This window comes from Ruegeria sp. CDSB117, assembly GCF_059611005.1.
Genome location: NZ_JBXWOS010000006.1, coordinates 1 through 55545, shown reverse-complemented (window position 1 = coordinate 55545; position 55545 = coordinate 1). Strand labels below are relative to the sequence as shown.

Annotated in this window: 56 protein-coding genes, 2 tRNA genes and 1 riboswitch (1 of these 59 only partly in view); of the genes, 24 read left to right on the top strand and 34 right to left on the bottom strand. The window is 54.8% G+C overall.

Going from position 1 to position 55545, the window contains the following annotated elements:
* Both AC2FJC_RS08755 and AC2FJC_RS08750 read right to left on the bottom strand, forming a co-directional pair.
* Positions 1 to 946, bottom strand: the 5' portion of a protein-coding gene (locus AC2FJC_RS08755) for an ArsJ-associated glyceraldehyde-3-phosphate dehydrogenase (protein WP_496739197.1). Its footprint begins 53 nt before the window's first position; the window shows 946 of its 999 coding nt (coding positions 1-946); the start codon lies at positions 944 to 946; its stop codon lies beyond the left edge, outside the window.
* Entirely contained in the window at positions 943 to 1776 is an 834-nt protein-coding gene (locus tag AC2FJC_RS08750; RefSeq protein ID WP_496739196.1) for an arsenate reductase/protein-tyrosine-phosphatase family protein, read from the bottom strand. Before AC2FJC_RS08750 ends, AC2FJC_RS08755 begins: the two co-directional genes overlap by 4 nt.
* A gap of 349 nt (positions 1777 to 2125) precedes the next feature.
* Between AC2FJC_RS08750 and AC2FJC_RS08745 the strand changes: the two genes are divergently transcribed.
* Positions 2126 to 2201: transfer RNA gene (locus AC2FJC_RS08745), tRNA-Thr, on the top strand.
* Between the two features lie 455 nt (positions 2202 to 2656).
* Here the strand turns inward: AC2FJC_RS08745 and AC2FJC_RS08740 are convergent.
* The 4 genes from AC2FJC_RS08740 to AC2FJC_RS08725 form a co-directional block, all read right to left on the bottom strand.
* Entirely contained in the window at positions 2657 to 5914 is a 3258-nt protein-coding gene (locus tag AC2FJC_RS08740; protein WP_496739195.1) for a type I restriction endonuclease subunit R, read from the bottom strand.
* On the bottom strand, positions 5911 to 6411 hold the full coding sequence (locus AC2FJC_RS08735) for a restriction endonuclease subunit S (protein WP_496739194.1): 501 nt from the start codon (positions 6409 to 6411) through the stop codon (positions 5911 to 5913). The genes AC2FJC_RS08740 and AC2FJC_RS08735 overlap by 4 nt, the downstream gene beginning before the upstream one ends.
* Positions 6395 to 7972, bottom strand: a complete 1578-nt coding sequence (locus AC2FJC_RS08730) for a type I restriction-modification system subunit M (protein ID WP_496739193.1) — start codon at positions 7970 to 7972, stop codon at positions 6395 to 6397. The genes AC2FJC_RS08735 and AC2FJC_RS08730 overlap by 17 nt, the downstream gene beginning before the upstream one ends.
* Before the next feature lie 128 nt (positions 7973 to 8100).
* Positions 8101 to 8280, bottom strand: coding sequence for a hypothetical protein (locus AC2FJC_RS08725; RefSeq protein ID WP_496739192.1), 180 nt, complete (start codon positions 8278 to 8280; stop codon positions 8101 to 8103).
* Between the two features lie 395 nt (positions 8281 to 8675).
* Here AC2FJC_RS08725 and AC2FJC_RS08720 point away from each other — a divergent pair, with 395 nt between their 5' ends.
* Positions 8676 to 10043, top strand: coding sequence for an exonuclease domain-containing protein (locus tag AC2FJC_RS08720; RefSeq protein ID WP_496739191.1), 1368 nt, complete (start codon positions 8676 to 8678; stop codon positions 10041 to 10043).
* Between the two features lie 105 nt (positions 10044 to 10148).
* Here the strand turns inward: AC2FJC_RS08720 and AC2FJC_RS08715 are convergent, their stop codons facing one another.
* A complete protein-coding gene (locus AC2FJC_RS08715) occupies positions 10149 to 11024 on the bottom strand; it encodes a hypothetical protein (RefSeq protein ID WP_496739190.1) in 876 nt (291 codons plus the stop codon).
* Here AC2FJC_RS08715 and AC2FJC_RS08710 point away from each other — a divergent pair.
* A complete protein-coding gene (locus AC2FJC_RS08710) occupies positions 11002 to 11367 on the top strand; it encodes an alpha/beta family hydrolase (protein ID WP_496739189.1) in 366 nt (121 codons plus the stop codon). The genes AC2FJC_RS08715 and AC2FJC_RS08710 overlap by 23 nt on opposite strands.
* A 4-nt stretch (positions 11368 to 11371) precedes the next feature.
* Here AC2FJC_RS08710 and AC2FJC_RS08705 read toward each other — a convergent pair whose 3' ends face one another.
* Positions 11372 to 12457 carry a HigA family addiction module antitoxin gene (locus AC2FJC_RS08705; protein ID WP_496739188.1) on the bottom strand — a complete coding sequence of 362 codons (1086 nt, stop codon included), beginning with the start codon at positions 12455 to 12457 and terminating at the stop codon, positions 11372 to 11374.
* 30 nt (positions 12458 to 12487) lie between these two features.
* The gene (locus tag AC2FJC_RS08700; protein ID WP_496739187.1) at positions 12488 to 12820 is read right to left on the bottom strand and encodes a type II toxin-antitoxin system RelE/ParE family toxin; all 333 of its coding nucleotides are present in this window, start codon (positions 12818 to 12820) and stop codon (positions 12488 to 12490) included.
* Positions 12821 to 13264: 444 nt separating this feature from the next.
* On the opposite strand from AC2FJC_RS08700, the gene AC2FJC_RS08695 reads away from it, so the two are divergent.
* The 3 genes from AC2FJC_RS08695 (at position 13265) to bfr (ending at position 18083) form a co-directional block, all read left to right on the top strand.
* Positions 13265 to 13975: a hypothetical protein gene (locus AC2FJC_RS08695; protein ID WP_496739186.1), complete on the top strand. Its 711-nt coding sequence runs from the start codon at positions 13265 to 13267 to the stop codon at positions 13973 to 13975.
* A 194-nt stretch (positions 13976 to 14169) separates the two neighbouring features.
* A complete protein-coding gene (locus tag AC2FJC_RS08690) occupies positions 14170 to 17016 on the top strand; it encodes an SEC-C metal-binding domain-containing protein (protein WP_496739185.1) in 2847 nt (948 codons plus the stop codon).
* A gap of 581 nt (positions 17017 to 17597) precedes the next feature.
* Complete coding sequence (bfr, locus tag AC2FJC_RS08685) at positions 17598 to 18083, top strand: bacterioferritin (protein ID WP_496739184.1); 486 nt, start codon at positions 17598 to 17600, stop codon at positions 18081 to 18083.
* Positions 18084 to 18161: 78 nt separating this feature from the next.
* Here the strand turns inward: bfr and AC2FJC_RS08680 are convergent, their stop codons facing one another.
* The 7 genes from AC2FJC_RS08680 to AC2FJC_RS08650 all read right to left on the bottom strand — a co-directional run bounded on the left by AC2FJC_RS08680 (position 18162) and on the right by AC2FJC_RS08650 (position 24065).
* The gene (locus tag AC2FJC_RS08680) at positions 18162 to 18584 is read right to left on the bottom strand and encodes a hypothetical protein (RefSeq protein WP_496739183.1); all 423 of its coding nucleotides are present in this window, start codon (positions 18582 to 18584) and stop codon (positions 18162 to 18164) included.
* A gap of 225 nt (positions 18585 to 18809) precedes the next feature.
* Positions 18810 to 20738 carry a 1-deoxy-D-xylulose-5-phosphate synthase gene (gene dxs / locus AC2FJC_RS08675; protein ID WP_496739182.1) on the bottom strand — a complete coding sequence of 643 codons (1929 nt, stop codon included), beginning with the start codon at positions 20736 to 20738 and terminating at the stop codon, positions 18810 to 18812.
* Positions 20739 to 20752: 14 nt separating this feature from the next.
* Positions 20753 to 21619: a polyprenyl synthetase family protein gene (locus AC2FJC_RS08670; protein WP_496739181.1), complete on the bottom strand. Its 867-nt coding sequence runs from the start codon at positions 21617 to 21619 to the stop codon at positions 20753 to 20755.
* The gene (locus tag AC2FJC_RS08665) at positions 21620 to 21862 is read right to left on the bottom strand and encodes an exodeoxyribonuclease VII small subunit (RefSeq protein ID WP_058272726.1); all 243 of its coding nucleotides are present in this window, start codon (positions 21860 to 21862) and stop codon (positions 21620 to 21622) included.
* Complete coding sequence (locus AC2FJC_RS08660) at positions 21859 to 22785, bottom strand: histone deacetylase family protein (RefSeq protein ID WP_496735159.1); 927 nt, start codon at positions 22783 to 22785, stop codon at positions 21859 to 21861. The genes AC2FJC_RS08665 and AC2FJC_RS08660 overlap by 4 nt, the downstream gene beginning before the upstream one ends.
* Before the next feature lie 69 nt (positions 22786 to 22854).
* On the bottom strand, positions 22855 to 23556 hold the full coding sequence (locus tag AC2FJC_RS08655) for a response regulator (protein WP_058272724.1): 702 nt from the start codon (positions 23554 to 23556) through the stop codon (positions 22855 to 22857).
* Positions 23553 to 24065, bottom strand: coding sequence for a MarR family winged helix-turn-helix transcriptional regulator (locus AC2FJC_RS08650; RefSeq protein WP_170411194.1), 513 nt, complete (start codon positions 24063 to 24065; stop codon positions 23553 to 23555). The genes AC2FJC_RS08655 and AC2FJC_RS08650 overlap by 4 nt, the downstream gene beginning before the upstream one ends.
* Before the next feature lie 158 nt (positions 24066 to 24223).
* Here AC2FJC_RS08650 and AC2FJC_RS08645 point away from each other — a divergent pair, with 158 nt between their 5' ends.
* The 4 genes from AC2FJC_RS08645 (at position 24224) to AC2FJC_RS08630 (ending at position 27214) form a co-directional block, all read left to right on the top strand.
* The gene (locus AC2FJC_RS08645; protein ID WP_170561661.1) at positions 24224 to 25090 is read left to right on the top strand and encodes a branched-chain amino acid aminotransferase; all 867 of its coding nucleotides are present in this window, start codon (positions 24224 to 24226) and stop codon (positions 25088 to 25090) included.
* A 128-nt stretch (positions 25091 to 25218) separates the two neighbouring features.
* Positions 25219 to 26169, top strand: a complete 951-nt coding sequence (locus AC2FJC_RS08640; protein ID WP_496739309.1) for an AraC family transcriptional regulator — start codon at positions 25219 to 25221, stop codon at positions 26167 to 26169.
* Between the two features lie 109 nt (positions 26170 to 26278).
* Positions 26279 to 26644 carry an SPW repeat domain-containing protein gene (locus tag AC2FJC_RS08635; RefSeq protein WP_496739180.1) on the top strand — a complete coding sequence of 122 codons (366 nt, stop codon included), beginning with the start codon at positions 26279 to 26281 and terminating at the stop codon, positions 26642 to 26644.
* Between the two features lie 372 nt (positions 26645 to 27016).
* Positions 27017 to 27214 carry a hypothetical protein gene (locus AC2FJC_RS08630; protein ID WP_496739179.1) on the top strand — a complete coding sequence of 66 codons (198 nt, stop codon included), beginning with the start codon at positions 27017 to 27019 and terminating at the stop codon, positions 27212 to 27214.
* Between the two features lie 33 nt (positions 27215 to 27247).
* On the opposite strand, the gene cobO is transcribed toward AC2FJC_RS08630, so the two are convergent.
* From cobO to AC2FJC_RS08605, 5 genes are all read right to left on the bottom strand, one after another.
* Positions 27248 to 27847: a cob(I)yrinic acid a,c-diamide adenosyltransferase gene (cobO, locus tag AC2FJC_RS08625; protein ID WP_496739178.1), complete on the bottom strand. Its 600-nt coding sequence runs from the start codon at positions 27845 to 27847 to the stop codon at positions 27248 to 27250.
* Positions 27848 to 27904: 57 nt separating this feature from the next.
* Positions 27905 to 28840 (bottom strand): DMT family transporter, encoded by a 936-nt coding sequence (locus tag AC2FJC_RS08620; protein WP_496735150.1) that lies wholly within the window; start codon positions 28838 to 28840, stop codon positions 27905 to 27907.
* Between the two features lie 44 nt (positions 28841 to 28884).
* Complete coding sequence (locus tag AC2FJC_RS08615; protein WP_496739177.1) at positions 28885 to 29547, bottom strand: HD domain-containing protein; 663 nt, start codon at positions 29545 to 29547, stop codon at positions 28885 to 28887.
* Positions 29531 to 30631 carry a chorismate synthase gene (aroC, locus tag AC2FJC_RS08610; RefSeq protein ID WP_496739176.1) on the bottom strand — a complete coding sequence of 367 codons (1101 nt, stop codon included), beginning with the start codon at positions 30629 to 30631 and terminating at the stop codon, positions 29531 to 29533. The genes AC2FJC_RS08615 and aroC overlap by 17 nt, the downstream gene beginning before the upstream one ends.
* Positions 30632 to 30725: 94 nt before the next feature.
* Positions 30726 to 31166 (bottom strand): 6,7-dimethyl-8-ribityllumazine synthase, encoded by a 441-nt coding sequence (locus AC2FJC_RS08605; protein WP_496726171.1) that lies wholly within the window; start codon positions 31164 to 31166, stop codon positions 30726 to 30728.
* Positions 31167 to 31238: 72 nt separating this feature from the next.
* Positions 31239 to 31386: riboswitch (FMN riboswitch) on the bottom strand.
* Positions 31387 to 31439: 53 nt separating this feature from the next.
* Between AC2FJC_RS08605 and AC2FJC_RS08600 the strand changes: the two genes are divergently transcribed.
* Together AC2FJC_RS08600 and AC2FJC_RS08595 are read left to right on the top strand one after the other, a co-directional pair.
* Positions 31440 to 32051, top strand: coding sequence for an FMN-binding negative transcriptional regulator (locus tag AC2FJC_RS08600; RefSeq protein ID WP_496739175.1), 612 nt, complete (start codon positions 31440 to 31442; stop codon positions 32049 to 32051).
* A gap of 74 nt (positions 32052 to 32125) precedes the next feature.
* Positions 32126 to 32734: a glutathione S-transferase gene (locus tag AC2FJC_RS08595; RefSeq protein WP_496739174.1), complete on the top strand. Its 609-nt coding sequence runs from the start codon at positions 32126 to 32128 to the stop codon at positions 32732 to 32734.
* Between the two features lie 52 nt (positions 32735 to 32786).
* Here AC2FJC_RS08595 and AC2FJC_RS08590 read toward each other — a convergent pair whose 3' ends face one another.
* From AC2FJC_RS08590 to AC2FJC_RS08580, 3 genes are all read right to left on the bottom strand, one after another.
* Positions 32787 to 33230, bottom strand: coding sequence for a c-type cytochrome (locus tag AC2FJC_RS08590; RefSeq protein WP_496739173.1), 444 nt, complete (start codon positions 33228 to 33230; stop codon positions 32787 to 32789).
* Positions 33231 to 33416: 186 nt separating this feature from the next.
* Positions 33417 to 33950: a GNAT family N-acetyltransferase gene (locus AC2FJC_RS08585; protein WP_496739172.1), complete on the bottom strand. Its 534-nt coding sequence runs from the start codon at positions 33948 to 33950 to the stop codon at positions 33417 to 33419.
* Positions 33947 to 34495: a helix-turn-helix domain-containing protein gene (locus tag AC2FJC_RS08580; protein ID WP_496739171.1), complete on the bottom strand. Its 549-nt coding sequence runs from the start codon at positions 34493 to 34495 to the stop codon at positions 33947 to 33949. The genes AC2FJC_RS08585 and AC2FJC_RS08580 overlap by 4 nt, the downstream gene beginning before the upstream one ends.
* On the opposite strand from AC2FJC_RS08580, the gene AC2FJC_RS08575 reads away from it, so the two are divergent.
* From AC2FJC_RS08575 to AC2FJC_RS08560, 4 genes are all read left to right on the top strand, one after another.
* Positions 34494 to 34742 (top strand): hypothetical protein, encoded by a 249-nt coding sequence (locus tag AC2FJC_RS08575; RefSeq protein ID WP_496739170.1) that lies wholly within the window; start codon positions 34494 to 34496, stop codon positions 34740 to 34742. The two genes, AC2FJC_RS08580 and AC2FJC_RS08575, sit on opposite strands and share 2 nt — an antisense overlap.
* 116 nt (positions 34743 to 34858) lie before the next feature.
* Entirely contained in the window at positions 34859 to 35443 is a 585-nt protein-coding gene (petA, locus tag AC2FJC_RS08570; RefSeq protein ID WP_496726165.1) for a ubiquinol-cytochrome c reductase iron-sulfur subunit, read from the top strand.
* Positions 35444 to 35458: 15 nt separating this feature from the next.
* Positions 35459 to 36790 (top strand): cytochrome b, encoded by a 1332-nt coding sequence (gene petB / locus AC2FJC_RS08565; RefSeq protein WP_108860628.1) that lies wholly within the window; start codon positions 35459 to 35461, stop codon positions 36788 to 36790.
* Positions 36791 to 36807: 17 nt separating this feature from the next.
* Positions 36808 to 37593, top strand: coding sequence for a cytochrome c1 (locus tag AC2FJC_RS08560; protein WP_108860629.1), 786 nt, complete (start codon positions 36808 to 36810; stop codon positions 37591 to 37593).
* A 90-nt stretch (positions 37594 to 37683) separates the two neighbouring features.
* On the opposite strand, the gene mtaB is transcribed toward AC2FJC_RS08560, so the two are convergent.
* A complete protein-coding gene (gene mtaB / locus AC2FJC_RS08555) occupies positions 37684 to 38940 on the bottom strand; it encodes a tRNA (N(6)-L-threonylcarbamoyladenosine(37)-C(2))-methylthiotransferase MtaB (RefSeq protein WP_496739169.1) in 1257 nt (418 codons plus the stop codon).
* Complete coding sequence (gene dapF, locus AC2FJC_RS08550; protein ID WP_496739168.1) at positions 38937 to 39779, bottom strand: diaminopimelate epimerase; 843 nt, start codon at positions 39777 to 39779, stop codon at positions 38937 to 38939. Before dapF ends, mtaB begins: the two co-directional genes overlap by 4 nt.
* A gap of 212 nt (positions 39780 to 39991) precedes the next feature.
* Between dapF and AC2FJC_RS08545 the strand changes: the two genes are divergently transcribed.
* Both AC2FJC_RS08545 and AC2FJC_RS08540 read left to right on the top strand, forming a co-directional pair.
* A tRNA-Lys gene (locus AC2FJC_RS08545) sits at positions 39992 to 40067 on the top strand.
* Between the two features lie 342 nt (positions 40068 to 40409).
* Positions 40410 to 40778: a DUF3768 domain-containing protein gene (locus AC2FJC_RS08540; RefSeq protein ID WP_496739167.1), complete on the top strand. Its 369-nt coding sequence runs from the start codon at positions 40410 to 40412 to the stop codon at positions 40776 to 40778.
* A gap of 45 nt (positions 40779 to 40823) precedes the next feature.
* Here the strand turns inward: AC2FJC_RS08540 and AC2FJC_RS08535 are convergent, their stop codons facing one another.
* A complete protein-coding gene (locus AC2FJC_RS08535) occupies positions 40824 to 41444 on the bottom strand; it encodes a hypothetical protein (RefSeq protein WP_496739166.1) in 621 nt (206 codons plus the stop codon).
* A 261-nt stretch (positions 41445 to 41705) separates the two neighbouring features.
* Between AC2FJC_RS08535 and AC2FJC_RS08530 the strand changes: the two genes are divergently transcribed.
* On the top strand, positions 41706 to 42044 hold the full coding sequence (locus AC2FJC_RS08530; RefSeq protein WP_475211997.1) for a helix-turn-helix domain-containing protein: 339 nt from the start codon (positions 41706 to 41708) through the stop codon (positions 42042 to 42044).
* Between the two features lie 181 nt (positions 42045 to 42225).
* The gene (locus AC2FJC_RS08525; protein ID WP_496739165.1) at positions 42226 to 43179 is read left to right on the top strand and encodes a hypothetical protein; all 954 of its coding nucleotides are present in this window, start codon (positions 42226 to 42228) and stop codon (positions 43177 to 43179) included.
* Positions 43180 to 43883: 704 nt separating this feature from the next.
* Here AC2FJC_RS08525 and AC2FJC_RS08520 read toward each other — a convergent pair.
* From AC2FJC_RS08520 to AC2FJC_RS08495, 6 genes are all read right to left on the bottom strand, one after another.
* Positions 43884 to 44537, bottom strand: a complete 654-nt coding sequence (locus tag AC2FJC_RS08520) for a DUF3299 domain-containing protein (protein WP_496739164.1) — start codon at positions 44535 to 44537, stop codon at positions 43884 to 43886.
* An 18-nt stretch (positions 44538 to 44555) separates the two neighbouring features.
* Positions 44556 to 45959, bottom strand: coding sequence for an ABC transporter permease (locus AC2FJC_RS08515; protein WP_496739163.1), 1404 nt, complete (start codon positions 45957 to 45959; stop codon positions 44556 to 44558).
* The gene (locus AC2FJC_RS08510) at positions 45959 to 46645 is read right to left on the bottom strand and encodes an ABC transporter ATP-binding protein (protein ID WP_496739162.1); all 687 of its coding nucleotides are present in this window, start codon (positions 46643 to 46645) and stop codon (positions 45959 to 45961) included. The genes AC2FJC_RS08515 and AC2FJC_RS08510 overlap by 1 nt, the downstream gene beginning before the upstream one ends.
* 29 nt (positions 46646 to 46674) lie before the next feature.
* Positions 46675 to 47784 (bottom strand): HlyD family secretion protein, encoded by a 1110-nt coding sequence (locus AC2FJC_RS08505; RefSeq protein ID WP_496739161.1) that lies wholly within the window; start codon positions 47782 to 47784, stop codon positions 46675 to 46677.
* Positions 47785 to 47867: 83 nt separating this feature from the next.
* Complete coding sequence (gntH, locus tag AC2FJC_RS08500; protein ID WP_481669243.1) at positions 47868 to 49322, bottom strand: guanitoxin biosynthesis MBL fold metallo-hydrolase GntH; 1455 nt, start codon at positions 49320 to 49322, stop codon at positions 47868 to 47870.
* 4 nt (positions 49323 to 49326) lie between these two features.
* Positions 49327 to 49635, bottom strand: a complete 309-nt coding sequence (locus AC2FJC_RS08495) for a hypothetical protein (protein ID WP_496739160.1) — start codon at positions 49633 to 49635, stop codon at positions 49327 to 49329.
* Between the two features lie 144 nt (positions 49636 to 49779).
* Here AC2FJC_RS08495 and AC2FJC_RS08490 point away from each other — a divergent pair, with 144 nt between their 5' ends.
* The gene (locus AC2FJC_RS08490; RefSeq protein WP_496739159.1) at positions 49780 to 51105 is read left to right on the top strand and encodes a tetratricopeptide repeat protein; all 1326 of its coding nucleotides are present in this window, start codon (positions 49780 to 49782) and stop codon (positions 51103 to 51105) included.
* A gap of 289 nt (positions 51106 to 51394) precedes the next feature.
* On the opposite strand, the gene AC2FJC_RS08485 is transcribed toward AC2FJC_RS08490, so the two are convergent.
* Entirely contained in the window at positions 51395 to 51601 is a 207-nt protein-coding gene (locus AC2FJC_RS08485) for a helix-turn-helix domain-containing protein (protein ID WP_496739308.1), read from the bottom strand.
* A 116-nt stretch (positions 51602 to 51717) separates the two neighbouring features.
* Between AC2FJC_RS08485 and AC2FJC_RS08480 the strand changes: the two genes are divergently transcribed.
* From AC2FJC_RS08480 to AC2FJC_RS08470, 3 genes are all read left to right on the top strand, one after another.
* Entirely contained in the window at positions 51718 to 52368 is a 651-nt protein-coding gene (locus AC2FJC_RS08480; protein WP_496739158.1) for a hypothetical protein, read from the top strand.
* Between the two features lie 430 nt (positions 52369 to 52798).
* Positions 52799 to 53302: a hypothetical protein gene (locus AC2FJC_RS08475; protein ID WP_496739157.1), complete on the top strand. Its 504-nt coding sequence runs from the start codon at positions 52799 to 52801 to the stop codon at positions 53300 to 53302.
* A 481-nt stretch (positions 53303 to 53783) separates the two neighbouring features.
* Positions 53784 to 54968, top strand: a complete 1185-nt coding sequence (locus tag AC2FJC_RS08470; RefSeq protein ID WP_496739156.1) for an alpha/beta hydrolase — start codon at positions 53784 to 53786, stop codon at positions 54966 to 54968.
* The last annotated feature ends 577 nt before the right edge of the window (positions 54969 to 55545 follow it).

Sequence of the window (55545 nt, the reverse complement as noted above, 5' to 3'; positions counted from 1 at the left end):
CCATTTCATTGTCGTACCACGCATAGATCTTCACCTGCGTGCCGTTCACCACCATGGTCGAAGGCGCATCCACAATCGAGGACCGTTCGTCGTTGGTGTAGTCGGTGGAAACTAGCGGTCGCGTCTCATAGCCGAGAATGCCTTTCAACTCACCTTCGGCAGCGGCCTTGAAGAGCGCGTTGACTTCTTCGACGGTGGTTTCACGCTCAACCTCGAATACGCAATCCGTCAGCGAGGCATTCAGCAAGGGAACTCGCACGGCGTGACCGTTCAGCCGCCCCTTGAGTTCCGGGTAGATCAGCGTGATTGCCGTGGCCGACCCGGTGGTGGTCGGGATTAGAGAGTTCAAAGCAGACCGCGCCCGGCGCAGATCTTTGGCGGGGCGGTCCACGATGGTTTGCGTATTGGTCACGTCGTGAATTGTGGTCATTGACCCGTGGCGAATACCAAGATTTTCGTGGATGACCTTGACCACTGGGGCCAGACAATTCGTGGTACACGAGGCCGCCGTCACGATGCTGTGGACATCCGGATCATAAGTGTCCCCATTCACGCCCATAACGACGTTGGTGGTCGGGCCATCCTTGACGGGGGCCGAGACAACAACCTTCTTCACGCCTGCCTCAAAATAGGGGGCCAGCTTGGCCTGGGTCTTGAAGACACCGGTGCAGTCGATCACCACATCGACACCGCCCAGCGGCAGGTCAGCCAAATTCCTGGTGCCGATAAAGGGCAGACGAATACCGTTGATCGTGACGCTATTGGCATCATGCGCGAACGTGGCATCCCAGCGCCCATGAACCGTGTCAAACTCCAGCAGGTGCGCGTGCATTTCGGGGTCACCGACTGAATCATTAATCCAGGCGATCTTTGCACCTTTGTCCAGCAGCGGTTTCAAGGCCAGCTTTCCCATCCGGCCCAATCCGTTCACAGCATAAGTCGTCATTTCATGTCCTCAGTGGGCGTCCTGCCGATGTCATCAACAGCAGTTTGCAGTGCGATCCGGTCGAGGCTTTCGACCGGCAAAGACGTAAAGGCCTCAATCCGGCGCTTGAGCGCGCCATATGCATGTTGAAATGCAAGGCTTCTTTCGGCATCCGTGCCCTCGGCCCTGACCGGGTCCGGCATGCCCCAATGGCCACTGATTGGCTGGCCTTCCCAAGCGGGGCATTCCTCATTCGCGGCCTGATTGCAGACCGTGAAGACGAAGTCCATCTCGGGCGCGCCGGGGGTTGCAAACTCGGACATGTTCTTGGACCGCAGGATGGATGTGTCATGTCCTTTGTCGTCCAGAACTTGCACGGCCATCGGGTTGAGCTCGGATGTGGGTTGCGTGCCGGCCGAGAAAACGTTGAACCGGTCACCCCCCAGCGTGCGCAGCAGGGATTCCGCAAAAATCGACCGGGCAGAATTGCCCACACACAAAAACAAGACGTTGAATTTCCGATCCGTCGCCGCCTTATTTCCCTGTGCAAATGGCATGCAGATATCGGGGCGACCGCGACAGCAATCGACAATCAGATAATCGAGCATCTGCTGCACGTTTTTCATTTCAATCGAATAGAGCAGAGATGTCCCGGAACGTTCCTGCTTGACCAGCCCCGAACGCTGAAGCGCGTTCAGATAGTTCGACAAGGTGCTGGCCTTCACGTCGAGCTCCGCCGCCAGCTCGCCCGCCGGAACACTGTCAGGAAAACGTCGCATGAGCATGCGAAACACAAGGATACGCTGCGGATGACCCAGGATGGCCAATTGGTCTGTTATCTGTTCTACCATATTTCATGAAATATTAAAATAAGACAACCCAGTCAACCGAAAATACATGGCCATCGAAGGTGAGCGTAAGCGTTGGAACAGGCGTGATATTCTTGCTGGAGCGTGGTGATGGAATGGGCTTCAAGCGATCTGAGCTGCGGGAATCACCATCACACACCGGTAGGCGTCCGAGGATATCGAGACTTGCACGCATCTGCCCGAGCGTTTAAAGGAACCGTCGCTTGCCTCAATAGCTCAGCTGGTAGAGCAGGTCCTTCGTAATTAGCGGGTCCCCGCGAGAATGCCTTGCAAAACCAACGAGTTCGCGGCAAAGGAGTAGAACTAGTAGGGCCATAGTAGGGTCCGGAAAGCCGCTGTAGCTCAGCTGGTAGAGCACGTCATTCGTAATGATGGGGTCGGGGGTTCGAGTCCCTTCAGCGGCACCAGTTCTTCAACAAAATCAGGTTTTTAGGCAGAACACACTCGCTTGGCTGATGTCGCGTTTCCGCTTTGATCCCCAATTCAGACATGCTTGCGCGGCTGCAGCGTTAGCGCGAAAGCTGCCGTTCGCTCGATTGTACGCCAATGTCTCAGTCGCGGAACAAAGCCGCCTTTGAGAGCCGAGTCAGCATCCCGATTGCGACACCTCTTCATTACGATTGGGCTGACAGGCAGCGTACTCGGGGCCAATCAGTTTCACGAATAATCGCACAGGTCGTTCGGCTAATTATTGCCTTAACACCACATACTACCCTGGGGACAATGCCCATCCCGAGCAGCCTAATCTTGGTCGACCATGGCGAGCTGCCCTGCGCCTGCGGGGTCGAGGAAGACTGCGGGAAAGGAGGTTGGCGGTCAGACAGTGACAGCACTTCACTGATATCGCCTGAGCTGGGCCTTGTCAGCCCTTTGTTTCGTTTCGGTATTTTTTAAAATTCTGCGCTTGCTCGAAAATATCGTTATACACGTCGTCATGCGTAATCGGCGGATACCCGTTCTCCGCCAGTAACATGATCAAATCCACTTTCAGCTCTGCCTTGATGTCCTCGCGGTTGTCCCAGTCCGTGTACTTCGTCTTGTCGTCCACAACGCCCTTCACCGCTTTCGAAAGAGGGATCAGCTTCTCGTCGGGATACTCGAACTCGTACTTCTTGGCGATTGCCCTTAGGATGTCGTAGAAGGCTTTCTCCTCGAAGTCGATGCCCAGGTCGGCAAACGACGCCTTCTCCTTCTTAAGTGCCTCGTACAGATCGATAATCTCGTCGGTGAACTCCTCTAGGACATTGCTTACCAGTACGTCCTGCTCCTTGCGATCGTTGTACTTATCCACGATGGCCTTGAGCATTTTCGCGAAGTCTGCCCCCTTGGTTTTGTTCGTCTTCTTGAAGTCATCGATCGCCTTCTTCAGCAGTTTCTGAAGGAGTTTCAGTTTCGTGTTGGGCAGCTTGATCTTCTTGATCTTCTCCAAAAACTCGTTATCGAACAGGTCGATCTCCGTCTCGCCGCTGTCGCCCAGCTTGAACACTTCTTCCACACCGTCCGCCTTGATGGCTTCCTCGATCATCTCCCGTACCCGCGCGTTCATCTGAGCCAGGTCCGGGGCATCTCCCTTTGTGAGCTTGAACACGATAGACCGCACAGCGATATAGAAGTGGATCTCATCCCGCTCCAACTGCGCGAAAGCGTCGCTGTTGCAGCAGATGTCGTAGGCCGCCTTCATCCGCTTCACCAGGTACATAAACTGCTTTTCCTGCCTCTGGGTCGCCTGGGCGAACTCCGCCGCCATATTCAGGCAGTGAAGTTGTTTCAGGGCGTTCCCGGTGAAGTACGGACTGGAATCGAATTTATGGAACATCTTGCCCAGCAGGTCGAGGTGATCCTTTACCACAACCACCGCCTGCTGAATTTCCTCGATCGTCATGCCGTTGCCCAGGTTGCCGAACTGGGCCAGCGCGAGGTTCATCTGTTTCTTGATGCCGATGTAGTCGACGACCAGACCTTTGTCTTTACCCGCGTAACGTCGGTTCACCCGTGAAATCGTCTGGATCAGGCTGTGCCGCTGAATCGGCTTGTCTATGTAGATGGTGTCGAGGAAAGGCACATCGAACCCCGTCAGCCACATATCCACCACAATGGCGATTTTGAAATTCGACTTGGCGTTCTTGAACTGCCGGTCCAGCTCCTTCCGGTCATCCTTGGTTCCCAGCATCTTGTAGAGGGCTTCCTCATCGTCCTTGCCGCGCGTCATGACCATCTTGATCCGTTCCATCGGCTTTATTTCTCGCTTCTCCTTCTTCGTCAGCGTCGCGCCGTCCTCGCAAACTTTGACCTCGGCCCACTCTGGCCGCATGGCGATGATCTCCTTGTACAGCATGTAGGCAATCGGGCGGTTACTGCACACGAACATCGCCTTGCCCTTGACCGTCGCGCCTTCGCTGATCCGCGTTTCGTAGTGTTTCACGAAGTCCTCGGCCACCGCCTTGATTCGGTCGGGGTCCCCGAGGATCGAGTTCATCTGCGCATTGGCCCGCTTGCTCTCCTCGATGGCGTAGTCACTCGCGCCTTCATCGGCGCATCGTGCATAGTAGTCCTCGATCTCCTGGAGCTTGGCATTATCCAGTAACACCTTAGCCGCCCGGCCCTCGTAGACGATGCGCACGGTGATTTCGTCCTTCACCGACTCTTCCATCGTGTAGGCATCGACCACCTTGCCGAACACGTCCAGCGTCGCATCGATGGGTGTGCCCGTGAACCCGACATAGGTCGCATTGGGCAGGGAATCATGCAGGTACTTCGCAAAGCCATAGGTCCGCTTCACGCCCTCTTCCGTGATCCTGATTTTCTGGTCCAGGTTCACCTGGCTGCGGTGCGCCTCGTCCGATATGCAGATCACATTGTCGCGCCGCGTCAGCAGCCGGGTGTCCTCGGTAAACTTGTGAATCGTCGTCAGGAATACACCACCGCTCACGCGGCCATGCGGCATCGCCACGTCCATCGGCTCGCCGTCAATTGTCTCGGCCTCATCCGCCAGCAGCCGCACGTCGTTCGGCACCTCGTCCGGCCCGCGTAGCTTGGACCGCAGCTCCTCCCTGCTTTCCACGCTGATGATCTCTTCGTCCCCGATGTATCCCTTCGCGCCCGTGAACTGCCGCGATAGCTGGTCGTCCAGGTCGGTGCGGTCAGTGATCAGCACCAGCGTCGGGCTTGCGAACGCCTCGCTCTTCATCAGCAGGCGCGAGAGGAACAGCATGGTGAAGCTCTTGCCGCAGCCGGTCGCGCCGAAGTAGGTGCCGCCCTTACCGTCGCCATCCGGCCGTCGGTGCTGCTGGATATTAGCGAAGAGTTTGCGCGCCGCGTAGTACTGCGGGTAGCGGCAAACGATCTTCTCTTCCTTCCTGGAGCTGTCGGGGAAGAAGATGAAATTGTGGATCACGTCGCGCAGCCGGGCCTTGTCGAACAGCCCGTTGATCATCGTAATCAGGGAGTCGATACCGTCCTTCTCGATCTTCTCGTCGCCCGTGATCTTACGCCAGGCGTAGAAGAACTCATAGGCCGCGAATAGGGAGCCCATCTTGTTGTTCACCCCGTCGCTGATCACACACAGCGCGTTGTACTTCAGCAGCTCCGGGATGTCGCGCCGGTAGCGCGTGGTCAACTGAACATAGGCGTCATGGATGGTCGCCTCTTCGCGGATCGCGCTCTTGAACTCGAACACCACCAGTGGCAGGCCGTTGATGTAGAGGATCCCGTCCGGTATCCGCTTCCCGAAACCCTGAATCTCCAACTGGTTCACGATCTTGTAGACGTTCCGATCGGCGGGGGAGTAGTCAACCAGATGGATGAACAGGTCTTTCTGGCTGCGATCCTCCCGCTTCAGCAGAAAGCCGTCCGAAACCAGCTTCATGAATGTCTTATTGCTGCCGTACAGGTCCGATGCTGGCAGCCGTTCGATCTTATGGACGATGAACTCGATCTCGCCATCCGTGATACCGTCACCGACATAGCGCGCTTGCAGGTACTCCCGTAGGTCGTCCTTTACCAGGACTTCCTCCGGGCCGCGCGCGATGTCCTCCCCCGAGACGTGGGGGTAGCCCTGTTCGCCCAGCAGCTCAATGATCGCTTCTTCCAGTTGTGCTTCGGTGAATTTCATACGCGTCATTCGCCAATCTGTTGGGCGTGCTTTTTGATGAATGACTCGCCAAAGGCAATTGCGCGTTGCACATCCAATGAGGGCAATGGCAACTCGACATCACACATTTCCTCCCAGCCAAATATTTCCCTCACGCTTCCGTGGGACATGAAACGAGCGTAGCGATCGAACTCTATCCTTGCGAACCACAACATTAGGAATGGTGGAAAGATTTTAGATTCGTCTATTACTTCAAAGACAGTATAAGAAGTCGAAACTATGCACTCATCACAATCTAGCAGGGCTATCGATATCTTATCCCCATTGCGAGATGTAACAGGCCCGTAGGCAAATTGTCCCTTACGAACAACCTTGTAATTAGATAAGTCGGTGCCAATAATATTAGCGCGTGAAGGAATGAACTCTTTTTGAATGCTCACGCCTAACAAGCGCGTAACTTCCAAATCTCTATTTTTTACAGCTACTTCTCGAATGTAAGGCCCCAGTCGCTCAATCGAATATTTCATAACCAACCCCCTTAAAGGCGGAAAGCATCTCTTTTTTCGCCTGTCGTTCTTCTTCGAGAATCCCGATTACTCGACTTCGAATATTCTTTATTCTTCTCTCAAAATCAGTATCTTCTTCACTATGGTTAAAATGAATGTACTTGCTTGGCACTAAGCTAAAATTCTTTTTCGCTATCTCGTGAGTAGTGGCGCTGTAGCAGTATTCTGGTATGTCTCGGTACTTTTTCGAAAATTCTACCTCCTGCCAATTGTGGAACATTTCCACAGCTTTCATTGAAGCCTCTTCGGTCAATTGGAGATACTTTTTTTCAAATGGAATTCCTTCTTGGCGCAAATCCATAAAAAGAACTTCTCCATGCCGATCTCTCAGTTTCCTTTCAAATCCTCCATTCTCCAGATTTCTCGCAAACTTGTTCTTATTTATCACCCACAACGTTACGCTTAGATCAGTTGTGTAGAAGAGCTTTCTCGGAAGAAGTATCAGAGCCTCAACCAGGTCATTCTCAATTAGCTTCTTTCTGATTGCATGTTCCACCCCCCCATCTGAGAGAGCGCCATTTGCAAGAATAAAGCCTGCGACACCGTTTTGTGAAAGTTTGGAAACCATGTGCAGTATCCAACCATAGTTTCCATTACTGGAAGGTGGAACCTCGTAGCCTGCCCACCGCGGGTCGTCCGTCAATTCGTCAGCGGCGCGCCATGCGTTTAGGTTAAAAGGCGGATTCGCCATAATGAAATCCGCCTTCAGGTTCGGATGCTGGTCACTTGCGAAGGTGTCATCCGCCTTTACGCCCAGGTTGGCCGAGATGCCGCGAATGGCGAGGTTCATCTTCGCCAGCTTCATGGTCGTGGTGGTGCCTTCCTGCCCGTAGATGGAGACGTTCTTGGTGTTGCCCCGATGGCTCTCGACGAATTTCACGGACTGCACGAACATGCCGCCGGAACCGCAGCAGGGGTCATAAATCTTGCCCTTGTAGGGTTCAATCAGCTCCGCGATCAGATTGACGATGCTCTTGGGCGTGTAGAACTCGCCCTTACCCTTACCCTCGGCCAGGGCGAACTTGCTCAGGAAATATTCATAGACCCTGCCCACAACATCCTGTGACTTATCGACCAGGGTGTTGATGTTGCTGATGGTGTCGATCAGCGCTGCCAGCTTGCTGCGATCTAAGTCCAATCGTGAAAAGTAGTTGTCCGGCAACGCGCCAGCCAGTGACTTGTTGTTCTTCTCGATCGTGTGCAGGGCCGTGTCGATCTTCAGCGCCAGATCGTCTTGTTTGGCGTTCGCCTGGATATACGACCAGCGCGATTCCTCGGGCAGATAGAAGACGTTCTTCATGGTGAAGAACTCCACAATGTCCACGAATTGCTCCTTGCCCTCGTCGATGATCTCCTGTCGCCGCTCCTCGAACTTGTCCGACGAAAACTTCAGGAAGATCAGGCTCAGCGCCACATGCTTATATTCCGCAGGCTCCACCGAGCCGCGCAGCTTATTAGCGGAATCCCAGAGTGTCTCCTCGAAGCTCTTGCTGTTCTTCTTAGCATTCATTTTCTTTGCCATAAATTGTCTTTGTAGTCTTTTAGCGGTTCCAGTCGTCACAGTCTGTGCATTTCAGGGGATAACTCCCAAGACAGCGGCGCAGCCTTACCGCTTTTCGTTCTTCGTTGTTTGGTTCATTTAGCCGACCCCTAGCGTCCAGCAGCCGAGTCCAGTGCGAGAGGAATATCGTGGCGCTCGCAATAATCTATGATGAACACCGCCACCATGCTAGTGATGGAACGTTGCCCCCGCTCGGCCGCCGCGCGCAGCGTTTCCTTCAACTCCAGTTCAATGCGAAAGGCCAGCGTGGTAGTTCCATCGGTAGACATTGTCTACCCTTGGTTGCGACACGCTACTGTGAATGTTCGGTAAACGTACAACAACATCCCCCGCAATCAAATAAGAGAAAGAGATATACGAACTGGGAGTATCCGAAGATCGCATGGGGTAAATAAGATGAGTGCGGTACTTCGAGGATCACTCCAATTGCGACATGGTTGCCATGTTTCAAATGGGCTCGTTGCGATCTTTTACTGCGTTTTGCACGAATGACGGCTATGAGCATCGGGAGTTTGATTGGCGGGAGCGCCCCTGGTGTCTGATTTTACGGCTTAATCAGACATTCAGCGTCTGGTTTCCACGATGCCAGAGTGCAGGCATCTAGATTTCCGGCCTGTCGCGCAAGCAGTCTGGTAGGTCGGGGCTTTTCGGATACTTTGGGTAAATGTCCTGCGTCTTCTACGACACCGAAACCACCGGCACTGACACCACGTTCGACCAGATCCTGCAGTTCGCAGCAATCCGGGCGGATGAAGACCTGAACGAGCTTGACCGCTTCGAAATCCGCTGCCGACTTCTGCCCCATGTTGTCCCCGCACCAGGCGCCCTGCTGGCCACAAGGGTAACGCCAGCGATGCTGACGGATGCCAGCCTACCGACCCACTACGAGGCCATGCAGACTATCGCCCGGAAGCTGCGTGAGTGGTCGCCGGCGATCTTCACCGGATACAACACACTCTCCTTCGACGAGCCTCTGATGCGGCAGGCGTTCTATCAGACCCTGCAGCCGATCTACCTGACCAACACAAACGGTAATCAGCGGGCGGATGTGCTGCGCCTGGCGCAGGCAACGGCAGCCTTGGCACCCAACGCCATCACGGTGCCTATCAACCACAATGAGCGCCCAACTTTGCGACTGGACATGCTGGCCCCGGCGAATGGCTTCGCCCACGAGAACGCCCATGATGCGCTGGCCGACGTCGAGGCAACCATCTACATGGCCCGCCTGATCCGCGACCGTGCACCGGCTGTATGGGATTCTCTGATGCCCTTGATTGACAAATCAGAGGTTCAAGCGCGGGTACTTTCGGGACAACCACTTTGCCTTGTCGAATATCATATGGGGCGCTCGGCCATCCGGCCGGTCGTGGGCTGCGGCCACAACCCGGACAATCCAACGATGCTGGGGGTATTCGACCTGACCAAGGACCCTGGACCAGTTCTACAAATGGGTGTCGACGACTTAGTGAAAGCGATGAAGGGACCCGACAGGGCTATTCGGATCATCACTTCGAACAAGATGCCAGCGGTCGTGGATATGTCGCTCGGGCCTGACTTTGGCATAGCAGCAATGGATATCGCCCGCAGAGCATCTCAGATCGTCCAGGATGCCGCTTTTGCCACAAGGGTAGGCCAAGCACTGACACAGCGTTATCCGCCCTGGCCGGCCGAAGAGGTGGTCGAAGAGCGAATGTATGAGGGGTTTCCAAGCCGGGCCGACGAGGGGCGCATGCGGGCCTTCCATGCCGCGTCATGGCCAGAGCGCGCGGAGATAGTTGAGACACTTGAAGACGGCCGCCTGCGCGAACTCGGGCGGCGCATTGTTTTTCTCGGACAGCCAGGGGTGCTGCGGCCCGAACTTCGCCAGGGGCTTGAGAGCTGGCTGCACAATCGGCTGTACGGCCGCGAGGGCGTGGAAGCAGGCCGCACTCTCGACGATGCACTGTCTGAGTTAGGCGACCTTGCAGTTGACGAAGTCAACGCTGCATCAATCGGAAAAATCAAAGCGTGGTTAGAAAATCGAAGGCCTTAGCTTGCATATGTGCTTTGACCAGTTTGTGGGGTTTGCTAGCGTCTGCACGCAGGGTGGGCAGGGCCAATACAAACCCTGCACACCCCACAAAGCACGTCACCAGTACTAAAACGGCACGTCTTCGTTCGGCGATGAGCCTAGTTTCTCGACCATGTATCGTTTTGCCTTTGAAGGGTCATCGATTGCGCGCAAAACAAGGCCACCGGCGACTGTGTCTTTGTGGCGCATAAGCACACGGCCGATGCTCTTGGCGTTGAAAGTACGATTGTATGTCATCTCAGCTAGCATGTCGTGAAGCAAGGCGACCGGGTTTCCTGAAGCATTACCAGCACGCTTGCCAATCTCGGCAATTGTAACGGCTTCGTCGCCAAGTGCCTCACGCCATAACTGAAGAAGTTCGACAAGCTCGTTTTTTCGCGGGTCGTCTGCAGTGATCCGGTGTTGGGTTAGCCAAGGGTCACTTTCTCCCAGCCAAACGATAGCTTCTCGTATGAAGTCCCAGCGTTCGAACGAACCCATTGGAGGCACATCCACTTTTCTGCCGGACTTCACATAGGCGATGAGAATGGTTAGTGCCGCAGCAACAAGTTTTGGCCGGTCTCGCAGAACCTCTTCTTGTGCATTGAATGTATGCCGAATTTGATCGGGACGCTCTTCTCCTGTGTCGATCCGGCAGATAAGCGTACGTCTTCCCAGGTCGCCTGCGATGGTCAGGTTGTTGCCCGTTGCCATAACCAAGACATTGGTCAGAAGCTGCGGGGTTTCCGACTTACCTAATACGCGGGCACGAAAGACCTCCTGAGTCAGAATTGTGCATAGGGTGTCTCCACCTAATGCGCGGTCACAGTTGTCGATCACGATAATGGCGTCTCCGGCCATCAGTACGCTTGACAAGCGCTTTTCGTCCTCTTCGGGGCTTTTGCCTTGAGACATCATCGCTGGTTTGTGGCCGGTGGCGATGATCCCAACCAATTCTACCATCAACGACTTTCCCGATCCTGCGGTGGGCGCATCGATGGCGAATAGCGGAGCCGATGGCAAAATCCGCCTCACTACAGAAGTCAGTATTGCTGCTAGCAGAACCGATTGGTCTTCTCGCCCTGCGAATGCAAACTCACGAAAGGGATGCAGAACACGCGACCAGTTTGGCTCTAAGGATGAAGTTAGCGGGTATGAGATTGCCTCGGCGATCCAGATAAGTTGGTTTGAGGACGGCGATCACGATCTGAAGCCACGCAAGCGCGTCTCTGGCTTCACACATGCCGATCACATCGCGTCCCTGGGCGCAGCGGTTTCAAAATGGGTCCGGCGCCTGGTTTGCTAGACGGCTAAGCCCACTCGAAACGAACCTTCAGTCCATTCAAGTTTCTATAGGGCAGAATACCGCGATGTTGGAGCATACCGACGACGATGCCCGGGTGGATACCAACTTCGCGTGCGAATGTTCGTACGGATGCTTCTGAACGTGGGGTCGTCAGACAAAATTGATCAAAGCGGTCTCGCCCAACCAACTGTTCTTCTGCCCACGCGTCGGCCTCTTCTTCTGCACCGTCACCGACCCCACCTTGATCGTCTGCAAAGGTGCGCCCACGATGAAGCATGATGTGCCCAGCTTCGTGAAAGAACGTCCACCAAAAGTGATCATTTGCCTTCATGCGGAGCGACATCTGTATGATAGCGCGGTTGCCATCGATCCAGCGGGCAGAACCGAACAGGCGCGTCTTGGGCAAAGGTGGTTCGAAAACCACTGCAACCCCGGAAGCTGCGCATATTTCGATCATGCGAGGACCGAATACCTCAGGCGACTCACAGGTTAGCCCGCGCACCTCGGCTACCGCCTGGCTGAACCTCTGTTCATCAAACGTCGGTAGTTTCATTGCTCGTGCGTGGTGTTCGCCAAGCATGAGCCATGCAGCAATATGGTTCTGGTCGGACTCGAACTTCCTCGAGTGGCGGTGTTGAACCGCCAAGTTGCGTAGCTTCGCGTCGAAGGCGCTCGGAGTGCCGATACCAAGGAACGTGAGCAAGCGATCGCACATCACTTCAACGCTTTCTCCCTTCGGCAGCACATTTCGAGAGACAAGGTCCTTGATAGGAAACCTACCTAGAAACGCCTTACACTCTTCTGCATTCTGCTGGCGAACCTTGCGGGCCTCATGAAGGTCCCAGTCGGACTGCAGCCCGGTCCAAATGTCGGCTTTCATTCCAAGTACGTGTTCGAGTCTAAGGGCCGTTTCAGCGCTTACCGGATTCGTCCCATTAATAATCGTGCTCACTAACTTAGGGGTTAGATCTGCAAGCCGCGCAAACTCAGCCTGAGACCAGCCTCGGCTTTCAAGATACTCCGCAAGATGCTCCCCAGGGTGCACTGCCCAGTCAGGGGACCAGGTATCAGTCCTTTCCACTGCGCTCATAGTCTACGTTCCTCTCCCCTCGGCGCCTCGCTAATGATAATCGATAACGTCGAGAATTCGTATTGCCGTCACCTCCGACGGATTGAGTTCAGTGCTTTCCGCCTCGCTGTTCGGGGCAACAATCGGTTCAAAGATCAAGCGCCAGTTTCCTGAGACATCGACTGCGTAGCAGCCCTGGAAATCACCCTTTAGAGGGTGACACCTAGGGGGCGGGTCAGTCGGTACGTCCGCCAGGCACGCGGCGTTCTTGAGAACGCCAAGGCGCATCATAAGGCGTTTCGCCCGGTCTCCGTACGCCTTCTGCATTGCCGCCGCAGATCCCATCTGGCGCTTGAGTTTGTTGCTCGCGAATTCGATGTGCATCGAAGCACCTGTGTTACCCCATAGGTAATGCCTGTTGATTCGTTACGCAATAGGTAACATGTAGCGCACCTCGTAGGAACCCTGGGCTACATTTAGAGCAATGCCTGGCCAACGGATCAATTCAGTTCGTTTTTTTTGAATGTGGTGAAACGCCGTGCTTGCAACCGTGACGCTGAGGTCAGCACGTAAGACGGTCCAGGCTGTGACGGCGCCAACGCCCCGAAGAGTTGTAGCACATGCGGGGATGGGGTGGCCGGGTTTACCATATTTGCAGGGTTTGGTTAGGCTACCTAACGCGCGCTGCCAACATGTAACATAAGGGCGCTTACCAGACCTGGCCGCACAAAGGTCATTGCCTATTCCAGTAAGGGTTGTTCATGTTTTCGACACTATACTGGGTGATATGTTGCCGAAACAAAATTTTAAGGAGCGACTGGAACCAAAATGGATATTAACCAAACCATCGAGGGTGCAGACGAAGCAGTTCTGCGAGAGGCACTGAAGCAATTTTTGTCTGAATTCACGCGCCCTGCGTTTGGTTCCCTGCCCAAACGAGAAATCGAACTAATCGTGTTTAGGATGCTTCGAGAAATTGGAGCGGTACCGCATGGCGCTTCTCTCTATGATTTAATGACAGACCTTAGGATCACCCGGGCAAAAGCCTCGAGTCTTCTTTTTGATATCGAAGTTCGAAAGTTCGGAGATGAAACTGGCCTCCTAGATGACCAAATCAAAGATGCATTGATCAACACAAGGTTTGCTAAGGACGGCGATTATTTCGTTCTCGAAATCCAAAACCCTTTATTGAATGCCCACCTAAAAGACAGGTTACAACGCCTAAATCATGTGAGTGACACATCCTTCAATTCCGCGATTGTGCGGATGCCCTTAAGCGCTGCCACAGACCTCATTGAGTATCTTGTAGACGAGGATCGACTAAAGCAGATTCGACAATCTCTGATAGCTGCGGGTGCCCCTGACACTTCCTTAAAGGGAGTGCTTTTGGCTTCAACTAAAAAGCTTGGTTCAAAGGTTCTTGGAAATGCGGCCGATGGTTTGGTAGACGACGCTTCCGCATATATTGCGCCAATTTTTAGAGGCGCGATTGACGGTTTAAGTGAGCAATGGCGAATTATTTTTTCCGAAGATGAATAGCTCCCAGAGATTAAGACCGGCTTCGCTGGTGCGGCACAATGCTGGCGGCAAGCATAATGGATATTACGTGCCTGCCTCGCTGGGTGTCATTGCCCAATTTGTATCTTATCTAAGAGGCAACAATCTGTTCGATCTCGAGGTTCGCTATGGCTAAGGGTACAGGGGCCGCGAACTCGAGAGGCGAGAAAGGTCCCGTGGAGACAGTAACGGTCCTCGACGAGCGTCAGCTCATTCGCATCGAAGCGGTTCATCGCGGCTTTCTATATCAGCATATCTATGGAGCAATCTGCCTTCTTCTTGCCGCACCGAACGGTGTAGAGCGCATCCTTGTTGAGCGGGACGAGGATCTTGAGATCATTCTTTCAGGGCGACGGTTCTATGTTCAAGTCAAGACTCGCATCGGCAGTCTAAGCTTCCGCGATATCGAGAGCGCCCTTCAACGCTTCGAGGAGATCAGAAGCGAGCACGACAAGGGCGTGCGGCGGGGAAATGCTAACTTCGTGATCGCATCCAACGCGCCTCTTTCTACTACGCTGCTCGAGAAGATCGCAGCCACCGACTGGCCGAAGGATGTCCAGATCCACTGGCCTGATGGGCCGGCGCCGGTAGATTCGTTTCTTCCCTCGCCTCCACCAAGTGTCAGCGAAGCGATCAGCACCTGCTCCGCGCTCGCTGAGGACTTGCCGTTCGGCCTGTTGAATCCGAATACACTCGCGTGGAAGTTAGCAAGTATCGTGATGTTCGCGTCAGCAGGAACTCCGCCGAGGGAGGATCATAGTTTCTTAAGGGAGGAATTACCGGCGCTCTTCGAGCAAATGCTCATCCAAATGCAGGAGCTACCAGCCCCTCCACCGATATACAGATCGCAGATCGACGAACCGCCGCTTCTCGGTACTCAACGAGTTCGCATCGTCTCTGGTCTGTCGGGCGCAGGCAAGACGGCTTGGATAGCAGAGGCGGCCATGCATGAGCCCCTGCCAGTGACTTACATAGATGTCGTCGATACTCCTGGACCTGCACTGGCATCCGCGGTCACTCGCGAGGTAGCCGGTCGAATGTACGGGCGCTCGAGTGGTAAGCTTGGTGAGATCCTGCTACCCGGTGCGAGTGGCCTCGAGATGCTGGGCGCGCTGAGCGTCAAGCTCGGAGAAGAAGGAATGCACGCTCAAGTCGTGATCGACAACGCCCACAGGGTTCCGGCGTCGGAAATCGAAGTTGTCGTCGCAAGAGCGCCGAATCTGCGGTTCCTTCTACTTACTCAGCCAGGTCCGGAGATTGCCGCTCTGGAAGCACGGCTTTCCGTCCAGGCCGATGTTCTTCACGGTTGGGACGAGGATACCATCGCGGCAGCCGTTCAAGATGCTGGCTGCCAGGCTGACTTCGACGACTGTGCGCGCCTTTCTCGCCTGACCGGTGGGTTGCCGTTCCACGTTCTTAACGCGACCACAGTTGCCGCACGCGAGTATGGCGGATCGATCCGCGCTTTCTGCAAAGACGTTGAGGCGCAGACCCACATCGTCGAGACCGCCCAGGAGATCATCCTGAAACGCGCATTCGAGGGGTTGCCGCCCAATACTCGAGAGACAATAGCCATCTTAAGCTTGGCCGACGTCGCGCTTTCGCGGTACGAGGCCATCAAGCTTCTTGAGGGCGCCTGCGACCTTGATGAAAAGGGGAGTGTCACACGCTTGAGAGCGCTCCCATCGACTGGTGCTCTCGAAGTGTTTGGAAACTCCGGGTTAAAAATACACGATGCTGTGCGCATATTTGGCCTCGCAGAGCTGGTCGAGCGGGGCGCTGAGTTCGAGAGGAAGGCTAAGGCGGCCCTTCTCGAAGTGATCATCGTATCCATCCGTGAGAACTGGAGTATCGCTAAGCTGGGGCTTCTAATTCGCCTCTTTGGGCAGCTGGGTAATGCGAAGGCTCTTGTAGAGTTCGCAACTGACGAGCTGTTCCACGAAATGGGCGTTTGGCCAGAGATCGAGCCACACTTGGTTGACATTGCTGCGGACGCGGACGGTGATTCCGACACCCGTCTCTGGGCATTGGATGGGCTTGTGTTCAACGATCTTCGGGAAGGTACTTTCGAATCCGCCCGCAGTCGTATCGATATCATGCATTCACTAATTGAGACGGCCGAACTTGGCGACGATGAGTGGCTGGCCTGGGGCATGAAACGCATGCTCCTTATGTCGATGCTCGGAGACGCTGAAGGCGTAGATGACATGCTCATGATGGTCGAACAGCGCATCCCCGCAAAATCCGGGCATATGCGTGTGTTCCGATACAACCGGGCGCTCGCCCACTTTAAACTAGGTCAAGCAACCAGCGCAGTCGCCGCGGCATCTGAACTGATGGAAGATTACTACGCAGAGCTCGGCATCACACCCGGCGATGTAATTGGACGCAATGCTCCACAATTAAAGTCGCTGCTGCCCGCAGGTCTTGATCTCACCGATACGCTGAAACATCTGGCCGACACACTCGACCTTTTCGCACAGGCTACCGGAGGCAAGGGTCCGCGTAACGCGATGGTCCGCATCCAAGCGATGAAGTTCTATCAACTCGCCAACGCATTCGACTCGATGGTGCGGGTCGGGCTCGATCTGGTTGATGACTTTGTGTGGGTTAATGACTTTATCGGGGCCAAGCAGATTCTTGAAGAACACATCTTCCCTACCCTGCAAAGCGTTGGATTGGTTTCACGTGTTCTGGAGACGCGAGCCCTCTACGCGGTCGTGCTCGCCTATTGCGGCGACCATCAGGCTGCAGCAGACGAGGTTGCAAGGCTCCGACCGTACGAGGAGGCGATGGTGCCGGGACATCGCGAAGCCTTTCAGGAGCAGAAGCGCATAATTGAGAGGGCCCGCCTTGGTGGAGGTCCGTTGCAGCGTGAATTCCACATCCCAAAACACCTGCAAGCGCTGATAGATGAGCGCCGTGGCACACCAATGGCCGGCGAGCCGCGTAAGAGAATTGGGCGCAACGAGCGCTGTCCTTGTGGTTCTGGTAAGAAGTATAAGCATTGCCACGGGCGGTGACCGACATCTCGACAAGTTGGGACGTTAGTAGGGGATTAGTAGGGGATGAACGTCAAACGTTCGCTAGCGCGGCCCAGCACCGTCCAAGTGCACCGCTCGAAATAGTGATTTAATCATAATACGTTATGCGACTTTAGACGGCACCGACCGGTCAAGTCTAACTCATGGACGGCAAAATTCGTAAGGACAAGGTCGGGGGTTCGAGTCCCTCTTGAGGCACCACGTTCCCCTATAAAGTTATGCTAAACTAGCGGCCTACCTCGTATCTCACTTTTGGTTCGATCCTGCGGGCTATCATCGGGTGCTAGCGCAGCTCAATCTCCGGAGCTGTTTGCCCGCATGATTTTGATCCGCAAGGGCCATGCCTCCGATCGGTAAGCAGGTATCAGGGAATGGTATGTGTGGTGGAAAAACGCTTTCAAGTGACGGGTTTTGATTCAAACGAGAATCGTCAGGAAACTTGCAAATACCTGTTTCAAAACAGATATTTGAAGGTTTTGGGTTAAGCCGCTCTGGTGGTAGCATTCAGCTTAAAAAGTTGTTTCCACGCCAGTTCTTAGACACAGCCAAGGAGTTTCATCATGACAGGTGACAAAAAGGTAATTGAATACCTGAACAAAGCTCTGCGCCACGAACTAACGGCCGTCAGCCAATACTGGTTGCATTATCGCCTGCAAGACGATTGGGGTCTTGGCAGCATGGCCAAGAAAAGCCGTGAAGAATCCATTGAAGAGATGGAACACGCCGACAAACTGATTGAACGTATCATCTTTCTGGAAGGGCATCCCAACCTGCAGAAACTTGATCCCCTGCGGATCGGTGAAAACCCGCGTGAAACGCTGGAATGCGATCTTGCAGCAGAGCAAAGCGCGCGGGCGCTTTACAAGGAAGCGCGGGATGTCTGCAAAGAGGCCGGAGACTATGTCTCAATGGGATTGTTCGAAAGCCTGATGTCGGATGAAGAAGGTCATATCGACTTTCTGGAGACTCAGATCGAACTGTATGATCGCGTCGGGCCCGAGCTTTTCGCGCAACTCAATGCAACAAAAATGGAAGACGCCGAATAGCCGGTCGTGTTGGCGACAATGGTGGCGGGCGTTGGGATTCCCAACAGCAGGCGGTTGCAGGATTAGGGCAACGTCGCCCTAAATGCATTCCCGCACGCCGAGACCTATCAGGTATTCACCGGTCACGTACAAAAGCTCATTTGGTCCGGCGAACCGCGCTTTGGACATGAACCAGTTTCTGACCGGATTTGGGTAGTAGCTGGACAGTGACGCGCTTTTCCTGTCGAATTCATCTGCCGTCATTTTCGTTCGGTTTGGGTGATGGGGGCCGTGAAAACCAAAGATCGTCTCGGGCGAAACGCAAACATCGTCCGCACCCAGCAGCATGGTGCAACTAGAGTGGCAATAGTCCCCGTTGATCTGGAATTGCGCGTTGGTCCGGTTGGCGATTTCGATCTGGACCATGCGATCCACAATCCGCCCGCCCGGATCATTGCCAACCTGAATCTCTTTTGAACTTGCCGCCACGCTCATCAAAAAAAGCGCGACCAAAACTGCCATGATGTTTCTCATCCGCCCGCCTGCTCAAGGGTGGAGTTTTTGTTTTTCTTACTACTATCAGAAATGCGGGGAAGCGGGAACGCTGCGCCGGGACTCAAGCGGTTCCTGTGTTCTCAAGGACTCACCCAAAAGCGGCTGAATTCGGCGGCTGCCCGAAACTTCCGTCAAAAGCGGTGCTTGCAGATTTTCAAACAACGGTGAAATTCAGTTGCCTAGCTTCATGCTTCAGGCACGTTTTTCACCGATGGTCGCAACACCCAGTACGGACAGCACTTTGGCCTCGATTTGCTCGGCATTCAGACCCGCGACCGCGTACATATCCGCAGGGTTGGCCTGATCTATGAAGGTGTCGGGCAAAACCATCGAGCGATACCTGAGACCCTGGTCAAAGACGCCTTCATCGGCCAAAAGTTGGGCAACATGGCTGCCAAAGCCGCCGATGGCACCTTCTTCAATGGTGATCAACGCCTCGTGGTTGGCGGCCAGATCCAAAATCAGGTCGCGGTCCAAGGGCTTGGCAAATCGAGCATCAGCGATAGTGGGGGCGATCCCACGTGCAGCCAAAGCTTCGGCCGCTTTCTGCACTTCGGCCAGCCGTGTCCCGAAGGACAATAGTGCGACCCGCGCGCCTTCTTGGATGATCCGGCCTTTGCCGATTTCCAGAACTTCACCACGTTCGGGTAAGTCGACGCCGACACCTTCGCCGCGAGGATAGCGGAACGCAATCGGGCCATCATTATGCGCGACGGCGGTGGCCACCATATGCACCAACTCGGCCTCATCCGCCGCGGCCATGACCACGATGCCGGGCAGGTTGGACAAATAGGCGATATCGAACGACCCCGCATGGGTCGCGCCATCCGCGCCCACCAAACCCGCACGGTCGATCGCAAAACGAACCGGCAGGCGCTGAATGGCTACGTCATGCACGACTTGATCGTACCCACGCTGCAAAAACGTGGAATAAATTGCACAGAAGGGCTTCATCCCGCCGGCGGCGAGAGCGGCGGCGAAGGTCACGCCGTGCTGTTCGGCAATCGCCACATCGAAACAGCGCGACGGATAGCGTTCCGCAAACAGGTTCAGCCCGGTTCCGTCGGGCATCGCGGCCGTGACAGCAACGATCTTGTCATCGCGTGCGGCCTCTTCCACCAGGGTTTTGCCAAAGACCGACGTGTAAGATGGTGCGTTTGAGGGCGCTTTCTTCTGCTCCCCCGTTACTACGTCGAACTTTGCTGTCGCGTGACCTTTGTCCCTGGCTTGCTCGGCGGGGGCGTACCCCTTGCCCTTCTTTGTCAGCACGTGGATCAGGATCGGGCCAGTGGCGCGGGCCTTGACCGTGCGCAGGACAGGCAACAGCTGATCCATATCGTGCCCGTCGATCGGACCGAGATAGGAAAAGCCCAGCTCCTCAAACAATGTGCCGCCCACGGCCATGCCCTTGAGCATCTCCTTGGCGCGTTTTGCCCCTTCGCGGAAAGGTTCCGGCAACAAAGACACCGCACCTTTGGCGGCGGCTTTCAGGTCGTGAAACGGTTCTTCGGCATAAATGCGTGACAGGTAATTGGACAGCGCGCCAACTGGCGGGGCTATGCTCATTTCATTGTCATTGAGAATGACGATCAGGCGTTTCTTCAGGTGGCCGGCGTTGTTCATCGCCTCAAAGGCCATACCGGCAGACATCGAGCCGTCGCCGATCACGGCAATCGCGTCGCCTAGACCTTCTGGTGTCACGCCGCCCAGATCGCGAGCGACGGCAAAACCCAACGCAGCGCTGATCGAGGTCGAACTGTGCGCCGCGCCAAATGGGTCATAGGGGCTCTCGCTGCGCTTGGTGAAGCCGCTCAGCCCGTCCTTCATGCGAAGGGTACGGATACGGTCGCGCCGTTCGGTCAGGATTTTGTGCGGATAGCACTGATGACCAACGTCCCAGATGATCTTGTCGCGCGGCGTGTCGAACACGGCGTGCAGGGCGGTCGTCAATTCGACCACGCCCAGACCCGCGCCCAGATGCCCACCGGTGACAGACACGGCCGAGATCGTCTCGGACCGCAACTCCTGCGCCACCTGATGCAATTGCGCGTCCGAAAACTGCTTGAGATCCGCAGGGCGGTTCACAAGGTCCAGCAGGGGCGTGTTCGGGCGGTCAGACATTTGGCGTTCCTGGCTTAGCTGTCCCGGGCAATAACGAAGCGTGCCGCGTCCTTCAAGGTTTCAGCCTTGGCACCGTATCCATCCAACGCCGCGCAGGCCCGATCGACCAGTTCTACAGCGCGGGATTTTGCGGCGTTCAGACCCAAAAGCGAAACAAACGTGGCCTTGCCTGCCTCGGCATCTTTTTGCAATCGTTTGCCGGCCTTCTCGGCATCACCTTCAACATCCAGAATGTCATCAGCGATCTGAAAAGCAAGGCCAAGCGCCTGGGCATATTGGCGCAAGGGTTCGGGATCTGCCTGGGCCAACCGCGCACCGGCGCAGGCGGACCATTCAATCAGCGCCCCGGTCTTACCAGCCTGCAGCGTGGTGATCTGCTCCAGTGTCAGGGGCGCGGCCGCTGTTTCAGCCGCCATATCCAGCGCTTGCCCCAGCACCATTCCCTGCGCACCGCTTGCTTTGGCCAGGGTTAGAGCCAATTCAGCACGAACCTCTGCATTTCCGACCTCGGGCCGGGTGCACAGCTCAAAGGCCAATGTCTGCAGGGCATCACCGGCCAGAACGGCGGTGCCTTCGTCCCACTTTAAGTGCACGGTCGGACGTCCACGACGCAGATCGTCATCGTCCATGCAGGGAAGGTCATCATGGACCAGCGAATAGGCGTGCAGGGCTTCGATGCCTGTCGCAGGCCAGATTGCCTGTGTTGAGTCGATGCCATGCATCCGCGCGCTTTCCATCACCAGAAACCCACGCAATCGCTTGCCGCCCTGCGTGGTGTAGGCCATCGCCCGCGTAACATCCAATTCGTCCAGCGCGCTCAGGACCAGATCGAACTGAGCCTGAATCCGCGCGGCATCCTGCGCCAGAATTTCCTTGAACATTTACTGACCTTCGACAGGCGTCGTCCCGGTTGGCTGCCCATTGGCATCCAAAGTAATGGCTGCGACCTTTTCTTCAGCCCGCTTCAATTCGTCTTCGCAGCGTTTCTTCAACGCGGCACCGCGCTCATACAGCGCAATGGACTGATCCAGCGCCACGTCACCACGCTCCAACTGGCCGACAACGGCCTCAAGCTCTTTCATGGCTTGTTCGAATGTCATCTGATCAACAGGAGTATCGGTCATCGGGCTGCCTTCATCAGTTCTTCCACATGGGCACGAGTGGCCTCGGCAAGGGCGTTCAGATCATACCCGCCCTCCAAAGTCGAGACGATACGACCCTCACACAGCTCATCGGCGATCTTGCACAGCTCGGCCGTGACCCAAGCAAAATCGCCTGTAGACCAGTTCAAGTTGGCCAGCGGATCGTCCTGATGCGCATCAAAACCTGCCGAGATGATGATCAGTTCCGGCTTGAATGCGCGCAGTCTCGGGAAGGCTTGCGTTTCGTAAGCTGTCCGCATCTCGGCCCCACCTGTGCCGGGCGCCAACGGGATGTTCAAAACGGTCTCATAAGCGCCGGTTTCATCCGGTCTACCCGATCCGGGCCAAAGCGGCATTTGCTGGCTGGTGATCACCAGTGCACGTCTTTCATCCCACAGCAGATCCTGTGTGCCGTTTCCGTGGTGAACGTCGAAATCAACGACAGCTACGCGCTTCAATCCATGATGATCCAATGCGTGCTTGGCCGCCAGTGCGGCGTTTCCAAACAGGCAGAACCCCATTGCCGTTTCGGTTTCGGCATGGTGACCGGGTGGGCGGATGGCGCAAAACGCATTCGAGGTTTCGCCGCCCAAAACCATGTCTACTGCGCGTACAACCGCCCCGGCAGCGCGATAAGCTGCATCGACTGACCCCGGCGACATGAAGGTGTCGCCGTCAATCTGTTTGAAGCCATCGGATGGCCTGCTATTTCGGATTTCACGGATATGGCTTTCCGGATGCACGCGCAGCAAGTCGTCATCCGCCGCCAAAGGGGCGGTTACACGGGTCAGTTCCAAGCCTTCTAACGCATGCAGAATATGCTCTAACCGCGCCACCCTCTCAGGGTGACCTTGCGGGGTCACATGATCAAGGCAATCGGCGTGGGTCAAAAGGGCGGTTGTCATCGGGATCCCATCTTCATCTGGCCAAAAATATCCTCGCCGAAGGCAAGAAAGCGCCGCGCCGCGGCTGAATCAATCTGGTGCCAGCATATATCCGGCGCCGCGGACGGTCTGCAGGTAACGCGGCTGCTTGGGGTCTTGTTCAATCTTGCGGCGCAGACGGGTGATCTGAACGTCCACCGCGCGTTCCTGCGCCTGACCCTTGTCGCGGCCCAAATCTTCGACCAGTTTGGTTCGGCTGATCGGCTCTCCGGGCTGGGCCGAGAAAATTTTCATCAACTGGCTTTCGGTCGCCGTCAGGCGCACCGGGTCTTCACCCTGCCACATCTCGCCACGCTCGATATCGTACCGGATCGGGCCAAGATGCAGTATCTTCGCCGTCGCGTCCTGCGCAGGTGTTTCTGGCATCCGACGCAGGATCGCATTGATCCGCAACAACAGCTCTTTTGGCTCGAACGGTTTGGCTAAGTAGTCATCTGCACCGGCCTCAAGCCCGGCAATGCGATGTTCGGTTTCGCCGCGCGCGGTTAACAGCAGGATAGGAGTGGTATGGGTTTCGCGCAGCGCTTTAGTCAGGCTGACCCCATCTTCGCCGGGCATCATCACGTCCAGCACGATCATGTCGAAATCCAACCCCGAAAGCACCCGCCGTGCATGTGCTGCATCCCGTGCAGCCGTGACCAGAAATCCGTTCCGCATCAGAAACTTCTTCAACAGATCGCGAATGCGCTCGTCATCGTCGACGATCAGCAGATGGGCATCCATTTCGTTCATGAGGTGGTTTCCCGCAGTTTCGTATAGGCATGACGCATATCAGCATCCATCATCGCTTCAAGCACTTTACGAAACCCCGACACAGCCTCGGGTCCCGCCTTTTTGTACGCTGCACGCATTCGGACGCGCTGCGCCTCAGACAGTTTGGCCTCTAGCGCCTTGCCCTGTTCTGTCAGAAATAGGTGTCTTTCACGTTTGTCCACTGATCCGACCCGGCTTTCCACAAGTCCATCCTCGATCAGCGTGCGCAGAACACGGTTTAGAGACTGTTTTGTTACGCCCAGAATGGCCAGAAGGTTATTGACCGTCGTCCCCGGTGCACGGTTGATGAAGTGGATTGCCCGGTGATGCGCCCGTCCATAGGCCATTTCGGTCAATATGCGATCGGGATCTGCGGTAAAGCCGCGATAGGCGAAAAACATCGCCTCAATTCCTTGCCGCAACTGCTCGTCGGTCAAAAACAACAGGCTCTCGCCACCAAAGGCTGGGGCGGGACGGGTATCCGACATAGTATGCCTCATTCGTTACTCTATCCGAGTTTATGTCAGCGTTATTGACATTCCAAGAGTGGACAGGTATCGAATCGCAGTTTTTGCGTAACTTTATGTCCGAAACGGACTTAATCAGCGCAATAATCGGAAATTTTTCCCAGGTCAGGAGGTTTCGCATGGCGGGGTATGATGATCGTGACGGTGTCATCTGGTTGGATGGCAAACTGGTGCCCTGGCGCGAAGCCAATGTGCACATCCTGACCCATGCGATGCACTATGCGTCTTCGGTGTTCGAAGGTGAGCGTGCTTATAACGGCAAGATTTTCAAAAGTCGCGAACATTCTGAGCGTTTGATTGCCTCGGCCGAAGCGCTGGACATGCCTATGCCCTATTCGGTGGATGACATCGAGGCCGCCAAGGAAGAAGCACTGAAAGCCAGCGGCTTGCAGGACGCCTATGTCCGGGCACTGGTCTGGCGTGGTTCGGGCGACGATATGGGTGTGGCATCGGCCAAGAACCCGGTCCGGATGGCCGTCGCGGTCTGGCCCTGGGGCGCCTATTATGGTGACGCCAAGATGCAGGGCGCCAAGCTGGATATCGCGGAATGGAAACGCCCCAGCCCGGAAACCATCCCGGTGCACGCCAAAGCGGCGGGTCTGTACATGATTTGCACCATCTCGAAACATAAGGCCGAGGCCAAAGGCTGCTCGGACGCGCTGTTCATGGATTGGCGCGGTTACGTGGCCGAGGCGACAGGCGCAAACGTGTTCTTCGTAAAAGATGGTGAGGTTCATACACCTCTGGCCGATTGCTTCCTGAACGGGATCACCCGTCAGACCGTCATTCAGATGCTGAAAGACAAAGGCATCACCGTTCACGAGCGCCGCATCAAGCCCGAGGAAATGGCGGATTTCGAGCAGTGCTGGCTGACCGGCACCGCAGCCGAGGTGACCCCGGTGGGCCAGATCGGCGATTATACGTTTGAGGTCGGAGACCTGACCCGCGAGATCGCCGCCGATTATGAGGCGCTTGTCCGCGCCTGATAACACTCAGATGCATTGACAGAAGCCCTCGCGCTATCGCGGGGGCTTTTTTATTGCCGCTTGTTCATAAAGAATTGCAGATCGTCCGCGCGGGTGGACGAACGCGCAGCCGCGGCTATCTTAATCCAATGTTGGATCTGCTTAGCGATATACTTACCCGCCTGTCCTTGAAGGGCACGTTTTACTTTCGAACCTCTTTCACACCGCCCTTTGGCATACAGGTACCGGCCTATCAAAATGTGGCCAGATTTCACTTTGTACAGCGCGGAGAGCTGAAATTATTCGTCTCTAACACAGGGCAAACCTTGCGATTGAAGCAAGGCGACCTGATCGTGATCCCGCACGGATCCGCCCATGCGTTACTGTGCAATGAGGTTCAACCGCTGGATGCCCTGCCTCTTGAACAGGTGTTGGAAGAGGCCGGGTACAAAGGCGACGGGGTTTTGATTTATGGCGGCGAAGACAAAAGCCGCGATACGCAATTGATCTGCGGTCATTTCTCTTTCACCGGGCCGCCGGGGCGACAGGGAACCGGGCATATGCTGATTGACCGGCTTCCCCCATACATCCTGATCGAAAACTATGGCGAGGAAGCCGGGGCCTGGATCGAAGCCACCTTGCGTATGATCGGGTCCGAGATCAACGGCGCGCGGATCGGTGGTGACCTCATAGCGCTGAAACTGTCCGAGGTCCTGTTCGCGCAGGCGATCCGCGCCCATCTTGAACATCAAAGCCCCAGCGACACCGCGCTTGCCGGATTTGCCGATTCCCGCATTTCACGTGCATTGACCGCGTTTCATCAATCGCCCGCGCAAGAGTGGAGCGTCGAGTCCCTAGCACGTGAGGCCGGAATGTCTCGCACTGCGTTCGCACAGCTATTCGCAGAGAAGATGGGGACAACGCCCATGCAATATCTGACCGATTGGCGGATGCAGATTGCATGCCACGGACTGACTGAGGCCCGTTGGAACGTGGCCGATGCCGCGGCCGAGGTCGGCTATGCCTCGGAAGCCGCCTTTTCGCGGGTGTTCAAGAAGCAGGTTGGCGTATCGCCAGCCGCCTATCGATCAATGCACTGATCGAATTGAAACTCTGGACGATCTGCAACGTTTCACGAACGATCCGGAATTAAACGTTCCGACTTACTTTCCTAGCTTGAGGTGGTCTCATATCAGGAAAGGAACTCTCATGTCTCTCCGCTTTGTCACCCGCAATATTCACGCCTATCTGGATTACCCTGTTGCCTTTGCGCTGATGGGGCTGCCCTTTTTGCTTGGACTGGGGCAATCCAACCCGATGGCGTTGTGGCTGTCGGTGGTCACCGGCGTCGCGGCGTTTGTCCTGACGGTGTTGACGGATCACCATTTGGGGATCTGGCGCGTTCTTCCCTACAACTTTCACTTGGCGGTCGATCTTCTGGTCGGCGTCGTTTTCCTGGCCGCGCCCAGCCTGTTTGGGTTTTCGGAAATGGATGCGATCTATTACTGGCTGAACGGGGCAGCGGTGGTCGCCGTCATCTCGCTTAGCGCGCCAGAGCAGGGTGTTACTGCTTGAACCTGACGCACCTTGGGTTCACCGCAACAACGTGAATTTCCAAAATCCCAGTGCCGCTTGTCTCATCGACAGGCGGCTCTCTGGTCTGATTATCGCGGCATGCGCCAGAAAATGTGGCCCTAAAAAGAGAGATTTCAGAAAATGGGTTTTCTCAAAACGCCTGAAATAATTTGTTCACCGTCGATCAACTGTGGGGCTATTCAGGAAGTGTTATTTTGATCTTGCAAATTCCGACAAAAATAATCAGATAAAGATCAAGGCCAGATGTGTTAGCATCCAGCACGGGGTTTCGAGGCGGTCTGCGGGCTTAGCGTATAGCCTGGTGAGAGCGCGCCACCGCCTCGGAAACGACACGCGCAACAGGAAATGACGATGGGTGACTCACTTGATGAAATCATGGCACGGCACGAAGCGGCCACCGCTTGCGGATGTTGCTGTGACGACGATTACTGCGCCTATGTCGACAAGCCCAAGGCAGCCCAAGGCGACAAGGCTGCACAACCGCTGCCAGACAGCGCCGCCTGCCGACGCGGATCGGTCAGGTTTCTCAACGAAAACCCGCCTGCGTGACAGCCCCTGAGGGGGCTGTTTAGACTCTGATGTTCAGAAATCCACGCCGCGCTGGGCTTTGATTCCAGCCTGAAACGGATGCTTTTCCTCGGTCATTTCGGTCACCAGATCGGCATAATCGCGCAGCGCCTGCGGTGCATCCCGGCCCGTTAGGAAAACACTGGTCTTGTCAGACCGTTCTTTCAGCCCATCGATCACCTGTTCAACCGACAGGTACTCGTACCGAAGCGCAATGTTGATCTCGTCCAAAACGACTAGATCGTAGTCACCGCTGGACATGAGGGCGCGTGCCTTGTCAAAGGCGGCGTTTGCGGCAGCAATGTCGCGTTCGCGGTCCTGAGTATCCCAGGTGAAGCCTTCACCCATTGTGTGCCATGTCACCAGATCGCGTTCTTCAAAGAAGCGACGCTCGCCGGTTTTCCATTTACCCTTGATGAATTGAACAACGGCGACCTTCTGACCCCAACCCAGCGCACGGATCACGACCCCGAACGCGGCCGAGGACTTACCCTTACCCTTGCCAGTGTTGATAAGTACCAGCCCGCGGTCCGGATCAACTGCCTCGGACACTTTCTTGCGGTGCTGGGCCTGCACCTTTTGCATCTTTTCCTTGTGATCCTGCGCGTCGCTCATGGGAAACCCTCATCTTGTGTTGGGCACACCCTAGGGGAAGTTCTGCAAAGGTAAAGGTCAGGCTTTGGGATCCGTGACCGCGCGTGCCTTGCCGCGCTCCAAGCCCAGTTGATGTTCGCGCCAGATCACCACGACGTTACCGACAATCACCAGCGCCGCTCCGGCCAGCATGACCAGCGTTGGCAGTTCACTGAACCAGACATAACCGATGACGATGGCAAACAGCATGGAGGTGTAATCATAGGGCGCCAGCATCGAAGCCTGCCCAAAGCGATAGGACGAAGTCACCAGAATCTGGGCAACACCTCCGATCAGACCAGCCAGAATCAAAAAGCCCGCCTGTTCCCATGTGGGCATGACCCACCCCCAAAGGATGGTCAGCCCGGACAGGATGGTCGCCGTCATCGAGAAATAGAAGACAATGGCCGCAGGATGGTCGACCTGCACCAATTGCCGGATGTGGATCTGCACAAAGGCCCGGGCAACCGTTGCGCCCAGAATGCACAATGCGCCGAAGGTGGCCGCCGCTTCCATGTTATTGCCACCCAGTCTGGGCCAGATCATGATCAGGACACCCAAAAGCCCGATGGACACGGCGGCGATTCTGATCTTTCGGATGCGTTCGCCTAGCATCACCGCGGCAAGGATCAGGGTGAAAATCGGGGTGGCATAGCCAATCGCTGTGGCTTCGGGCAGCGGGATCAGGCCAAGGCCGGTGAAAGTTAGCCCCATCGCGGTGGTCCCCAGCACGCCGCGCCAAAAATGGCCCGAGGGTTTACGGACTTTGAATCCTTGCGCCAACTCTCCGCGCGCCATCAGCCAGATGACAATCACCGGAATGGCAAAAAGGGATCGGAAAAACACCATCTCGCCAGGTGGGAAGTGATCGGACTGCGCTTTAACTATCGCCGCCATGACGGTGAACAGAAACACCGCGCTCGTTTTCAGAGCGACGGCCAGCAAAGGTCGATGCGATGTTAAGGGTTTTGCCATCGGCGCGAACCTGCGCTTTTGGTGGGGAAAGATCAACGTGTTGTTTACAGATTGGACCAATCGGCTGGCAGGGGACTGCCGATCTCTTGGGCGAACTCTTCCAGAAACCGGATCATGCGCGCGATTCTGCGCTGTGCAATTTCTCGACCACCCTCGGTCAACATATCACCAGGCAAGCCCAGCAGTTTGACCTTCCAGTGGTCGATCGAAAAATGCAGGTCGTCCAGTGGACGGTTGGCGGCAAAGGGATCCGCCGGATCATAAAGCGACCGTCCCAACGCGCCGGAAACCGAGAAGTTCCGGGCAACGCCAATCGCCCCCAGCGCATCCAACCTGTCCGCATCGCGCAAGATGCAGGCCTCGGGCGTTTCCGGTGTAATGTTGGCCGAAAAGCTATGTGCCTCGATTGCATGTTTGATTGCGTGAATCTGACCTGCAGAATAGCCCAAGTTTACCAAAATAGACTCTGATTCTTCGGCCGATCGGCGCGATGCCAAATGGCGATCCGGGTCGTCCTTGGATAGGTTGACCAGATCATGCAGGTACGCCGCAGCCAGCAGCACGGGCATGTCGGTCTGGTCGTTTGCAATGGCCTGCGCGTTCACCCAGACCCGGTCCAAGTGGGCCAGATCATGCGCGGGATCGGTTTCCATGCGCTGCGCAACGACCGCGCGCAGGCGTGTGCGCAGATCAGCCGATCCGTCCACGGTTCTCTCCGATCTGGCCGCGATGCAGCAGCAGGTGGTCGAGGATCACGCAGGCCATCATGGCTTCACCTACGGGAACAGCGCGGATGCCAACACAAGGGTCGTGACGGCCCTTGGTGATGATCTCGGTCTCTTCACCCAATTTGGTGATTGTTTTGCGCGTGGTCAGGATCGACGAAGTCGGCTTGACCGCAAACCGCACAACGATGTCCTGCCCAGTCGAGATACCGCCCAAGATACCACCCGCGTGGTTCGAGCTGTATTGGGGGCCATTTTGACTCATGAATATCTCATCTGCATTGGCCTCACCTGTCAGCTCAGCTGCCGCCATGCCTTCGCCGATCTCAACGCCTTTCACCGCGTTGATTGACATCATCGCAGCGGCCAGATCAGTGTCAAACTTGGCATAAATCGGTGCACCGATCCCGGCAGGAACGCCGCGCGCCACAACCTCAACAATCGCCCCAACCGAGTTTCCGGACTTGCGCAGATCGTCCAGGTAAGCCGCCCAATCCTTGGCCGCTTGGGCATCCGGGGTCCAGAACGGGTTCTGTTCGATCTGCGACCAGTCGAAATTGCCTCGGTCAATCTTGTGTGGGCCGATCTGCGTCATGTAGCCGGTAATCTGCACGTTTGGTGCGATCTGCTTGATGGCTTCTCGCGCCAGCCCGCCCGCTGCCACACGCGATGCGGTTTCCCGGGCCGAGCTGCGCCCGCCGCCGCGATAATCGCGGATGCCGTACTTCTGCCAGTAGGTGATATCGGCGTGCCCGGGACGGAACTTGTCCATGATATCGCCGTAGTCTTTCGAGCGCTGATCGGTGTTCTCGATCATCAGCTGCACCGGAGTACCCGTGGTTTGCCCTTCGAACACGCCCGACAGGATTTTGACCTGATCTGGCTCGCGCCGCTGGGTGGTGAACTTATTCTGACCCGGTTTGCGCTTGTCCAGCCATTGCTGAATCATCGCCTCGTCGATTGTGACACCCGGAGGGCAGCCATCGACGGTCGCACCCAATGCGGGCCCGTGGCTCTCACCCCAGGTGGTGACGCGGAAGAGGTGGCCAAAACTGTTCATCGACATGGGGCATGCTCCTTTGCGCGATGTGCTTAGCGGGCAAGGCCCATGGCCTCAAGCGGATTTGCGGTTGGGGCGTGTTTGCCCCAACCTGTCGTGCTTATGCTGCCGCGGCCAGTTGGGCACGCGTGGCTGCAATTTTCAGCGCGGCTTGAGCGGCTTCGCGGCCTTTCTCTACAAAATGCGCCCGGTAGATAGCATTGTGGTGATCGGTTTCCTGATACTGGTGCGGCGTCAGGGAAACAGACAGGACCGGTACCCCTGTATCCATGCCAGCACGCATCAACCCATCGACAACGGCCTGAGCCACAAAATCGTGCCGGTAAATACCGCCATCCACGACAAACGCCGCGCAGGCGACCGCGGCGTAGTGACCGGTCTGGGCCAGATCGCGGGCCAGCAGCGGCATTTCGAACGCGCCGGGGACGTCAAAAACGTCAACCTGATCGGCGGGGATGAGTTCCAGAAACCCTTCTAGGGCTTGATCAACGATATCGGAATGCCAGTTGGCTTTTACAAAAGCGTAGCGGGTGTGTGTCATCATGATCTCCTTTCGCAACAGACACGTCACCCAAGGCGATCACGGGCAGGCGCAAGCTAGGGCCGACGCGCTGCACGTTCTCTTTCATCCGGACTGTAACCGTCGGCTCTGGCATCTCACCAGATCTGCTGACACCCCGCACACCGGGGCCGCTCGCGGGCTTACGGATCATCGCCCGCATACCGCCGGTGGGGAATTTCACCCCGCCCTGAGAACGGGCGGACCTTGCCAAGGTGCGGCCGGTTCTGCAAGAGATTTCGCAGGAGGACAGCCATGCACCCCAATCCAGCCTTCCGCGCAGAAGAGACTGCGCGCCACATCGCCTTTGCGCGTGACCGCGCGTTCGGGGTTCTTGCGGTGTCGACGGATGAGGCACCGTTGATTAGTCACGTGCCGTTTCTGCTGTCTGAGGATGGCACGCTGGCCGAGCTGCATCTTGTCAGATCGAACTCGATCGTCCGCATGCTGAAAGACCCTAAACCAGCCAGAATCGCTGTCACCGGGCCAGATGGCTACGTGTCGCCGGATTGGTACGGGATCGACGATCAGGTTCCGACATGGAACTATGTCGCTGTGCATCTGATCGGTCAGTTGGAACAGCGCCCGCACGCGGAGTTGCTGGACGTGCTAAATCGCCAGTCTGCCTTTTACGAGGCGCGTCTGTTGCCCAAACCCCCTTGGACCACCGGCAAGATGAGTTCGGACGCGTTGGATAAGATGATGCGTATGATTGTGCCGTTCCGGTTTCGCATTGACGACATTCAAGGCACCTGGAAGCTAAACCAGAACAAGCCCGATGCAGTCCGCCTGAGCGCGGCAGAACACATCGCAAACGACGGGATCGGGTCCGAGCTTGATGCTCTGCAAAAGTTGATGAGAGGGTGAGGGTGGCACACCAATTGACGGGTTTTGTTTTGCATTGGGTGCTGTAGAGTTCCGGCAATTCAGGGAGATCACTCATGAAACTCTATTTCAGCCCCACTTCGCCCTATGTCCGTAAGGTTATGGTTTTGTTGCATGAAACAGACCAATTACAGGATGTCGAACTGCTGAATGTTGCAACAACGCCAATGTCCCCGGCCGAGCCGCTATTGGCCAAGGCTCCGCTGACAAAAGTGCCCGCGTTAGAGCGCCCAGATGGACCGACCCTGTTCGACAGCCGTGTTATCTGCGCTTTTCTGGACGCGCGCGCGCAGGCTGGCCTTTATCAGGACGGTGCCCGGCATTGGGATGTGCTGACGCTTGAGGCGCTGGCGGATGGTATTCTGGATGCGGCATTGCTGATCACCTATGAGGCTCGGATGCGGCCCGAAGACAAGCAATGGGAGGGCTGGGCCGATGCGCAATGGGACAAGATAGAACGCGCCTGCGCCGCGTTGAACCAGCGGTGGATGGCGCATCTGTCCGGACCGTTGGATATGGGGCAGGTCGCAGTGGCCTGCGCGCTGGGCTATGTCGATTTCCGTCACGTTGCGCGCGGGTGGCGCAAGGGAAATGACGCGCTGGCCGCCTGGTACGAGAAGTTCGCCGAGCGTCCCAGCATGGTCGCAACGCAACCGCCGGCCTGATCGGGGATCAATGCGCTGGTCGCTCTGACGGCAGAGCAACCAGCGACAGTCATCATTCGTTGAACGCCGCCAGATAGGCCGCGATGTCATCAGCGCCCTTTTTCAGTTTGACGCTCATGTTTGGCCGCGCGGTTTCGTCATCCAGGTATTCCTGGATGAATGCGATCGGGTTTTTGGAATACGTGGCGATGTTCTCTTGCGACCAGACCAGCCCTTCCTGACCGGCGCGGATCATGTCGTCAGTGAACATTCCGACGGGCAAACGCGCGCTTCCGTTCAGGTAGTCCGATTCTGTTCCGGCGACGCGCCCCACGACGCCGTACAGATTCGGGCCAGTGATGCCGCCTTTGACCAGAACTTGGCCATCTTTGATGATTGCGTGGCACGAAGAGCAGCGATTGTAGAGTTTCTCGCCTTTCGCCGGATCACCGGCCGCTGTCGCCTGAGAGGACACGGCTAGTGTGACGGTCAGAATAGTTGCAAAGAGCTTTGACATTGGGGACGTCCTGCAGAGGTTGGGATTTCCCGCATTTCGATCATTTGCGTCCAAAGTTCAATCGAAATCAGACGCGACTAAGCCTTTGTAAAATATCTATTTTTAACTCAGATTTTCTACATCGATATGCCCTGCAGAAAAGGCGCGTCTTGCTACGTCGGGCGTCACCGTAAATTCGAGCTTAAGTCAAAGGTATCGGTACATATAGGTCGTCGCGTGACGGGATTTTCCGTCCGGGTCGAATGCGAAATCGGGGATGACACCTGCCGGTTTGAACCCGACAGACCTGTAAAGGGATTCCGAGACGTCTCCGGTGCGCGTGTCGAGTGTGATGAGTGTCTTCCCGGCTTCTTGTGCGGATTTCAGGGCCTCTTGCATCAAGGCCCTGCCCAAACCGCGACGTCTGGCATCGGGGTGAACGATCATCTTCGAGATTTCTGCCCGGTGGGGCTGATTTGGGGGCATGGCAAGCAACAGTTGGACCGTACCGATCAGGCGACGCTGATAAAATGCGCCAAACAAGTGCCGCTCGCCAGTTTCGACAGAGGGTTTGACGTCATCCGTCCAGAACCGCGCGGCGCTGTCATGGTCGAGCGGTATCATGAAGCTGATCGCGGCACCGTCGGCAACGCTGTCAACAAGCGTGCGGCATAGATCAGTCAGATTGTTGTCGATATCCGCCGGGGTAAGACGGGAGACGTTGGGTGTCTGAACGGTCATGACAATGCGATCACGTAAGTGCAGGGACTATGGGTCGTTTCAAATACGGTCTCGCCAAATAAAATATACCGCAGGCAATCCCCTTGTCGAAGGTCATAAGCTTTCCTCTCGACCGTGATTTCGATCTGCCCGGACAAGACATACAGGTGATGCTCTTGCCCCGGAACTGCGGGTGCATCATAGGCGATGCGCTGCCGCGCGGTCAGGGTTCCTTCGATCAATTCAACCGAAAGGTGCCCACTGGGGGGCGAAACGCTGCGACGTTGAAACGCGCGCCCACGATCCGTCCAGAACGGCTGGTCGTGCCGCCGGACGATCGGTTGGAAACTTTGCTCCAGCGGAGTAATTAGCTGAGAGATCGGTACTGCATAAACCGTTGCCAGACGGCCTAGCGTCTCGGCGGTCGGGCTGACTTCGTTTTTCTCGATCCGCGACAGGGTGGCGCGACTTAGACCGGTTCTTCCAGCCAAAGTATCGAGGGTCATGCCGTGCTGCTCTCGCAATCCACGCAAATGCGTGGCCAGTTTGTCAGAGGTGGCTTCCATGGAGTTTCTCATATACGGAAATATTCCCGAATATGACGAAAAATTCAAGGTGGGCGGATCGGCATTCTGTAAAACCTTTTGGGGCTGGGTCGGTTCTGCACCGTTCTACCCCGCCGAAGCGAATCGAATCACATTTGGAAAAGCCGGAGGACCGGAGTGTTTTTGCCAAAAAACAGGTCCGTATCTTGAAACTTTCGCCTCTCGTTGTGACATGAATGCCCTGTTGTGGCGCACTGCGCGCCTATGACCGCTGGACGAACCGAATTCTCCCGGATAGATAGCCGCGATGAGACGCCGCTTTGATGCGGTGCTGATGCATGTTTGCTCGGGTTACCCCCGGGCGCCGGAATCGGAGAAAACCTCGTGTCCCACGCAGAAGACCACGAAGGCACCCGCAGAGATTTCCTCTACTACGTCGCAGGCGGCGCAGGTGTCGTCGCGACGGGTGCAGCCGTATGGCCCCTGATCAATCAAATGAACCCATCGGCAGACGTTCAGGCGCTGTCCTCGATCCGCGTGGATGTGAGCGGCGTTGAGCCAGGTACGCAGCTGACCGTGAAATGGCTGGGTAAACCTGTGTTTGTCCGCCACCGCACAGGTGCCGAAATTCAAGAAGCACAGGAACAGGACGCCGACGGCGTCGACGCACTGCCTGATCCGCTGGCCCGCAACTTCAACCTGAACGCTGATGCGCCTGCGACCGACGCCAACCGCGTGATGCCGTCGCCCGAGGGCGAAGCACCGGGCGCTTGGATCGTTCAGATGGGCGTATGTACGCACCTTGGCTGTGTGCCGCTGGGCGATGCTGGCGACTTTGGCGGCTGGTTCTGCCCCTGCCACGGATCGCACTACGATCTGGCCGGACGTATCCGTAAGGGCCCCGCGCCCGAAAACCTGCCCGTTCCGCCTGCAGAGTGGACCGACGCCAGCACCATCAAACTCGGCTAAGGGAGACCCAAACTTATGTCCGGAATTCCCCACGATCATTACGAGCCGAAGACAAACGGCGAGAAGTGGCTGAACAGCCGCTTGCCCATCGTCGGCCTGATTTACGACACCATCATGATCCCCACCCCCAAGAACCTGAACTGGTGGTGGATCTGGGGCATCGTCCTGGCGTTCTGCCTGGCGTTGCAAATCGTCACCGGTATCGTTCTGGTGATGCACTACACCCCGCATGTCGATCTGGCCTTCGCCAGCATCGAGCACATCATGCGCAACGTGAATGGCGGCTATATGCTGCGCTACATTCACATGAACGGCGCGTCGCTGTTCTTTGTTGCGGTCTACATCCACATCTTCCGTGGCCTGTTCTACGGCTCGTACAAAGCCCCGCGTGAGATCACGTGGATCATCGGTATGCTTATCTATCTAATGATGATGGGCACCGCGTTCATGGGCTACGTTCTGCCCTGGGGTCAGATGTCGTTCTGGGGTGCGACCGTTATCACCGGCCTGTTTGGCGCGATCCCGTTTGTGGGTGACGCAATTCAGACCTGGCTGCTGGGCGGACCCGCGGTGGACAATGCCACGCTGAACCGCTTCTTCTCGCTGCACTATCTGCTGCCGTTTGTTATCGCGGCTCTGGTCATCGTGCATATCTGGGCCTTCCACACCACCGGCAACAACAACCCCACAGGTGTTGAAGTTCGCCGCACGTCGAAAGCCGATGCCGAGAAAGACACACTGCCATTCTGGCCGTACTTCGTGATCAAGGACCTGTTCGCTCTGGCCGTGATCCTGGTCGTGTTCTGGGCCATCGTCGGCTACATGCCGAACTATCTGGGCCACCCGGACAACTACATCGAAGCCAACCCGCTGGTCACGCCTGCACACATCGTGCCCGAATGGTACTTCCTGCCATTCTACGCGATCTTGCGCGCCTTCACCGGTGAGGTCTGGGTTGTACAATTCGCCAGCTTCATCACCGGTGGCATCGTTGACGCCAAGTTCTTTGGTGTGATTGCGATGTTCGGTGCGATCCTGGCAATGGCGCTGGCGCCCTGGCTGGACACGTCGACCGTGCGTTCGGGTAAATACCGCCCGATGTTCAAGTGGTGGTTCTACCTGCTGATCATCGACTTCTTTGCCCTGATGTGGCTGGGTGCGATGCCCGCGGAAGAGCCCTATGCGACCTTCTCGCTGATCGCATCCGCCTACTGGTTCGCCTATTTCTTCGTGATCCTGCCGATCCTGGGTGTCATCGAAAAACCGCTGCCACAGCCAGAGACCATCGAAGAAGACTTCAACGCGCATTATGGCAAGGCTGACGCCGACGCCACGCCGGCCGAGTAAGAAGAGGGACCGGAAACATGTTCAAGAAACTTGCAATCGGTGCCGCGTTTGCTTTGGCCCTTACCCCTGCTGCGTCCTTCGCAGCAGGTGGGGGCGAGCAGCACATCGAAGACTTCCACTTCTCGTTTGAAGGCCCCTTTGGCACCTGGGATCAAAACCAGCTGCAGCGCGGCCTTCAGATCTATACCGAGGTCTGTGCAGCCTGCCACGGCCTGCGCTATGTGCCTCTGCGTGATCTCGAAGCGCTGGGCTACTCGGAAGAAGAAGTCATCGCCTATTCGGCAGACAACTTCGAAGTGTTCGATCCGGAGCTGGACGATTTCCGTCCGGCAATCCCGACCGACCACTTCCCGGTTAATGACGGTGTTGGCGCACCGGACCTGAGCCTGATGGCCAAGGCCCGCGCCGGCTTCCACGGGCCTTATGGTCTGGGTATCAATCAGTTCTTCAAAGGCATGGGTGGCGCGGAATACATCGCCTCGCTGCTGGACGGCTATACCGGTGAAGAAAAAGAAGAAGCAGGCACCATCCTGTATGAGAACAAGGCCTTCCCCGGAGGCTGGATCTCGATGGCGCCCCCGCTGTCCGAAGATCAGGTCGAGTTCGCCGATGGTCACCCCGCCACGGTTGAAGCCTTGTCCGAAGACATCGCAGCCTTCCTGATGTGGACGGCCGAGCCAAAAATGATGGAGCGCAAATACTCGGGCTTCGTCGGCGTGCTGTTCCTGTCGCTGTTGTCGGTGCTTCTGTACCTTGTCAACAAGCGCCTGTGGGCAGGCGTGAAAGGCAAGAAACGAGACTGAGTTTCACAGCCCCGCAATGTTTGAACCCCCGCGCCACCGGCTGCGGGGGTTTTTTTGTTGCAATCGGGCAGGGGCCTGATGAAGGCCGGATCAGGCTTGTAGCTGCGTGCCGGTGGCGCTTGTGATTGTTGCCTTCACGATTTGCCCTTCGGGCTGTGGTGCCTCAAAAGCGACTTCGGTGAATTGTTCGGTGCGGCCCATATGCGGGTTTTCCATCAGGATGTGATGAGTTTTGCCGACTTGGGCTTGCAGATGCTGTGTGACCTGCGCCTCACCGGCCGCGCGCAGGCGGGCGGCGCGGTCCTTGATGATGTTCCCATTCACCTGCTGCGGAATGCGGGCGGCCGGGGTGCCTTCGCGCTTGGAATAGGGAAAAACGTGCAACCAGGTCAGATCGCAATCTGTCACCAGTTTCAGCGAGTTTTCGAAATGATCATCCGTTTCGGTCGGGAAGCCAGCGATGATATCGGCGCCAAAGGTCATTTCGGGGCGCAGCTTGCGGGCTTCTTCGGTAAAGCGGATGGCATCATCGCGCAGATGGCGGCGTTTCATCCGTTTCAGGATCAGATCGTCGCCATGTTGCAGGGAAAGGTGCAGATGCGGCATCAGGCGCGGCTCGGTCGCGATGGCCTGCATCAGGTTCTCATCCACTTCGATCGAGTCAATGGAACTGATCCGCAGGCGCGGCAGATCGGGCACCAATTTTAGGATCCGCATGACCAGATCGCCTAGCTTGGGCTGCGCAGGCAGGTCGGCGCCCCATGAGGTCAGATCAACGCCGGTCAGGACGACCTCGTTATAGCCCCGATCCACCAACCGCTTGATCTGATCCACAACAACGCCTGCAGGGACACTGCGTGAGTTCCCACGGCCATAGGGGATAATGCAGAAAGTGCAGCGATGGTCACAGCCATTCTGAACCTGAACATAGGCGCGTGAGCGGGTGCCAAAACCGTCGATCAGGTGGCCTGCGGTTTCGGTAACGGACATGATGTCGTCGACCTGCACCGCCTCGGTCTGGCCGATAAAGTCCGCCGCCATGCCTTTCCAGGTCTCGGGCTGCATCTTCTCGGTGTTGCCAATGACCGCGTCGACCTCATCCATTTGGGCAAAGGTGTCAGGCTCGGTCTGGGCCGCGCAGCCTGTCACGATCAGCCGCGCGTCAGGATTTTCCCGCCGTAGCTTACGAATCTCTTGCCGGGCTTTGCGCACCGCTTCTGCCGTGACGGCGCAGGTGTTCACGATCACCGCGTCGGTGAGTCCGGCCTGCGCCGACAGCTCTTTCATCGCCTCGGTCTCATAGGCGTTCAGGCGGCAGCCCAGGGTGGTGAACTTCGGCGCGCTCATGCCAGTGATTCCAAAAATTCCGGTGTCAGTGTGCCCGAGAACACGTGACAAGTGGGCCCGGTCATCCAAACGCCATCGTCGCGCCAGTCGATCCAGATCGTCCCGCCGTCCAGCTCAATTTGTACTTTGCGCCCAGTCAGGCCGCGACGCGCAGCAGCAACGGCCGTGGCGCATGAGGATGATCCCGAAGCCAGGGTGATGCCCACGCCACGCTCCCACACGCGCATGCGGATGTGGTCCGGTCCAATGATTTTTGCCACTTGGACATTCGTACGCTCAGGATAGAGTGGATGGTGCTCGTAACGCGAACCGAACTCGGTCAGAGGGATAGCCTCGGCATCATCAACAAAAAAGGTGCAATGCGGATTGCCCATCCCGGTGGCCGTCGGCGCTCCCTCGATGGGCAGTTCCAGCGTGTCGACCTCCTCAGACAACGGAACCTCGTTCCAGTTCAGTTGGGGGTGCCCCATATTGACCGAGGTCAGGCCGTCTCCGGCGTCCTTTGCGTAAAGAGTGCCGCGTTCGGTCGTCAGTGTCAGGTCGGATCTATCCGATTCCTCCATCAGGAAACGGGCGATGCAACGGGTGGCATTTCCACATGCTGCCGAGGTAGATCCATCTGAATTGTAGAACACCAGATGCGCATCCGACCTGCCGTTTTCGATCACGGCAAGCTGATCGAAACCTACGCCGAATTGACGATGCCCGATTCCCCGCGCAAGTGCCGGGCTAATCCGCGTCGCAGACGCGCGCGCGTCCACAACGACAAAGTCATTGCCCAGCCCGTGCATCTTCATGAAGGGCAAACCAGTGTTCTGTAATCCTTGCATGGCGCGCATATAACCCTGCGCCTGAAAGGAATCCACCCTGCGACGCAGATTCCTAAAAAAAAGGGGGTTGACCCCCCAGCGCCACCTGCCTAATTAGGCCGCCTATCGGGTCGCCGGAAACACTGATTACTCTGGCGATACGAGGTGCAAATAAGGTCTTGAACCCGGTCGGGAAAATGACTTAAAGAGCGCCACGGATCGACAAGATCCAACAAAAGAGTGGGCCGTTAGCTCAGTTGGTAGAGCAACTGACTTTTAATCAGTGGGTCGCAGGTTCGAATCCTGCACGGCTCACCACTTTTTTCAAAGGGTTAGCAAGAATAGGCGAGAATTTCTCGCGCCTACAGCAACCACCTAGCAACCACGCGGCATAGATTGACGTAGAAACGTGTAGAAAACCGTTTCTTTGAAGGCATGAGTTTCCTTTTTTGGCGACCTCTTAAGGCATTGTTATTTTGATGCTTTTTGACATTTGAAAGAGTTTTTGGTACACTGACTATATACAGGACGGCAATTAACTGTCGCGTGCAACTTCCAAAAGAGCACAGAAAACTAGATCGGCTACGCCCAAAAAGCGAAGCTGTGCCTGCCTGTACGTCATCGCAACAATCAAAATCTCAAAAAGCACAGGAGCTTTCCATGACGGACAGCAAATTCTCTTCGCATGTCAATCTGACAGCAGATATGTCCCCCACTCAGAAGAACCAAGTTTTGAATGATCATTTCCGAAAAACAGGGGAAGGCGGCATTGTCATGATCTCCATGGGGATACATCTTCTAGGAAGAGCGACCGTTGACGCGTTCATGAAGCAGCTTGCCGGGGATGCGGGCGACAAAAGTGTAGAAGCTGGCGGCGAGCATGATGTGGGTTCAATCAAGGTGAACAATCGAACGGTGGATTGGGAAATCAACTACTACAACAAAGACCTTGATGATGAATCCCCGGATTCGACTGACCCACAACGGACAACAAGATACATGACGGTTTTGCTGTCCACTGAGTATTGAAAGCGCAATCCAGCTTCCTGTCCGTGGGAAGCTGGATATTTGCTTCTACCAATCGTTGATGTCTATTTCTTCGCTACCATAAGCCAACCGGCTACTTACAGTGGTGGGCACTTCAGTTATGACTTTTCCACCTGTTTGATGAATAAATCCTATAAGATACTTAGATGGTACGCCACTTACATCCGCGTAGAGCAACTGGCGTGAAAGCCTAGATACTTCCCCCGATCTGACCCACTTTTCCTTCGGGTCAAACCCTCGAAAACACAGGAAAAACTGGTTTTTTGCACCCAAATGCTTGGGGTTTCGTTGAGTTCGCTTTCCGCAAGAGCGAACGGCATCTTCCAGAAAAGACTGTAACTTGGTCTCTCTACCCTTCGACCTACACCTTCGTACCAATTGGTAGACAAATTGTTTGAGAACGTTTTTGGGGCTGTATTGGGAGTAACGGCCCGGCACATTCAATTGACCTTCCAGCAACTCTACGGCTTCTAAAACTTCGCGTTGAATTGCAACAAATTTGCTTCTGGTTAGCTGCTTTCGTTTGAGCGGTTTGAGTTTGACTGTTTCTGGATCAATGTACTGCCAAGTCTTCCGAGAGAAGACACGATGCAACTTCTCTTCGAACTTGAGAATATCATCGTTTGTTACTCTTTCAGCTTTTTTCATTGATTCCCCATTTACGCAGATCAGTGAGAAATCCCCAATATTGCGACGAACAGACGGTGTAAATGGCTATTTACGACGAATAGACGGTGGAAATTGTTTTTTGCATCTCTGTGCATAATTCCGTTAACTATTTGAATTTCAACAGTAAAATCCGAATTGAAAAACTCGTTACAAAAAAACCCTTGTGCCAAACTTCTTGGGAAGGGTGCGCGTCGATTTTCTGGTCGGCGTTGCAGTCTCTAACCAAACAAGGAGATTAAAATGACCCAAGGTATGGGATTAGGAGAGGTTTGCCAGGTCAAACCCAAGGGATCACTGGCTCCGGCGTTCTTGTCGGAAAAGCAAGCGGCATCTTACCTCAATATGTCAGTGCAATGGCTCAGGAAGTGTCGATCGAACGGAACAGGTCCGACTTGGATGAAGTTTGGTCAAGCAATCCGCTATCCAGTTGCTGAGCTGGAAAACTACATCTCACAATCGAGCCGAAAGTTCACTGGGGAAGATGTTGCTAAAGCTGATCAATGCCTCAAGACATCCAGAGATTGGAAATCCAGCTTTGGTACCCGAGTTCGCGAGTACAGCCAGACCAGCACCGATTGAACACCCCAACAACTGCGATGTTGTAGGTAATTGGTAGCAGGCTGACCGGAAGCACTAAGGAACAACGCGCTTCCGGTCCGCTTGCACCAGATAACCCAAGTCAGTCTCAGACAATGACGTAACGGTCGCTAGTGTGGCCGAAGTCTCAGTCGTGCCTGACGGACACTGAAAGCTACTACCAATGAAATTCAAGAACCAAAACTCAAAGGCTAAGTCGGAACTAAAACCGAAAGCCAAGAAGGGGCGCAAGAAGAAGGAAAAAAGCCGCCATGCTTGTAAGGCAACGAAGAACACTGAAAAACAGTCTAAACAGTGGGATAAACTATCTAAACAGAGTATTTCTATACAGGATATCAATACTTCACCCCCAACACTCAGCCTAAAAAACAAAGTTACACGCTACGATGATGACAGGGCTCACAGTAAAGAAATCCACAGAGAAATTTGCGACAAGTACAGCGAAACTGTTTTCAGTTCTTACGAGAAGCGCAGGTTTGTAAAAACTGATTTTTCAGACTTTGATGCGCTGTTGGGCCGCAACGGCCTCTACGCAGATCACATGCCAGCCAGCGACATTGAGCTTCGAAAAAGCTTTGGAGAACTGACGATTGATCAACTTCATCAGCTTCATCTCCGAGCTAAGAAAGATCCGCTTCTGAAGGTGTATTGGATAACCTTTGTTGATGAAGCACATATGGTCAACGAGAGGTACGGCACGTTTCAAGTATTTAAGTTTAAGCAGAAGGTTCAGTCAGCGATCCGCAACTACACGTCTATGGACGCCCTTGGCGTTCTCGAAGTTCAGGCGATGAAAAACTATCCCAAAGACCAGAAAGGGAAGTTCTTTTCTCTACATGCTCACGCCCTCTGCTGGGGGTATGATAAAAATGACCCCAAGGCACTCATGGATCATGCCAAGGGCTTCAAAAGCAACATCACAAAACTGCCGATACTTTCCAAAACGGCAACCGTTCTTGAAGGCAGTTTCAGCAAACTTGGGCGGTACATGTCCAAGCCACCCTACCTGGGGAAAGAGGTTGATTACCGCAAATTTGGAACGGGTGAACCTTGCCTGTACTCTTCGCGGGAGTTGAACAAGTACCATGATTTTCGGCTTTTTGAGTATTGTGCATAGGTGCTGATGGAGCAGACGATCTTCGGCGTGCGTGATGGCACCAAGCTCAGAAAAAAAAATTGTCTCGGGCCTTAAGAAATGGCAAACACAGAGAGAGGGCACCGAAGTCAAACTTGGACACCGGATCAACAATGTGTTCAAGCGCTTCTATGCAGATAACAGGCGGTTTAAGAACTACCAGCCGTTTAAGGTTAAATGGAAAAAGCCCAAAAAACGTAAGCGATAGGATATTGAGGCGGGAGTAACATCCCGCCAACAGTGTTCTGAGAAAAAGGTGATAGTATTTGCATAAGCCGCTATTCGAACGGTGCGCGGCTAAGGTCGCCATAGAGCCCAAACTAACGGATGCTGCGACACGCACGAAAGGCGGCTTACAAGTGCGGTATGCGATTCGATTAAGAACTCTGATCAATAGGTCAAAGAGATAACATGATCGATCAAGAGCAATGAAAAAGAGTTCTCGCTACTTATGATAAGCTGATTAAACAGCGAGGGTTGCCGGGTGTACTTGTGAAACCCGTACGCGCGGAATGGTGTGGTCACGAAATGGCGGATCGTGACAAAAAAATCGCCCTATTGATCATCAAGGAGCTTCAGAAGAGATTTGCAGCGTCACATCTGCACGAACCAAAGATCCTGATACAGGGGTGCGGTGCAAAGATTTATCCCGGTGAAGCCATAGAACGGACCTCTAGTCTGACTGATCAGTCATAGATTTCTACCGACAGCGCATCCATCGCATATGAGGTTTCGATATTTGCCTGGCCGTCCACGTAATTGAGTGACTGGGACCTGCTCAGTGCCCGCATTTCCCCGCTTATCCAGACAGGCTTATATAACTCGTCGATTTCGAAGCCTTGTTCGTATCGCACATAAACCATTTGATTGGCTGGAGGTGGTGGTGTGTGAATGCAGGCTCCAACTGTCGGAACCAGAAGGAATTCGACCGCCTTCTGGTCGACAATATCCAGGGGAAGGAGATAGCCGGGAAGGCGCACGTTCTCCCCCAAAAGGTCAAGGTTCGGTTCGCGCGCGGCAATCAACCGTTGGTTCATCACAATTTCGCGTTGTTCAAACAACCAATCTGGGTCAAGGCCTTGAGATACGAGGTCTTCGCGGATCTGAAACGCTTCGGCGCGCTTCTCGTCATCCGCAGTGTCCGCATGCAGAATCTCAATCCGATAAAGCATGGCCAACGCATTGACCTGAGAATATTCTAGGGTGGCAAAAGGATCGTGATAAGGCCGCTCTTCAGGAAGGAGATCCTGCCAACTTATGTTGCGCGGATCCCCTGCTAGAAGAGGCCCCGCAATCGCAAAGGCGAATAAGATATTCAGAAAATGCGCAATGGTCTTCATTTCAGCGGATCCTTTTATTCAAAGCCGCACCGACAGTCCGTCTGATAGCGTCATACGGTACACCCTTAACGCAGGTATAATACTGGCAAGAAGACCAGAGCAGAAAACTAGGGCTATGAGAAGAACCTCGCGAAAACTCGGCAGGCCAACACCGATGCGAAGCCCAAAATTTGCGGCAAGAATCGGATCTATCACGAGCGTGAGAGCGCTGAGCGCGATTACTCCAAGCACGATGCCGGCCGACAACAATAAAACGGCTTCAAGCAAGATCAGGGAAAATACGCCGGCTGGTGTTGCGCCCACGGATCGAAGGATCGCAAATTCACGCCGCCGGTTGTCGAGCGAAGCAGACAACATGACCACCATGCCGATCATTCCAGCCACTGCCACAGCGCCTGCCATCAGACGCAGCGCAGTCTCGGCCGTACTGGTAATCGACCAAAGCTGCAACAGCGCAACATTAGGAAGAACAGCGGTCAATGCCTCGTCGCGATGGTCTGCCAGTTGCCGTTGAATTGAAAGCACCGCCGTTTTCTCCTCCAGCCCGGCAAAAATCGCGTTGATGGTCCCCGGTTCATGATCATGGCCATCGTGATCGTGCCCGTCAGAGGTCGTGGCAGTTTGCCCCTCGTCTTCATGGCCGCTTCCGTGAGCATGACGGTCGTCATGTTCCTGATGCCCTTCTTCGTGCTCGTCAGGCTCGTCTAACTCCACATGGTCATGGTCTTCGTGTTCTCTGGCGACTTCTGGTGCTTCGATCAAAACGAATGGGTCCGCAACCTCTGACGCAGGTTCTTCGTGCAAGGCGTCAAAACCCTCGAGTGAGACAAAAACCATTCTGTCGACGGCCGTCCCGGTATGCCCCAGCACGCCGGTCACTGTGAATGGCGCTTCGTCGTGCACATCAAAGGCGACTTCCCCTGAGCCATGGGCATTCACGATTTCAGTGCCTGACGTGTACCCGAAAGCCTGAGCAACTTCTGCTCCAATCACTGCACCATCTGGAGATTTAAACGGAACACCTTCAGCAAATATCAGTTGCCGGCCGCCACTATGACGAAAGTGGTCAAAATATTGCTCGGACGTTCCGATCACGGGATATCCACGATGGTTGTCACCCATCATGATTGGCACTGTCCAGCTTATCTGGGGCAGATCTTCGATCATCTCGTAGCTGTCCCAGCTGATACCAGCGCCAGTTGTGCCGACACCAAAAACCGTTGCCATCAGGATCTGCACATCGTTTCCGCGTGCCGCAATGATCAGGTCGATCCCTGATGCAGAATTGGCAAAACCCGCTCGTGCCTCCGTTCGCAGTCGTTCAACCCCAACAATCAAAGCCACGCTCAAGGCAATGCTAAGAACAGTTAACGCAGCGATAAAGCGGCGATTGAGAAGGCTTTTATAACAAAGATTGAACATCACGTTTTGCCCGCGTTCAGCATCGGCAAGTCAACGCTCCGATCGAAGTGTCTTTCCAGGCTGCGATCATGGCTGACAAATAACAAACTCGCCCCTGATGCTTTGCATTCCTTCAACAACAACTGGACAAACGAGCCTTTTGCGTCCTCATCCAAAGCCGAGGTGGGTTCATCCGCCAAAACTACTTCAGGCGCCCCTATCAGAGCACGCGCCGCCGCAACGCGTTGTTGCTGCCCAACACTCAGTGCGCTGGCAGGTCGATTGATCAGCGCAGCATCCTCAAGACCCAGATCACTTAGCAACCGTGTTGCGGTAGCTTTGGGGTCTGGCCCCGACCGATTGCGCCGTTGCGCTGAAAACCGGCAGGGCAGCAACGTGTTTTCAAGCGCACTGAGCCAAGGCAAGAGATTAAAGACCTGGAAAACAATCCCCAAATGATCCACGCGAAAACGGTCACGATCACCTCCGGCCAAAGCGCCGACATCCGTGCCTGCAACGCGAACCGCGCTTTGCGGTACATCGATCACGCCAGCAATTGCCGAGAGCAACGTGGTCTTTCCGCTGCCACTGGGGCCTCTCATAAACACGCTTTCCCCGACCTCAAGATCGAAGCTATCGACTGAGAGAACCGGGTCAGGTTGACCGGGCCACCGAAACACCAATGATTTGAGTTCAACAGTTTTCATTGATGACACAGATGTTTTGGCTTGGTTTTTCAAAGATAATTGAGCTTTTTAGTGATCCAGAAAAGGATCTCTGCCAAAACACCAATGGCTCCGGCTTTGTCTGTCTTGACCAAAGCTGTTCCTGACGTTCCAAATTGCAAGGAATTACTGTCTGCATCTGCAGGTAGTTCAACCAATACGATGTAGCTGGATATCCCGGTTAGTTCGCGCAATGAGGGAAGGCCTGATCTAAGATCAACAGTACCCTCGACAGTTCCGACCGGAAAATCGGAAATACGGCCGGTAATTTCTCCACCGGGTTCCGTTCTAAATGCCAGTCGGATTTCGTCACCGACCGAAACATTGGCACGACTGGATTGGGGAAGAGTAGCAATTACTGCAAAGTCTCCGGGTTCGACAAAAGTTATTGCCCCTTGTAGCGGAGTGGCGCGGTTACCTGGCCGTAGTGATACAGCCGTGACAACGCCGTTTCCCGGCGCTTTTACAACTGTTTGCTCTAAATCCCAAAGAGCTTGCGCAAGTGTCTGCTCAGCCTCCACAACACCTGCGTCGCGCCCGTCGATCTTCGCGGCGATACGCCGCTCAAGGCTTGTCTTCCGGGCTTCTGCTGCGCGGATATTCGCGGTCAACTGGTCGATGGTTGAGACAGCTTCTTGCAGTTGGAACGTCGTTGATGCCCCGCGTTCTTCCAAACGGATGATGTCATCACGACGCTGAATTCCGAAAGTCAGCTGAGCAGTCAGGGATTCAATCTCGGCCTCGGCAGCTGATAAATCTGATACCAGTTGGTCGGCAGATGACTTTGCAGTTTCCAAGACAGCTTCGAGCCGGGAAACCTCGGCTTTGAAAACTTCATTATCTATCCGGAATAGGGTCTCGCCCTTTGCGACTTCCTGGTTTGGCTCCACAACGACTTCTGTAACCGTGCCCGCCACGTTCGGAGCAATATTCGTTGAAACACCCTGAATGGATACCGGGCCAGTCGGAGTTGTGTGGTTCAGCGCACCGATGACCACCAGAGCGATAACACCGGCTACACCGTAAACCAGAGTTTTCCAGAATCCATTCCAGGGGAGAAGGTGAAACTTGGAAAAGACCAGCCAGACTATTCCAAAGTAGAGGCCAAGTACGATTAACAAGACTTCATTCCTTCGTGATGTTTCCAGAAAAGCTCGAACGACCACCCAAACTTACGAGTGATCGCCCTGTTTGTCATGATGACTTAGTTGTCACCTTGCTCTTCCAACACTTTGCGGTTGGCTTCACGATGGCGCCACGCCGCGCCCATACTCTCTTTCAGATTTTCGGGAAGCGCTTCCAGAGGAACAACAAGGTCGTCATCAACTGGCCACTCGGTCAGCAGCTCAGGATGATATCCCTCGGGATAGTACAGCTTAGGATCGATCTCCATATCGCGCACGTAGGGTTCTTGGATGTCTTCGCGCCGATGGGGTGGCTTCGGCACGATCAACTGACCATTGCTAAAGTCAAACTGCGGCGCACGTGAATTTGGAAACTCGGGCAATATGCCTTCGCGAACCCATATCTGATCTTTGGTGACGTTCACAACGATCCCGTCAGGCGCTCCAAAGTGATAGGGGCCTTTCCAGTGCTCTCGGATTTCCGCCACGGTTTCCTCGATCTGATAGGGGTCATAGCTCATGTGAGTGTTCATCAGAAGCCTGGGTTGCACCAAGTTGGCAATGTAGCCGGCCGCATAGCTGGGCGTGTGATGGGTATCGACGGTATACCGCCCGAGGAATGGCGGCACGCCTTGAACTCCGGATGAGATTTCGATGATTTCCTGCTGCTGTTCCGTGACGAAGACATCACAGCCTTTGGCAAAAGGAATATCGATCATGTTGGGTCGACCGTCACCTGTCCAGATGAAGCACATGCCATTCCAATCCATCCGGTATCCGGACGCACCGTCCTTGGCATGGCTTCTTTGCCAGTGTGTGACTTTGACCCCGTCTTCATCATAGATCACGCCGCCATTGTCACGGAAATCAAATTCATTGACTTCGATGTCCCAACCTTTGCCAACGGGAAAGACGCTGAACGCATCCCGGTGCCAGCCGGTCATCATTTTCATGCCTTCTACCATCGTTGCGGTGCCGTACTCCTTGGTGCGGCCGGATGGGCCGTGGACCGTCAACTGCTCGTGCCATCCACCGGCCCAGGTTCCGAACATCCACAGGTACGGCAACCCACCAAAGTGGTCTACGTGCAGGTGCGTGATGAATACATCGGTAATTTCATTCAGTGCATACCCACTGGCAATGATGTTCGCTGGTGAGCCCTCACCAATGTCAAACATGAAAATCTTACCGTTACCCAACTCAACAAGAATCGCCGTGTTCATTTGCCCAGGGCGAATGAACGGAGCGGATCCCATGAAGATAATTCTCATCTCGTTGGGCTGTACATCTTCGGTGCGTGGGAACCAGTTTGCCGCACTTTTCAACCACGGTTGAGGAGAGATGCCCTCAAAGGTCAGGCCCTCTTTCCAACGTCCCATTGGGACGCCGCCAGTCAGTGCAGCCTCAATATCTTCTTGGGATGAGGGCTCCTGTACCGGAGGAGCCTGACCGAACGCACTTGTGGCGAACAATGTCGCTGCGACGGCGAGTGCGCTGAGTGACTTAATTGACTTCCTCTGTCTGTCTTGCAGCATATTTTCAGTCCTTTGTTCGAGCCTGGGTGAATATGGGAACCACTTCTGAAATGGCTTTCGGGACAATCTCTGAATTGGTGAAGCGAGAGAGATGCTCGGCGATTTCCTCGGCCAGCCCGTCTAGGCTTTCGGTGACAGGGTCGATCAGACATGGTGACGTCTGCTCATTGACCTTCCGGGCCCTCTCCAACTCGGCTGAGAGCAACTCGAAGTCACTGCAAAGTGCCTCGAATCCACGATGGTTCTTTCGCATGACGCGGATGCAGATGATTTGGTCCGGAAAAGCGAGCTTTAGTAAGTTGATGTCCGTCATTGCCCTGGCGCCTAGTCCATCTCTGGGCACCAGGCTGAGGGCACATCGCGCAACGCGGAAGGGTTACACCGTGAAATTAGGGTGACATTCAAATATTCATTTGACAGTATGAAGTTGAAAATACAGAGAAACTTGAAGTTTCAGATGCCCGACAGAGAATTGACCCTTGATCCGGAACGTCACGCGACCCGTGTGAAGTACGCGCTGGACCAGGTGTTGGCGAGTGACATGTTTGGCAAGGCGGAACGCCTTCGGAATTTTCTGAGCTACGTTGTCGAAGAGGCCATTGCGGGTAGATCCGAGGCTATTCTTGGCAAAACAATCGCTCAGGATGTTTACTTCAAGAGTTTTGCCAGTGATGACGGCCACATTAACGTTGTTCGTGTGGATGCGGGGCGGTTACGGCGGAAACTTCAGCAATACTATGAAACGGCAGGTGCTGGAGACGATCTGCGCATTCACATTGATAGCGGCGGCTACGCGCCTTGGTTCGAGGACCGCTCTGGTACAATTCAGAGCAATGTCGATCACACGCCATTCAGGCCAGGATTACCCTGGCTGATTGGCATCCCTGCTGTCACCATAGCGATCATTGCTCTTGCTTACGTCTTGGGCGGGCGCATGGAACAGGTTGTTGATCTCAACCCAAAGACATCCGCGCGCTCACTTGAGCGACAGGCTCTATCCGCTAAATCACCCGCTGCAGTACAGGCGTCAAACTACTGTGATCAAGCTCGGGGCCTGCTCTTTCCAATCGCATCTATCGATAACCAGATCCTGGCTGGCGACATATTCAGTATGGCTATTAAAGAAGCCCCCGATTTCTACTGTGGATATGCTGGGTTGGCCCACAGCCTGGGAACCCAGGCCCTCCTATCGCGAGGCGGGGAAGAGCGTGACGCACTGATACTGTATTCAATAGAAATGGCACAGAAAGCGGTGGACATTGCGCCCTCAAACGGCTGGAGCCAATCCGCGCTGGCATGGGTGTCTTATGTCTCTGGCGACTATGACAATGCACTGGAATATTCAGCACTCGCGCAGTCGCTACGTCCCAAAGATGGAAATGTTCTGGACTTTCGCGGCCTGATATTGCTGGTTCTGGGTCGTTTTGAAGAAGCGTATGAAGTCAGTGACCCAAGCCATCCGCGAGAAATTGGGAGCCATCGGTTTGCACACAGGAACATTCACGCAGTTGCCAGCTTTCACATTGGAGAGTTCAGGGAGGCAATCTCGTCTCTGAAATTTGCGAGTGACAACGGTGACCCTGTCAGTGCGTTGTCATTGGTTTATCTGGCGGCTGCCCATCAGAGGTTGGGTGAAACCAACAAAGCGAAGGCAATACTGAACCAACTGAAACAGTCTTGGCCAGAGTTCAGGCCAGAATTGGTTCTGGCAGCGTTTTACTCCAGCCCAGATTTGTCGGAAGGGGTGATTTCAGCCTTAACAGATGCGGGATGGCGGTTTTAAGATTTTCCTTTTCGAGCCATGGTTGGAGACAGGCACATGTGCGTAAAGTGTGTTTTACCGCCAACACAAGTGAACATACCTTGGTAGTGTTAATACACCGAAAGCGGTCATCGGAATTTGTTGTAGCTAACGGCAGCTTCGTCCCGCAACTTGGGCATTTATGTCCGCAATTGCGATCGTCCGCTTCTTTGCGGCGCAGTGTTCTTTAGTCTTTGGACTTGGACGCCAGTTTCAGAAAAAGTGGAATTATTCTTTGCTGTAACATCAGAGAGTTTGCCCGAGAAGTACACTATGGTTCTACCATCTCTGTGAGAATTTTGCAGAATGCCTCAATGCCGGTCGTTGCATCCGCCCATCTTGCAAATTCGACCACATCCATTCGTCGTTCACCAGTTTCTGATTTAGCAACGAACGACTGAACAGTGCCCAAACGTTCCGCAAGCTGCGCTTGCGTCAAGCCTGCTCGGAGTCTGGCCTCTTTGAGGCCAGCTATCAATATTTGATGTTCTCTGGTTCTGAGGGATTTCAATTTTAGGTGCCGTATTGATCAGTCGTTGGCGACCTGATAATCCCAAATTAGAATAATCCCATTTTGGAATAAGGCGATCTAACTTGCTGAGAATTATACTTTCATCCCTTCTGTTTGCTTTCGGCAGCGTTGCTTTTGCACAGACAGCGACCGAACGTCACAACCTAGAAACTGCATTCCGTGAGCTCGACCATGCCTCTCGTGAAGCGGCGCAATTTGAGCTTCAACAGCAGAACTTGTACTCTCAGCAGATTGACGGTCTATGGGGTACTGGAACCGAGCGGGCTCTATTGGCTGGGCTCTTAATGTTGAAAGAATTTGGAACAGATGTTTCGATCGCGACTGAAGCCGACGCGCAGTATTTCCTCGACTTCATCTTAGCTGGTTCCGCACAAGGTCTCATATTTGGTGAAGCCGATGAGCCTGAGGAGAGTATTGGCTTGCCAAGTTGGCTGGCGAACTATCTATCGGTTGACGCCAAGATAGCCGATTGGCGACATGCAACTTACCAGATCAAAGTCGCATCTGCCGCGAACTATTACACAGCTTTGATTCCTTCCGATGCGCAAGTACAGCACCTGATCCAAACCGGGCAGCTGCAGATGATTGCGGAACGCATCGCTCTATGCATGGATGAGATGATCGAATTCGGCCTGCAAACCGGGCAAAAAAGCGCGTCCGATCCTATCTACCCCGACTTTTCACAGGTGTGCGCAGTGTTGGTCCTTCAATAGACCCTAGAACTTGCCGGTCAATATCTGATCCGAACTTTCTACCCCCAAAAACAGGATACAAAATGAAGTTCTTAATCGGTGCAGTCGCAATGTTGGCCTGCTTCTATCTTGGCCAATGGATGTTCCGCAGTGGAATGCGTTTGCAAACCAATGGTCATAAGATCAACGGATGGTTCCGCATAATCTGTTCAATCCAATTTATGCTTGTTCCACTGATCGGCATGGCGATGATTTTGTCCGCCAAATAGCCACCAATCAACGAGAAGGCCGAACACGAACCTGCGTTGTGACTTCTGGCTTGGTCAGGATTGATCAAGTTTCAACCTCTGAACCCCGTTGAAAATGCGATCCAAGATCGCCACGGCAACATCGCAGAAACCTCCGGCCCAAACCAAAAAACCAATCAAACATACAAAACGAGTAGTGAACGATGGCCCTAAAAACCTGCTACGAATGCGAAGCTGAAATTTCAGATCGCGCCGCATCATGCCCTCACTGTGGAGCTCCATTGGATTTTAAGGATGATGGAGATTCCACCTCAAGTTCCGCCTTTGGACTTGTCAAAGTGGTGGTCGGTTTCTTGGCAACTAGCTTTGTATTGACCTATGGGCTGAACTGGCTCTCTCAAGGCGAGCCACCAAACCCAGTGGAGATGGTGGCTGATTTGTTGAGGCAAATGGATATTGAGGTCGGAAATCTGGACTGCGAGAGTATTCAAGACGAAATTATAGCATTGTCAAAAGATCAGGCCGCGAAAAACTATGGCGTTGCCATGCGCGACCTCGTGAACATATCGACGGAAGCTCAATCACCCCGAGAAGTCACTTGCATTGGTCGGGCTACTTGGACGACCAACCACAACAGCCGGGTTGAATACTCGAAATCGTACAGTGACGGCCAAGCATGGCTAGAGTTTCAAGAGCTGTTGTTTTGACGCCTCGCGTAGCCTCAAAATCTTTCGCACAAATACACGGCAGCGAAAGGGCTAAGCCATTGTTAGCAGAGAGTAAGTGCTGAGCGGCGTTCTAAAGCGCAGAGCATGGCCGTTCAGCAATTTCACATAGTATTGCAGCATTGCCATTAAGTATGTGCGTCAGCGCCGCGCTCTTGTCATCTCAATTGGAGATAAGAGCCCTAAGTTGCCGTTCACCGACTTCTAGGACATTGCACGTGCAGCAAGCAGCGAACCGCAAAAAGCGGTCGTTTACCGTCTAAAGCGGGATACCTGGTGAGCGGACTTTTTCTGCCATTCCCTGCACAGTCAGCCTGTAACGCTAGGAACGACGGCTGTGCGGAGCATAGCGGCCTTTCGAGGGTCACAGTGCCGAGCCTGGCTGACTGAGTTGACCTTCGCCCGTTGTATCCTCTCATCTGGATGCTACTAACCAGCTACAAAGTTCTTGTGGAGCGGATAAATGTCAAATGAGGGATTGACCTTTAATGAGGGTCTTCTGGTTCCTGGTACGCACGTGATATCATTAAGCGAGTTTCTGAATACGTTCTGCAGCGACAGCGAACACATGATCGGGATCCACCAGGAGGTGGTGCGCAGCGACTTCCACATACCCTTTTGCAACATCGTTGAATGGGCGGAAAATGCAGGGGCGAGATCGATCATCGTGGGTGGCTCCTTTGTATCCAAAAAGAAGCGCCCGTCAGACATGGACATCATCATCCTATTTGCGCGTTCCGATCAAATTCCCAAGTCGAGTGAGCGATACGACGCCAATGGTGTCACTCTCGATGTACAACTCTTGGCGGAGGAACAGGTCTCTATAGTGGATGCCTATCTTGAACTGTTGGCCACCACGCGCTCCGAAGTGCCTCATGGACTTGTCCAGATAAAACTCCACTCGACTGTTAAGACAATTCACCCTCCCGAAATATCATCGCCTGACCTTGAAATAGTTAAGGTTTCCTACACCGGGCGGCGTTGGTCCCAGCAGCAAATGCCCAAGGGCGTGATCGTGCCCATCCACGGAATACGCACGCATGCTGAGGGCTGGCTTCCGCATCTGTGCCTGTCGGCAACCGCTTCTGGATGGGCTATTGCGCCATACATCTATGGTTACCGCGAAGCCTCAATCCTTGCTTCGAAGCCAGAGAAGGCTGGCGTTGTTGAAGGCTTCCGGGATTGGCTGATCCAAGTCCGACGCCAGTACGAAGGGCCTATTTCAGTGATCGCTCACTCCTTCGGGACATACATCGTCGGACGCTATTTGCAGGAAGCAAACGACATCACCAAAAATTTCGACGCCGTGATCCTGTGCGGTTCGATCCTCAATACGAACTATGATTGGTCATCGCTGTTAGACAAAGCGGTGGTCGGAAGTGTGCTCAATACGATTTCCACTAACGACGAGTGGGTTAAGTTTCTACCCGATGGTGGGGTGCGACTTCTTGCAAAAGACCAGTTGTTCGGCAACGCTGGCTGCAAAGGATTTTGTGCGCAGCATCCTCGTATCCACCAGATCAGAAGCAGTCTTTTAACTCACAATAACGTATTCAAAGAGGATGTTGTCATAGGTGAGTGGCTGCCGTTTTTGGAACTTTCCAAAGGAAGCCGACGTCGCAGGGAGAATGAAAAAAGAGATTTTTGAAGAATTCCGTCCTGACCTATAAGATCATCGAACGAACTGAACTGACTTGAACAATAGGCGGGTGCCCTCGGCAATTCGCCTGGGGCCAAATGGTTCTACAAGAATGTTTGTGAGTCCATGACCACTATCGGCTTTTTTCCACTCTTTGTGCCTGCGGACCTAGCCCATAATGCTTATGTCACGACCGTCTGTAAGGGGCTGCCGAGCGAACGTATGCACCCGCAGCGAAGCAGCGGCAGGGTTGCGAGTCGTAAGTGCTCGATGCGGACAATCAGAACAATTCAGTGAACGGCTGCCTTGCGGACGAAGTGTGAATTCGCTGCGCCCGCCCCAACGGCAGCAATCCGCACATTGCGTCTGCAGCGAAAAGCAGCACGGTTAGAAGTCTGTCAATCACTGCAAGTGGTCGGCTGTTCCGAAAGTTCAATGACGACACGCAATGGTTATCCAACCAGACAGGTTAACCTTTATTCCGCCTGCGCCGTCCTGCCAGAACACCTGATTCAAGGATGATGCTGGAGACAAGGTGTTCGCGCCGATAGGCCATAATATGCACGCCTGAGACGCCCACAATCTC

Excerpts from the sequence above, each read along its gene's own strand:
- dapF (WP_496739168.1), bottom strand. The coding sequence starts at position 39,779 with ATGCGCGCCATGCAAGGATTACAGAACACTGGTTTGCCCTTCATGAAG.
- AC2FJC_RS08525 (WP_496739165.1), top strand. The coding sequence starts at position 42,226 with ATGAAATTCAAGAACCAAAACTCAAAGGCTAAGTCGGAACTAAAACCG.
- AC2FJC_RS08515 (WP_496739163.1), bottom strand. The coding sequence starts at position 45,959 with ATGTTCAATCTTTGTTATAAAAGCCTTCTCAATCGCCGCTTTATCGCT.
- AC2FJC_RS08535 (WP_496739166.1), bottom strand. The coding sequence starts at position 41,444 with ATGAAAAAAGCTGAAAGAGTAACAAACGATGATATTCTCAAGTTCGAA.
- AC2FJC_RS08540 (WP_496739167.1), top strand. The coding sequence starts at position 40,410 with ATGACGGACAGCAAATTCTCTTCGCATGTCAATCTGACAGCAGATATG.
- AC2FJC_RS08705 (WP_496739188.1), bottom strand. The coding sequence starts at position 12,457 with ATGAGCGCAGTGGAAAGGACTGATACCTGGTCCCCTGACTGGGCAGTG.
- AC2FJC_RS08695 (WP_496739186.1), top strand. The coding sequence starts at position 13,265 with ATGGATATTAACCAAACCATCGAGGGTGCAGACGAAGCAGTTCTGCGA.
- AC2FJC_RS08475 (WP_496739157.1), top strand. The coding sequence starts at position 52,799 with ATGGCCCTAAAAACCTGCTACGAATGCGAAGCTGAAATTTCAGATCGC.
- AC2FJC_RS08575 (WP_496739170.1), top strand. The coding sequence starts at position 34,494 with ATGGAGTTTCTCATATACGGAAATATTCCCGAATATGACGAAAAATTC.
- AC2FJC_RS08680 (WP_496739183.1), bottom strand. The coding sequence starts at position 18,584 with ATGGCAGTTTTGGTCGCGCTTTTTTTGATGAGCGTGGCGGCAAGTTCA.
- AC2FJC_RS08650 (WP_170411194.1), bottom strand. The coding sequence starts at position 24,065 with ATGTCGGATACCCGTCCCGCCCCAGCCTTTGGTGGCGAGAGCCTGTTG.
- AC2FJC_RS08665 (WP_058272726.1), bottom strand. The coding sequence starts at position 21,862 with ATGACCGATACTCCTGTTGATCAGATGACATTCGAACAAGCCATGAAA.
- bfr (WP_496739184.1), top strand. The coding sequence starts at position 17,598 with ATGACAGGTGACAAAAAGGTAATTGAATACCTGAACAAAGCTCTGCGC.
- AC2FJC_RS08640 (WP_496739309.1), top strand. The coding sequence starts at position 25,219 with ATGTTGGATCTGCTTAGCGATATACTTACCCGCCTGTCCTTGAAGGGC.
- AC2FJC_RS08585 (WP_496739172.1), bottom strand. The coding sequence starts at position 33,950 with ATGACCGTTCAGACACCCAACGTCTCCCGTCTTACCCCGGCGGATATC.
- AC2FJC_RS08720 (WP_496739191.1), top strand. The coding sequence starts at position 8,676 with ATGTCCTGCGTCTTCTACGACACCGAAACCACCGGCACTGACACCACG.
- dxs (WP_496739182.1), bottom strand. The coding sequence starts at position 20,738 with ATGTCTGACCGCCCGAACACGCCCCTGCTGGACCTTGTGAACCGCCCT.
- AC2FJC_RS08660 (WP_496735159.1), bottom strand. The coding sequence starts at position 22,785 with ATGACAACCGCCCTTTTGACCCACGCCGATTGCCTTGATCATGTGACC.
- AC2FJC_RS08645 (WP_170561661.1), top strand. The coding sequence starts at position 24,224 with ATGGCGGGGTATGATGATCGTGACGGTGTCATCTGGTTGGATGGCAAA.
- AC2FJC_RS08510 (WP_496739162.1), bottom strand. The coding sequence starts at position 46,645 with ATGAAAACTGTTGAACTCAAATCATTGGTGTTTCGGTGGCCCGGTCAA.
- AC2FJC_RS08735 (WP_496739194.1), bottom strand. The coding sequence starts at position 6,411 with ATGAAATATTCGATTGAGCGACTGGGGCCTTACATTCGAGAAGTAGCT.
- AC2FJC_RS08595 (WP_496739174.1), top strand. The coding sequence starts at position 32,126 with ATGAAACTCTATTTCAGCCCCACTTCGCCCTATGTCCGTAAGGTTATG.
- AC2FJC_RS08655 (WP_058272724.1), bottom strand. The coding sequence starts at position 23,556 with ATGAACGAAATGGATGCCCATCTGCTGATCGTCGACGATGACGAGCGC.
- petB (WP_108860628.1), top strand. The coding sequence starts at position 35,459 with ATGTCCGGAATTCCCCACGATCATTACGAGCCGAAGACAAACGGCGAG.
- AC2FJC_RS08520 (WP_496739164.1), bottom strand. The coding sequence starts at position 44,537 with ATGAAGACCATTGCGCATTTTCTGAATATCTTATTCGCCTTTGCGATT.
- aroC (WP_496739176.1), bottom strand. The coding sequence starts at position 30,631 with ATGTCGATGAACAGTTTTGGCCACCTCTTCCGCGTCACCACCTGGGGT.
- AC2FJC_RS08580 (WP_496739171.1), bottom strand. The coding sequence starts at position 34,495 with ATGGAAGCCACCTCTGACAAACTGGCCACGCATTTGCGTGGATTGCGA.
- AC2FJC_RS08560 (WP_108860629.1), top strand. The coding sequence starts at position 36,808 with ATGTTCAAGAAACTTGCAATCGGTGCCGCGTTTGCTTTGGCCCTTACC.
- gntH (WP_481669243.1), bottom strand. The coding sequence starts at position 49,322 with ATGCTGCAAGACAGACAGAGGAAGTCAATTAAGTCACTCAGCGCACTC.
- AC2FJC_RS08470 (WP_496739156.1), top strand. The coding sequence starts at position 53,784 with ATGTCAAATGAGGGATTGACCTTTAATGAGGGTCTTCTGGTTCCTGGT.
- AC2FJC_RS08495 (WP_496739160.1), bottom strand. The coding sequence starts at position 49,635 with ATGACGGACATCAACTTACTAAAGCTCGCTTTTCCGGACCAAATCATC.
- AC2FJC_RS08635 (WP_496739180.1), top strand. The coding sequence starts at position 26,279 with ATGTCTCTCCGCTTTGTCACCCGCAATATTCACGCCTATCTGGATTAC.
- AC2FJC_RS08670 (WP_496739181.1), bottom strand. The coding sequence starts at position 21,619 with ATGTTCAAGGAAATTCTGGCGCAGGATGCCGCGCGGATTCAGGCTCAG.
- AC2FJC_RS08740 (WP_496739195.1), bottom strand. The coding sequence starts at position 5,914 with ATGACGCGTATGAAATTCACCGAAGCACAACTGGAAGAAGCGATCATT.
- AC2FJC_RS08700 (WP_496739187.1), bottom strand. The coding sequence starts at position 12,820 with ATGCACATCGAATTCGCGAGCAACAAACTCAAGCGCCAGATGGGATCT.
- AC2FJC_RS08630 (WP_496739179.1), top strand. The coding sequence starts at position 27,017 with ATGGGTGACTCACTTGATGAAATCATGGCACGGCACGAAGCGGCCACC.
- cobO (WP_496739178.1), bottom strand. The coding sequence starts at position 27,847 with ATGAGCGACGCGCAGGATCACAAGGAAAAGATGCAAAAGGTGCAGGCC.
- AC2FJC_RS08710 (WP_496739189.1), top strand. The coding sequence starts at position 11,002 with ATGATCCCAACCAATTCTACCATCAACGACTTTCCCGATCCTGCGGTG.
- AC2FJC_RS08605 (WP_496726171.1), bottom strand. The coding sequence starts at position 31,166 with ATGACACACACCCGCTACGCTTTTGTAAAAGCCAACTGGCATTCCGAT.
- AC2FJC_RS08590 (WP_496739173.1), bottom strand. The coding sequence starts at position 33,230 with ATGTCAAAGCTCTTTGCAACTATTCTGACCGTCACACTAGCCGTGTCC.
- AC2FJC_RS08730 (WP_496739193.1), bottom strand. The coding sequence starts at position 7,972 with ATGGCAAAGAAAATGAATGCTAAGAAGAACAGCAAGAGCTTCGAGGAG.
- AC2FJC_RS08750 (WP_496739196.1), bottom strand. The coding sequence starts at position 1,776 with ATGGTAGAACAGATAACAGACCAATTGGCCATCCTGGGTCATCCGCAG.
- AC2FJC_RS08620 (WP_496735150.1), bottom strand. The coding sequence starts at position 28,840 with ATGGCAAAACCCTTAACATCGCATCGACCTTTGCTGGCCGTCGCTCTG.
- AC2FJC_RS08715 (WP_496739190.1), bottom strand. The coding sequence starts at position 11,024 with ATGGTAGAATTGGTTGGGATCATCGCCACCGGCCACAAACCAGCGATG.
- mtaB (WP_496739169.1), bottom strand. The coding sequence starts at position 38,940 with ATGAGCGCGCCGAAGTTCACCACCCTGGGCTGCCGCCTGAACGCCTAT.
- AC2FJC_RS08530 (WP_475211997.1), top strand. The coding sequence starts at position 41,706 with ATGACCCAAGGTATGGGATTAGGAGAGGTTTGCCAGGTCAAACCCAAG.
- AC2FJC_RS08600 (WP_496739175.1), top strand. The coding sequence starts at position 31,440 with ATGCACCCCAATCCAGCCTTCCGCGCAGAAGAGACTGCGCGCCACATC.
- AC2FJC_RS08490 (WP_496739159.1), top strand. The coding sequence starts at position 49,780 with ATGCCCGACAGAGAATTGACCCTTGATCCGGAACGTCACGCGACCCGT.
- AC2FJC_RS08725 (WP_496739192.1), bottom strand. The coding sequence starts at position 8,280 with ATGTCTACCGATGGAACTACCACGCTGGCCTTTCGCATTGAACTGGAG.